At 68.3% G+C, this 57671-nt stretch carries 48 protein-coding genes, 1 pseudogene and 2 riboswitches; of the genes and pseudogenes, 33 read left to right on the forward strand and 16 right to left on the reverse strand.

Annotated elements, in window-relative coordinates; all coding sequences use genetic code 11:
- Positions 1-122 precede the first annotated feature (122 nt).
- The 17 genes and pseudogenes from DQP57_RS13400 (at position 123) to DQP57_RS13480 (ending at position 20028) form a co-directional block, all read left to right on the forward strand.
- The gene (locus tag DQP57_RS13400; protein WP_112633403.1) at positions 123-1025 is read left to right on the forward strand and encodes an ESX secretion-associated protein EspG; all 903 of its coding nucleotides are present in this window, start codon (positions 123-125) and stop codon (positions 1023-1025) included.
- A gap of 260 nt (positions 1026-1285) precedes the next feature.
- Entirely contained in the window at positions 1286-2797 is a 1512-nt protein-coding gene (eccD, locus tag DQP57_RS13405; RefSeq protein ID WP_112633404.1) for a type VII secretion integral membrane protein EccD, read from the forward strand.
- Positions 2775-4528: pseudogene (locus tag DQP57_RS13410) on the forward strand (type VII secretion-associated serine protease mycosin). The gene eccD and the pseudogene DQP57_RS13410 overlap by 23 nt, the downstream one beginning before the upstream one ends.
- Before the next feature lie 16 nt (positions 4529-4544).
- Positions 4545-5744, forward strand: coding sequence for a type VII secretion protein EccE (gene eccE, locus DQP57_RS13415; protein ID WP_112633405.1), 1200 nt, complete (start codon positions 4545-4547; stop codon positions 5742-5744).
- A complete protein-coding gene (gene eccA5, locus DQP57_RS13420) occupies positions 5741-7573 on the forward strand; it encodes a type VII secretion system ESX-5 AAA family ATPase EccA5 (protein ID WP_112633406.1) in 1833 nt (610 codons plus the stop codon). The genes eccE and eccA5 overlap by 4 nt, the downstream gene beginning before the upstream one ends.
- 1093 nt (positions 7574-8666) lie before the next feature.
- Positions 8667-9932: a PPE family protein gene (locus DQP57_RS13425; RefSeq protein WP_112633407.1), complete on the forward strand. Its 1266-nt coding sequence runs from the start codon at positions 8667-8669 to the stop codon at positions 9930-9932.
- A 67-nt stretch (positions 9933-9999) separates the two neighbouring features.
- Positions 10000-11403: a PPE family protein gene (locus tag DQP57_RS13430; protein WP_112633408.1), complete on the forward strand. Its 1404-nt coding sequence runs from the start codon at positions 10000-10002 to the stop codon at positions 11401-11403.
- A gap of 37 nt (positions 11404-11440) precedes the next feature.
- Positions 11441-11764 carry a DUF732 domain-containing protein gene (locus DQP57_RS13435; RefSeq protein ID WP_112633409.1) on the forward strand — a complete coding sequence of 108 codons (324 nt, stop codon included), beginning with the start codon at positions 11441-11443 and terminating at the stop codon, positions 11762-11764.
- A 109-nt stretch (positions 11765-11873) separates the two neighbouring features.
- The gene (locus DQP57_RS13440) at positions 11874-12200 is read left to right on the forward strand and encodes a DUF732 domain-containing protein (protein ID WP_112633410.1); all 327 of its coding nucleotides are present in this window, start codon (positions 11874-11876) and stop codon (positions 12198-12200) included.
- Between the two features lie 177 nt (positions 12201-12377).
- Positions 12378-13616 (forward strand): PPE family protein, encoded by a 1239-nt coding sequence (locus DQP57_RS13445; RefSeq protein WP_112633411.1) that lies wholly within the window; start codon positions 12378-12380, stop codon positions 13614-13616.
- 5 nt (positions 13617-13621) lie between these two features.
- A complete protein-coding gene (locus DQP57_RS13450; protein ID WP_112633412.1) occupies positions 13622-15016 on the forward strand; it encodes a PPE family protein in 1395 nt (464 codons plus the stop codon).
- Positions 15013-15330 carry a DUF732 domain-containing protein gene (locus DQP57_RS13455; protein WP_112633413.1) on the forward strand — a complete coding sequence of 106 codons (318 nt, stop codon included), beginning with the start codon at positions 15013-15015 and terminating at the stop codon, positions 15328-15330. Before DQP57_RS13450 ends, DQP57_RS13455 begins: the two co-directional genes overlap by 4 nt.
- Positions 15331-15451: 121 nt before the next feature.
- Positions 15452-16168: an MgtC/SapB family protein gene (locus DQP57_RS13460; RefSeq protein WP_112633452.1), complete on the forward strand. Its 717-nt coding sequence runs from the start codon at positions 15452-15454 to the stop codon at positions 16166-16168.
- 156 nt (positions 16169-16324) lie between these two features.
- A complete protein-coding gene (locus DQP57_RS13465) occupies positions 16325-16762 on the forward strand; it encodes a hypothetical protein (protein ID WP_112633414.1) in 438 nt (145 codons plus the stop codon).
- A 379-nt stretch (positions 16763-17141) separates the two neighbouring features.
- The gene (locus tag DQP57_RS13470; protein WP_240631755.1) at positions 17142-18224 is read left to right on the forward strand and encodes a cytochrome P450; all 1083 of its coding nucleotides are present in this window, start codon (positions 17142-17144) and stop codon (positions 18222-18224) included.
- 88 nt (positions 18225-18312) lie between these two features.
- The gene (locus DQP57_RS13475; RefSeq protein ID WP_205869114.1) at positions 18313-19257 is read left to right on the forward strand and encodes a sterol desaturase family protein; all 945 of its coding nucleotides are present in this window, start codon (positions 18313-18315) and stop codon (positions 19255-19257) included.
- 93 nt (positions 19258-19350) lie between these two features.
- Positions 19351-20028 (forward strand): hypothetical protein, encoded by a 678-nt coding sequence (locus tag DQP57_RS13480; protein ID WP_112633417.1) that lies wholly within the window; start codon positions 19351-19353, stop codon positions 20026-20028.
- A 5-nt stretch (positions 20029-20033) separates the two neighbouring features.
- Here the strand turns inward: DQP57_RS13480 and DQP57_RS13485 are convergent, their stop codons facing one another.
- Positions 20034-20489, reverse strand: a complete 456-nt coding sequence (locus DQP57_RS13485) for a nitroreductase/quinone reductase family protein (RefSeq protein ID WP_112633418.1) — start codon at positions 20487-20489, stop codon at positions 20034-20036.
- A gap of 123 nt (positions 20490-20612) precedes the next feature.
- Between DQP57_RS13485 and DQP57_RS13490 the strand changes: the two genes are divergently transcribed.
- From DQP57_RS13490 to DQP57_RS13500, 3 genes are all read left to right on the forward strand, one after another.
- Entirely contained in the window at positions 20613-21296 is a 684-nt protein-coding gene (locus DQP57_RS13490) for a TetR/AcrR family transcriptional regulator (RefSeq protein WP_205869115.1), read from the forward strand.
- Positions 21297-21429: 133 nt separating this feature from the next.
- The gene (locus DQP57_RS13495; RefSeq protein WP_112633454.1) at positions 21430-21930 is read left to right on the forward strand and encodes a VOC family protein; all 501 of its coding nucleotides are present in this window, start codon (positions 21430-21432) and stop codon (positions 21928-21930) included.
- Between the two features lie 25 nt (positions 21931-21955).
- Positions 21956-23449, forward strand: a complete 1494-nt coding sequence (locus DQP57_RS13500; RefSeq protein WP_112633419.1) for an FAD-binding protein — start codon at positions 21956-21958, stop codon at positions 23447-23449.
- A gap of 59 nt (positions 23450-23508) precedes the next feature.
- Here the strand turns inward: DQP57_RS13500 and DQP57_RS13505 are convergent, their stop codons facing one another.
- The gene (locus tag DQP57_RS13505) at positions 23509-25428 is read right to left on the reverse strand and encodes an ABC transporter ATP-binding protein/permease (protein ID WP_112633420.1); all 1920 of its coding nucleotides are present in this window, start codon (positions 25426-25428) and stop codon (positions 23509-23511) included.
- 93 nt (positions 25429-25521) lie between these two features.
- Between DQP57_RS13505 and DQP57_RS13510 the strand changes: the two genes are divergently transcribed.
- The 12 genes from DQP57_RS13510 (at position 25522) to gcvP (ending at position 39196) form a co-directional block, all read left to right on the forward strand.
- Positions 25522-27165, forward strand: coding sequence for an acetolactate synthase (locus tag DQP57_RS13510; protein ID WP_112633421.1), 1644 nt, complete (start codon positions 25522-25524; stop codon positions 27163-27165).
- 37 nt (positions 27166-27202) lie between these two features.
- Positions 27203-29533 carry an accessory Sec system translocase SecA2 gene (gene secA2, locus DQP57_RS13515; protein WP_112633422.1) on the forward strand — a complete coding sequence of 777 codons (2331 nt, stop codon included), beginning with the start codon at positions 27203-27205 and terminating at the stop codon, positions 29531-29533.
- A gap of 96 nt (positions 29534-29629) precedes the next feature.
- The gene (locus DQP57_RS13520) at positions 29630-30259 is read left to right on the forward strand and encodes a CDP-alcohol phosphatidyltransferase family protein (RefSeq protein ID WP_112633423.1); all 630 of its coding nucleotides are present in this window, start codon (positions 29630-29632) and stop codon (positions 30257-30259) included.
- A complete protein-coding gene (locus tag DQP57_RS13525; RefSeq protein ID WP_112633424.1) occupies positions 30252-31178 on the forward strand; it encodes a DUF881 domain-containing protein in 927 nt (308 codons plus the stop codon). The genes DQP57_RS13520 and DQP57_RS13525 overlap by 8 nt, the downstream gene beginning before the upstream one ends.
- Before the next feature lie 55 nt (positions 31179-31233).
- Entirely contained in the window at positions 31234-31566 is a 333-nt protein-coding gene (locus tag DQP57_RS13530; RefSeq protein WP_007170008.1) for a small basic family protein, read from the forward strand.
- A gap of 189 nt (positions 31567-31755) precedes the next feature.
- A complete protein-coding gene (locus DQP57_RS13535) occupies positions 31756-32520 on the forward strand; it encodes a DUF881 domain-containing protein (RefSeq protein ID WP_205869116.1) in 765 nt (254 codons plus the stop codon).
- 28 nt (positions 32521-32548) lie between these two features.
- Positions 32549-32947: a glycine cleavage system protein GcvH gene (gene gcvH, locus DQP57_RS13540; RefSeq protein ID WP_112633426.1), complete on the forward strand. Its 399-nt coding sequence runs from the start codon at positions 32549-32551 to the stop codon at positions 32945-32947.
- Between the two features lie 296 nt (positions 32948-33243).
- Positions 33244-33705 (forward strand): glycogen accumulation regulator GarA, encoded by a 462-nt coding sequence (garA, locus tag DQP57_RS13545; protein WP_369806961.1) that lies wholly within the window; start codon positions 33244-33246, stop codon positions 33703-33705.
- Complete coding sequence (gene ftsR / locus DQP57_RS13550) at positions 33705-34457, forward strand: transcriptional regulator FtsR (protein WP_112633427.1); 753 nt, start codon at positions 33705-33707, stop codon at positions 34455-34457. Before garA ends, ftsR begins: the two co-directional genes overlap by 1 nt.
- A 111-nt stretch (positions 34458-34568) precedes the next feature.
- Positions 34569-35063 (forward strand): bifunctional nuclease family protein, encoded by a 495-nt coding sequence (locus DQP57_RS13555; protein ID WP_007771374.1) that lies wholly within the window; start codon positions 34569-34571, stop codon positions 35061-35063.
- A gap of 329 nt (positions 35064-35392) precedes the next feature.
- Positions 35393-36022 (forward strand): MerR family transcriptional regulator, encoded by a 630-nt coding sequence (locus DQP57_RS13560; protein WP_112633428.1) that lies wholly within the window; start codon positions 35393-35395, stop codon positions 36020-36022.
- A 61-nt stretch (positions 36023-36083) separates the two neighbouring features.
- Positions 36084-36181: riboswitch (glycine riboswitch) on the forward strand.
- Positions 36182-36307, forward strand: a riboswitch (glycine riboswitch). It begins immediately after the preceding riboswitch.
- A gap of 51 nt (positions 36308-36358) precedes the next feature.
- On the forward strand, positions 36359-39196 hold the full coding sequence (gene gcvP, locus DQP57_RS13565; RefSeq protein ID WP_112633429.1) for an aminomethyl-transferring glycine dehydrogenase: 2838 nt from the start codon (positions 36359-36361) through the stop codon (positions 39194-39196).
- A 16-nt stretch (positions 39197-39212) separates the two neighbouring features.
- On the opposite strand, the gene DQP57_RS13570 is transcribed toward gcvP, so the two are convergent.
- The 7 genes from DQP57_RS13570 to DQP57_RS13600 form a co-directional block, all read right to left on the reverse strand.
- Positions 39213-39857 (reverse strand): TetR/AcrR family transcriptional regulator, encoded by a 645-nt coding sequence (locus DQP57_RS13570; protein ID WP_112633430.1) that lies wholly within the window; start codon positions 39855-39857, stop codon positions 39213-39215.
- A gap of 76 nt (positions 39858-39933) precedes the next feature.
- Positions 39934-40902, reverse strand: a complete 969-nt coding sequence (locus DQP57_RS13575) for an oxygenase MpaB family protein (protein WP_112633431.1) — start codon at positions 40900-40902, stop codon at positions 39934-39936.
- 33 nt (positions 40903-40935) lie between these two features.
- Positions 40936-41826 (reverse strand): oxygenase MpaB family protein, encoded by an 891-nt coding sequence (locus DQP57_RS13580; protein WP_112633432.1) that lies wholly within the window; start codon positions 41824-41826, stop codon positions 40936-40938.
- Between the two features lie 296 nt (positions 41827-42122).
- The gene (locus DQP57_RS13585) at positions 42123-44183 is read right to left on the reverse strand and encodes a substrate-binding domain-containing protein (RefSeq protein WP_112633433.1); all 2061 of its coding nucleotides are present in this window, start codon (positions 44181-44183) and stop codon (positions 42123-42125) included.
- 98 nt (positions 44184-44281) lie between these two features.
- Positions 44282-46489 (reverse strand): malate synthase G, encoded by a 2208-nt coding sequence (locus DQP57_RS13590; protein WP_112633434.1) that lies wholly within the window; start codon positions 46487-46489, stop codon positions 44282-44284.
- Positions 46490-46780: 291 nt separating this feature from the next.
- Positions 46781-47821, reverse strand: a complete 1041-nt coding sequence (locus tag DQP57_RS13595) for a hemolysin family protein (RefSeq protein WP_112633435.1) — start codon at positions 47819-47821, stop codon at positions 46781-46783.
- The gene (locus DQP57_RS13600) at positions 47818-49188 is read right to left on the reverse strand and encodes a hemolysin family protein (protein ID WP_112633436.1); all 1371 of its coding nucleotides are present in this window, start codon (positions 49186-49188) and stop codon (positions 47818-47820) included. The genes DQP57_RS13595 and DQP57_RS13600 overlap by 4 nt, the downstream gene beginning before the upstream one ends.
- 307 nt (positions 49189-49495) lie before the next feature.
- On the opposite strand from DQP57_RS13600, the gene DQP57_RS13605 reads away from it, so the two are divergent.
- Positions 49496-50113, forward strand: coding sequence for a GNAT family N-acetyltransferase (locus DQP57_RS13605; RefSeq protein WP_112633437.1), 618 nt, complete (start codon positions 49496-49498; stop codon positions 50111-50113).
- Here the strand turns inward: DQP57_RS13605 and mbtN are convergent.
- From mbtN to DQP57_RS13640, 7 genes are all read right to left on the reverse strand, one after another.
- The gene (mbtN, locus tag DQP57_RS13610; protein ID WP_112633438.1) at positions 50080-51264 is read right to left on the reverse strand and encodes a mycobactin biosynthesis acyl-ACP dehydrogenase MbtN; all 1185 of its coding nucleotides are present in this window, start codon (positions 51262-51264) and stop codon (positions 50080-50082) included. The genes DQP57_RS13605 and mbtN overlap by 34 nt on opposite strands.
- Positions 51265-52827: a long-chain-fatty acid--ACP ligase MbtM gene (gene mbtM / locus DQP57_RS13615; protein ID WP_112633439.1), complete on the reverse strand. Its 1563-nt coding sequence runs from the start codon at positions 52825-52827 to the stop codon at positions 51265-51267.
- The gene (locus DQP57_RS13620) at positions 52820-53095 is read right to left on the reverse strand and encodes an acyl carrier protein (protein ID WP_112633440.1); all 276 of its coding nucleotides are present in this window, start codon (positions 53093-53095) and stop codon (positions 52820-52822) included. The genes mbtM and DQP57_RS13620 overlap by 8 nt, the downstream gene beginning before the upstream one ends.
- A 53-nt stretch (positions 53096-53148) precedes the next feature.
- A complete protein-coding gene (locus DQP57_RS13625; protein ID WP_112633441.1) occupies positions 53149-54585 on the reverse strand; it encodes a GuaB1 family IMP dehydrogenase-related protein in 1437 nt (478 codons plus the stop codon).
- 50 nt (positions 54586-54635) lie between these two features.
- Positions 54636-56105 (reverse strand): NADP-dependent phosphogluconate dehydrogenase, encoded by a 1470-nt coding sequence (gndA, locus tag DQP57_RS13630; RefSeq protein ID WP_112633442.1) that lies wholly within the window; start codon positions 56103-56105, stop codon positions 54636-54638.
- Positions 56106-56204: 99 nt separating this feature from the next.
- Positions 56205-57155 carry a M56 family metallopeptidase gene (locus tag DQP57_RS13635; protein WP_112633443.1) on the reverse strand — a complete coding sequence of 317 codons (951 nt, stop codon included), beginning with the start codon at positions 57153-57155 and terminating at the stop codon, positions 56205-56207.
- A gap of 14 nt (positions 57156-57169) precedes the next feature.
- Complete coding sequence (locus tag DQP57_RS13640; RefSeq protein WP_112633444.1) at positions 57170-57589, reverse strand: BlaI/MecI/CopY family transcriptional regulator; 420 nt, start codon at positions 57587-57589, stop codon at positions 57170-57172.
- Between the last annotated feature and the right edge of the window lie 82 nt (positions 57590-57671).

Consider the following 57671-nt stretch of genomic DNA (forward strand, 5'->3'; position numbering starts at 1 on the left):
TGGGTCCAGCTGGGCCTAACCGCAACTTCAGGCGCGGCAGCACACCACCCGTCGGTGTGCTGCCGCGTCCTGCGGTTACCGTGAAGTTTGGCGTGAAGTACTAGGGACCAATTGGGGAAGTGATGGACCAACAGAGCACCCGCACCGACATCACTGTCAACGTCGACGGTTTCTGGATGCTCCAGGCGCTGCTGGACATCCGGCACGTCGCGCCCGAGCTGCGGTGCCGGCCATACGTGTCTACGGACTCGAGCGACTGGCTCAACGAACATCCCGGGATGGCGGTGATGCGCGAGCAGGGCATCGTCGAGAACGACCAGGTGAACGAGCACGTGGCCGCGCGAATGCGGGTGCTCGCGGCGCCCGACCTCGAGGTGGTCGCCCTGTTGTCCCGAGGCAAGCTGGCCTACGGCGTGCTCGATGACGAGAACCAGCCCCCCGGGTCGCGCGACATCCCCGACAACGAGTTTCGGGTGGTGCTGGCCCGCCGCGGACAGCACTGGGTGTCGGCGGTTCGGGTCGGCGGCGAGATCACCGTCGACGACGTCGCCGTCGCCGACAGCGCCTCGATCGCGTCCCTGGTGATCGACGCCCTCGAATCCATCCACCACGCCGAGCCCGCCGCGATCAACGCCGTCAACGTGCCGCTCGAGGAAATGCTGGAAGCGACCAAGTCCTGGCAGGAGTCCGGCTTCAACGTGTTCTCCGGGGGAGACCTGCGCCGAATGGGCATCAGCGCCGCCACCGTGGCCGCGCTCGGCCAGGCGCTGTCCGACCCCGCGGCCGAGGTGGCGGTGTACGCCCGCCAGTACCAGGACGACGCCAAGGGCCCCAGCGCGTCGGTGCTGTCACTCAAAGACGGCTCCGGCGGACGCATCGCGCTCTATCAGCAGGCCCGCACCGCGGGTTCGGGGGAGGCGTGGCTGGCCATCTGCCCGGCGACCCCCCAGCTCGTGCAGGTCGGCGTCAAGACCGTGCTCGACACGCTTCCCTACGGCGAGTGGAAAACCCACAGCAGGGTCTGACGAAACACAGAGTTCACCAATGTCTTTGCACTCAACATGCGGTTGAGCTGCGAACACGGCATACTTCTCTGAAAGACATCAGCAAATCTCCAACCGGTGTCAACGACGACTCTTAATCGCAAGGCGAGGCAGATGGAATTCCAATTAGTCGGGATGCACTTCGCGGGGGGCCGCAGCACCTCGGCGAGGACACCGGCGCACGCCCGCGCGCGACTGGCGGCACGGGCTCACACATTCATCACGATAGGGAGTACAGGGCGATGACTGCGGTAGTTGAAGTACCACAGCCTGACGTAGAGGGAATCTCGCAGCCTCAGGCAGTCGTCGTCGGCGTGATGGCCGGCGCGGGTGTCCAGATCGGCGTCCTGCTGGACGCCAACGCCCCCGTCTCGGTGATGACCGACCCGTTGCTGAAGGTGGTCAACAGCCGGCTGCGCGAACTCGGTGAGTCCCCGTTGGAGGCGTCGGGCCGGGGCCGCTGGGCGCTGTGCCTGGTGGACGGCTCGCCGCTGCGGGCCACCCAATCGCTGAGCGAGCAGGACGTCTACGACGGCGACCGGTTGTGGATCCGCTTCATCCCGGACACCGAGCACCGCTCGCAGGTCATCGAGCACATCTCCACCGCCGTCGCAGCGGACCTCAGCAAGCGCTTCGCCGCCATCGACCCGGTCGTCGCGGTGCAGGTCGGGGCGACGATGGTGGCCGTCGGGGTGACGACCGCCGCCGGCCTGCTCGGCTGGTGGCGCTGGCACCACAACTCGTGGCTGCCGACGGTCTACGCCGGCGTGATCGGCGCGGTGGTGCTCGGCGTTTCGCTGATGCTGTTGATGCGGGCGAGCACGCAGCAGGAACGGCGCGTCGGCGACACCATGCTGTTGAGCAGCCTCGCGCCCCTCTCGATCGCGGCCGCGGCCGCCCCGCCCGGCGGCGTCGGATCGCCGCACGGGGTATTGGGATTCGGCGTCCTCACCATCGCCGCGATCCTGGCGCTGCGCTTCACCGGGCGCCGGCTGGCGATCTACACCGCGATCGTCACCGTCAGCCTGATCACGGCGGTGGCCGCGCTGGCGCGGATGGTCGCGATGACCAGCGCCGTGACGCTGTTCACCTGCGTCGTGCTGGTGTCCGTCATGATCTACCAAAGCGCGCCGGCGATCTCCCGGCGGCTGGCCGGCATCCGGTTGCCCGTCTTCCCGTCGGCCACCAGCCGATGGGTGTTCGAGGCCCGGCCCGACCTGCCCACCACCGTGGTGCGCTCCGACGGCGGTCCTCCGGTCCTGGAGGGGCCCGCCTCGGTCCGCGACGTGCTGACCCAGGCCGAACGCGCCCGGTCCTTCCTGTCGGGTTTGCTGATCGGGCTCGGCGTGCTGATGATCGTCTCCCTGGCCGCGCTGTCGGACCCGCACACCGGACAACGCTGGCTGCCCGTCCTGCTGGCCGGGTTCTGCGCGGGCTTTTTGATGCTGCGCGGCCGCTCCTACGTCGACCGCTGGCAGGCGATCACCCTGGCCGGAACGGCGGTGTTGATCGTCGGTGCGGTGGTGTTGCGCTACGCGCTGGTGCTGCAGTCACCGCTCGCGGTCTCGATCAGCGCGGCGATCCTGGTGCTGCTGCCGGCCGCGGGACTGACGTCGGCGGCCGTGGTGCCGAACACGGTCTACAGCCCGCTATTCCGCAAATTCGTGGAATGGATTGAATACCTCTGCCTGATGCCAATTTTCCCGCTGGCATTGTGGTTGATGAATGTCTATGCAGCTATCCGCTATCGCTAACGGCAAGGTGTGGCGGGGTCGCGCGTCCGCTGCGGCCATCGCCGCCACGCTGCTCGCGTCGGGTGCGTTAGCCGGTTTGCCTCCGGCGTACGCGATCTCGCCCCCGACGATCGATCCGGGGGCTGTGCCGCCGGACGGTCCGCCGGGGCCGGGGGCGCCGATGAAGCAGAACTCGTACTGCACCGAGGTCGGCGTGCTGCCCGGCACCGACTTCCGGCTGCAACCCAAGTACATGGACATGCTGAACCTGCAGGAGGCCTGGCAGTTCGGTCGTGGTGCCGGCGTGAAGGTGGCCGTGATCGACACGGGCGTGACGCCGCACCCGCGGTTTCCCCACCTGATTGCCGGCGGTGATTACATCATGGCCGGCGACGGCCTGTCCGACTGCGACGCGCACGGCACCATCGTGGCGTCGATGATCGGTGCGGCCTCGGCCAACGGGGCCGGGGTGCCGCCGGCGGCGCCGCGCAAGCCGGTCACCATCCCCACCACCGAACCACCGCCGAAAGCGCCGCCGCCGCAGACCGTGACCCTGTCACCGCTGCCCCAGACCGTCACGATGGTCCCGCCGACACCGCAGGAGCAACCGCCTCCAGGTCCCTTCGGGGCGCCGCCGGTGGCGGCGGCACGGTGACCATTCCCGGCTACTCCGGTGGCGGGCACGTGGCCAACGTCGACAATCGGCGCGGCCCGCAACCGCTGGACCCGCCGCCACCACCGCCGCCGCCGCCGCCCGCCAAGGCCGGTCCGGACGCGTTCAGCGGGGTGGCCCCGGACGTCGACATCATCGCGATCCGGCAATCCAGCCAGGCCTTCGGCCTCAAGGACGCCTACACCGGCGACGAGGACCCACAGACCTCGGCGAAGATCGACAACGTCCAGACGATGGCGCGGGCGATCGTGCATGCCGCCAACATGGGGGCACAGGTCATCAACATCTCCGATGTGACCTGCATGAGCGCGCGCAACATCATCGACCAGCGCTCGCTGGGCGCGGCGGTGCGCTACGCGGCGGTCGACAAGAACGCCGTCATCGTGGCGGCGGCCGGTGACACCAGCAAGAAGGACTGCAAGCAGAATCCGCCCCATGATCCGTTGCAGCCCAACGATCCTCGCAACTGGAACGCGGTCACCACGGTCGTGACGCCGTCGTGGTTCAGCGACTACGTCCTGACGGTCGGCGCCGTGGACAACGACGGGCGCCCGCTCAGCCAGGGCAACCAGGGCCAGGCGTCGACGAGCGTCGCCGGACCGTGGGTCGGGATCGCCGCGCCGGGAACGGACGTCATCGGCCTGTCGCCCCGGGACGACGGCCTGATCAACGCGATCGACGGGCCCGACAACACGCTGCTGGTGCCGTCGGGCACCAGCTTCTCGGCGGCGATCGTGTCCGGGGTCGCGGCGCTCGTTCGGGCGAAGTTCCCGCAGCTATCGGCGTATCAGGTCATCAACCGGTTGACACGCACCGCCCGCGCGCCGGCACGCGGCGTGGATAACCAGGTCGGTCACGGCGTCGTCGACCCGGTGGCGGCACTGACCTGGGACGTGCCTGACGGTCCGGTGAAACCACCGCAGCAACTGTCGGCACCGCTGAACATTCCGAAACCCGTCCCGCCCAGGGATATGGTGCCAGTGTGGGTGGCCGCCGGCGGCTTGCTCGGCGCACTACTCATCGGCGGCGGAGTGTTCGGTACGGCGATGCTGATGAAGCGATCGCGGAAACAGCAATAGGGGCGGAGCACCTTTCATGAAGCGTCAGCGCAGGTTTGGGTTGTCATTGTCGTCGCCGCGGCTGACCACCGTGTTCGTGGTCGACGTCGTGATCATGGTGGTGGCCAGCCACTGTCCCGAGTCCTGGCAGGGCACCTATCGCATCGCGTTCTGGGTGGGTGTCGGCCTGGCCGTGCTGGTGACCCTGCTGTCGCTGGTGACCTATCACGGGCTGACGGTGACGTCGGGGCTGGCCACCTGGCTGTGGGACTGGTCCGCCGACCCGGGTTCCGCGCTGGCCGCCGGCTGCACCCCGGCGGTCGATCACCACCGCAAATTCGGGCGGGACACGGTCGGCGTGCGCCAGCACGACGGCCAACTGGTCACGGTGATCGCCATCAACGGCGGCGATGACGAGTCGGCCTCGCGCCTGCGCCACCGGAATTCGCCCCCCACCCTGCTGGTGTCGGCGGTCGCGTCGGGCCTGCGCCAGTTCGACATCCACCTCGACGACATCGACATCGTGTCGGTGAAGGTCCGCCGCGGCGGTAACGCCGCCGAGTTGTCCAAGCTGGACGACTGGGGGCCCGAGGAATGGGAGGTGGCCAACGATCAGCCGACCTCGTACATTCGCCGCACCTGGCTGGTGTTGCGGATGAATCCGCAGCGCAATGTCGCCGCGGTGGCCGCGCGCGATTCGCTGGCCTCCACCCTGGTGGCGGCCACCGAGCGGCTCGCCCAGGATCTCGACGGGCTGACCTGCGCGGCCAAGCCGTTGACGGCGGAAGAGCTCGCCGAAGTCGACCGCGCCGTGCTCGCCGACCTGGAACCGACCTGGAGCCGCCCCGGCTGGCGCCGCCTCAAGCATTTCAACGGTTTCGTCACCAGCCTGTGGCTGTCGCCGTCGGACATCACCACCGACAAGCTGGACGAGCTGTGGGACGACGAGACCTTCGCCACCGTGCTCACCATCCGGCTCACCTCGCGCGGCGGCCGGCCGCAGGTATCGGCGTGGGTTCGCTACCACACCGAGAAGCGGTTGCGCAGAAACGTCTCGTCGGGCCTCAACCGGCTCACCGGACGCCAACTGGCCGCGGTGCGAGCGAGCCTGCCCGCCCCCACGGCGCGCCCCCTGCTGGTCGTGCCGAGTCGTCCGCTGCGCGCCGACGACGATGACCTTGCGTTATCCGTCGACCAGCTGCGAGGGAGCTCGGCGGGCGTTCCTGTAGCGCAATGACGAGGCCGCAATCCACCGCCGAAGGCGCCCGTAACGCGATGGTCGCCGGGCTGTTGGCCTCCGGCGTCTCGGTCAACGGCCTTCAGCCCAGCCACAATCCACAGGTTGCGGCGCAGATGTTCGCCACCGCGACCAACCTGGATCCGGGGATGTGTGACGCCTGGCTGGCGCGAATCCTGGTGGGGGAGCAGAGCATTGATGTGCTGGCCGGTGCGTGGTCGTCGATCCGGACGTTCGGGTGGGAGACTCGCCGCCTCGGGGTCACCGAGTTGCAGTTCCGTCCCGAGGTCTCCGACGGCCTGTTCCTGCGGCTGGCGGTGACCAGTGTGGAGACATTGGCATGCGCGTACGCCGCGGTTCTGGCCGAGGCGAAACGCTACGAGGAAGCCTCGAAACTGATCGACAGCGTCGAGCCCCGCCAGCCCGTCGACGAGGAACTGGTCAGCTACGTGCGCGGCGTGCTGTACTTTCGCACCGCTCGGTGGCCGGACGTGCTCAACGAGTTCGCCGAGGGAAAGAGCTGGCGGCAGCCCGAGCTGAAGGCCGCCGGTGCCGCGATGGCCACCACGGCGCTGGCTTCCCTGGGTGTGTTCGAGGAGGCGTTACGCCGCGGGCAGGATGCCATCGAAGGCGATCGGGTGCCGGGCGCGGCCAACATCGCGTTGTACACCCAGGGCATGTGCCTGCGGCACCTGGGCCGCGAGGACGAGGCCGTCGAGCTGTTGCGGCGGGTGTACTCAAGGGATCCGAAGTTCACGCCGGCGCGCGAGGCGCTGGACAACCCCAACTACCGCCTGGTCCTGACCGATCCGGAAACGATCGAGGCCCGCACCGACCCGTGGGACCAGGACAGCGCGCCCACCCGGGCCGAGACCGAGGCCGCTCGCCACGCCGAGGAGGCGGCGAAGTACCTGGCCGAAGGCGATGCCGAGCTCAACGCCATGCTGGGCATGGAACGCGCCAAGCGCGAGATCAAGCTCATCAAGTCGACGACCAAGGTGAACCTGGCCCGCGCCAAGATGGGCCTTCCGGTGCCGGTCACCTCGCGCCACACGCTGCTGCTCGGCCCGCCCGGCACCGGAAAGACCTCGGTGGCAAGGGCTTTCAGCAAGCAGCTGTGCGGGTTGACCGTGCTGCGCAAACCCGTGGTGGTGGAAACGAGCCGCACCAAGCTGCTGGGCCGGTACATGGCCGACGCGGAGAAGAACACCGAGGAGATGCTTGAGGGCGCCCTGGGAGGCGCGGTCTTCTTCGATGAGATGCACACGCTGCACGAGAAGGGCTACCAGCAGGGTGACCCGTACGGCAACGCGATCATCAACACGCTGCTGTTGTACATGGAGAACCATCGCGACGAGCTGGTGGTCTTCGGCGCCGGTTACGCCAAGGCCATGGACAAGATGCTGGAAGTGAATCAGGGTCTGCGACGGCGGTTTTCGACCGTCATCGAGTTCTTCAGCTACACCCCCGACGAGCTGGTCGCGCTGACGCGGTTGATGGGCCAGGAGAACGAAGACGTCATCACCGACGAGTCGGCCCAGGCGTTGTTGCCGTCGTACACGAAGTTCTATCTCGACGAAAGTTATTCCGAGGACGGCGATCTCATCCGCGGCATCGATACGCTCGGCAACGCCGGTTTCGTGCGCAACGTGGTGGAGAAGGCCCGCGATCACCGCAGTTTCCGGCTGGACGACGAGGATCTGGATGCGGTGCTGGCCAGCGATGTGACCGAATTCAGCGAACGTCAACTGTTGCGGTTCAAGGAACTGACCCAGGAGGACCTCGCCGAGGGTCTCAGCGCGGCGGTCGCCGAGAAGAAGTCGGACTAGCCGGCTCCGAAGCCCTGCCGCGCCGCTGGGGCCATGCCCGGCGGTCATGAGGACGAGCTCGTGCCCACAGTAATGGGCCGCCCGCCCGCCGGGCGAGAGCGCGCGCATCGAAATCACTTCGACCAACGGCACGCCCCCTTTGGCAAATTGCTGAGCCCCAGCAACGGCACAAGCGGGCAGACACCGCCTCACAGCCGCCTAAAAAGCCATGTGAGCTAGCGAGATTGCCGCACAGGAAATTGTCAGTAGCTAATCAGTGCCACAGCAGATTGGCCACGTCTACTCGTATAGGTGAAGTCGAGAAGAACAATGGCCCGCGGGGCGGTCTTGGCACACGACCACGGTCACGGATGGGCAGGCCACCCGGGGGCGTGCGGGGACGTACGCGCCTTCGGCGTCCGACCGGCGGATTGTCGCCACAGGTCGCCCGCGAGCGGTCCGGCTCCGCGGGGCTGCACGCCCGGCCCCACGGGGTGCGTCATGCAACTGCCGCACAGCGTCGTCGGCGTTGGTCTTAATTGAATCCAGGGAACGCAAATGCGCCGGAAATGTCCGGCTTCGCGTTGGGTGGTGATTGATATGGAGGTCGCCGATATTAGTAGCGAGACGCCAAAGAAATAGTTTCTAGCGCTTTATCAGATTGGCGACGACGCCGATCTTCAGCTTGTGGTTTACGCCGCTTGTGGCTTGCACGTTCATTTACTTCGACCGTTGTCTAATGCTGCCCACAAGTGGCTCGGAAAGTGATGCGCGCCACTAATTTCGGTGGTGGGAGGCGGTCTCTCACAGACCGTCGATGGCCCCGATATGTGTTTTTTACAAATGTTTACCTGACGGGAACGCCCGCCGAAATAACCGATCGGCAGCATCGTCAGTGAAATAGCAGCGTGGCTTGACTAGTCGTTCGTACGCCATTTGGGCGCCGATTCACAGCTAGGAGCGGTATGGCTTTGTTGCCTGTAGCACATGGGGTTTGTACATGTGTCCTATAACGATTCCGGCGCATTCCTTGCGGGTTGCGCCCACTGTGCCGATGCCCCGGCCGCGACGCGGTGCGTGCGCCAGCCGCCGCATGAGGGACCGGAGGCATTAGATGTTGGACTTCGGGGCTTATCCGCCGGAATACAACTCGGGGCGGATGTACGTGGGTGCGGGATCGGGGCCCCTGCTGGCCGCCGCGGCGGCATGGGACGAATTGGCCGCCGAGCTGCAAAGCACTGGGGCGTCGTACAACTCGACCATCGAGACTCTGGCAACGGGACCGTGGACGGGCCCATCGTCTATCGCCATGGCGGCCGCGGCCGCGCCCTACGTGGCCTGGATCCATGTCACCGGCGCGCAAGCCGAACAGGCGGGCGCCCAGGCCAAACTGGCCGCCGGCGCCTACGAGGCCGCCTTCGCGGCGACAGTTCCGCCGCCGGTGATCGCCGCCAACCGCGCGCTGCTGGCCACTTTGATCGCGACCAACATCCTCGGCCAGAACACCCCGGCGATTGCCGCCACCGAAGCCCACTACATGGAGATGTGGGCGCAGGACGCCGCCGCGATGTATACCTACGCGGCGACCTCAGCCAGCGCCGCTGCGCTGACCCCGTTCGCCGAGCCGCCGCAGACCACCAACGAGTCGGCCAGCACCACGCAGGCCGCCGCGGTCACCCAGAGCGCCGGGCAGTCCAGCGCGGATACCGTCAGCCACCTCGCACAACTGAGCACCACGATGCAGCCGGCGGCACAGGTCGCGAGCAATGCCAGCACCACGACAACGGCGACGTCCGGTTCGTCACTCACCCTGCCGAGTGCGATAACGAACTGGAACGAGTTCTGGTCGGTCGCCACCGGACCGTTCTCCCCGCAGTCCTGGAGCAGCATCCCGGGCGGTCCGTTCCTGTCATTCGGCCAGGCCTACGCCTGGGGGCAGAACGGGCAAGGCGCCGCCGCCTATCTCGCGGGACCCAAGGCCATCTCCGGGGCGTTGGCCCCGCTGACCAATGGCGCCAGCGCCGTCAAGCCCATGCTCAGCTCCGCGGTCGGGGCGGGGCAGGCGTCGGGGTCGATGGGCAAAGCCGCCCTGGTGGGCGGCATGTCGGTGCCGCAGGGCTGGACTGAGGCCGCCCCGGCGATCCGAACCATCGCCCAGGTGCTGCCCACCAACATGGCCGCGGCACCGGCCGCGATGGCCGGCGAAGAGGGCGCGTTCAGCCAGATGGCCCTGTCCAGCTTGGCCGGACGCGCCGTCGCGGCCGCCGCAACACGGCCCGGCGGCGCCGCCGCCTCCGCGGCCGGTTCGCTGGGCGGCGTTGCCGCCGAAGCCGATCCGGCCGCCGCCACCATCATCGTGATCCCGTACGTCGAGGAGTGATCGCGATGACGAAATCGTATGGCAGCCAGACACTGTCCGGCCGGAAGCGAAGGTAGGGGTACGCGAGATGTTCTACGGAGCCTTTCCACCGGAGTTCAATTCGGGCCGGATGTACAGCGGTCCGGGTGCTGGGTCGCTGGTGGCCGCGGCGACGGCCTGGCAGAACCTGGCCACCGAATTACAGTCCACCGCAACGTCGTACTCGTCGGTGCTCTCGAGCCTCACGGCCGGGCCGTGGGTGGGTCCGTCGTCGATTGCGATGGCAAGCGCGGCCGCCCCGTACGTGGCCTGGATGCAGCAGACCGCCGCCCAGGCCGCGCAATCCGCGATCCAGGCGACCGAGGCCGCCGCGGCCTACGAGACGGCTTTCGCCGCGCACGTGCCGCCGGCGGTGATCGCGGAGAACCGGGCCCTGCTCGCACAGCTGGTGGCGACCAACCTGTTCGGCCAAAACATGTCGGCGATCGCCGCGAATGAGGCGCAATACAGCGAGTTTTGGGCTCAGGACGCCACCGCCATGGACACCTACTTCGCCTCGTCGGCGACGGCATCGAACAACCTGACGGAGTTCAGCCCGGCGCCCAAGACCACCAATGAGGCGGCCGAGCCGATGCAAGCGGCCGCGGTGACGTCGGCGGCGAGCACCCCGGCCGCCAACGTCGCCAACACCGCGGCGAGCGCCGCCACGACCACTCTGCCCTACAGCGGATTGTTCTCAGGCCCGGCGAACCTCGCCTATCTCTACAACCAGTTCGTCACCAATCTTTTGAACGGACTGCCGGGTGGGTCGAGCTTCTACACCGGCCTGTACAACGCCGTGAAGGTGCCGCTAGGCCTGACCACGCAGTTCAACGACATCGGGTTGCTGGTCAACTTCCCAATGTCGCAATGGCTCAAGTTCGCCCCGCCCATCGGATATGGGGCGCTGCCGAAAGACGCGCTGGGCGCCGGCCTGGGGGCGCTGGGTTTCGGTCGCGGCACCTTGTACAGCTCGATCAGCCCGATCGCCGGCATGGGCAACGCCGGCACCCTGGTCGGCAAGCTGTCCATCCCACCGAGCTGGGCCACGGCCACCCCGTCGATCAGGACCGTCGCGGCCGCCCTGTCGGCGGCCGGAACCGAGGCCGTGCCGGCGGCCGCGCTGGGCCAGGGGAGCCTGTTCAGTTCGATGGGGCTGGCCGGGATGCTCGGCAGCGCCGTCGGATCCGGCGGACCCACGGTGGCGCGTGCCGGTGTGCGCAACCGGATGACTCCCATCAAGGACCTCAAAGACAAGCAATCACCCGAACAACTGAAACGCCTTGTCGCACAGATCTCAGAGCAGCCCGACACCGTGCAGCACCACAATGTCGATCAAGAAAACCTCGACGCGCTTCTCGAGCAGCTGGCCAAAAAGCCGGGCATCCACGCGGTGCATCTGAAGAAGGGCGACAAGTCAAAGGTCATACCCGCCGATGCCCAATTGGGTTGAGCGGCAAAGGTAATCCATCGCGACGGAAGGGTGACAGATGAAACGACTACTGGCGCTGCTTGGTGTTTTTTCGATGGTCGGGCTGGCCGCACCGGCGTACGCCGATCCTCCGCCGGTGCCGGACGGGGACGACGGCGGTTTCGTCGCCGCACTGCAGCAGGCCGGCTTCAGCTTCAACAGCCCCGGCTCGGCCGCCGCGGCCGGCAGGGCGGTGTGTTCGTGCCTGAACAACGGCGAGTCGGGCCTCGAGGTGGTCCACGACGTCAAGACCCACAACCCCGGGATGGACATGGAGATGGCATCGAATTTCGCCCTGCTCTCCGCCAAGTACTACTGCCCCCAGCAGCTTTCGAAGGCCTGACGCCCCGGCGGGCGGGGCGGTGATCTGTGAAACGAGTTGCCGCTCAACAAGTCTGTGGCGCGCCGCTCGCCACCGCGGTCATCCCCGACACGTGGGACAATCACCGGTCATGAGACTGCTGCTGGCGCTCGGTGTCGGCGTTTCAGTCGCGATCGCGATGGCCCCGCTCGCCCATGGTGACCCTGCGGCGGCCGGCGTCGACGAGGCCGGATTCCTGGCCTCCCTGCGGAGTGCGGGCATCACCTACTCGACCCCCGACGGGGCGATCAAGTTCGCCAAGGCGGTGTGCGTGTCGATGGCCAACGGCGAGTTCGGCCCACAGATGCTCGACGAGCTGAAGGGCGAAAACCCCGGACTGACCAACGAGCACGCCACGTCTTTCCTGGCGATCGCGGCCAAATACTATTGCCCGCAGCAACTCACCGGAAAACGATAGCCGCGGGCGCGACGACCCGCGAAGCGCCGCACGGTGCGCAGCACCTGCCGTACTCACATGAAACATAGATATGTACCGCATGTGAAACTCATGAATTCGATTTGAGCCGGAGCTTGTTTGCCGGTCGGTCGCCTATCCGCTCCTACCCTGGCGCCAGAGGAGGACGGGAGGCGACGGGTGGACTTTGGGGCGCTGCCACCAGAGGTCAATTCGGGACGGATGTACGTGGGCGCCGGATCGGGGCCCTTGCTGGCCGCCGCCGCGGCATGGGATGCGCTGGGAGCCGAGCTGTATTCCTTTGCGGCGGCCTATAGTTCGACGATCTCAGGCCTCACGGTCGGGTCCTGGTTAGGACCGGCGGCGACGTCGATGAGCGCCGCGGTCGCCCCGTACGTGGCCTGGGCGGCCCAGTCCGCTGCACAGGCGGAGCAGGTCGCGATGCAGGCAAGGCTCGCCGCCGCGGCCTACGAGACCGCGTTCGCTGCGACGGTGCCCCCACCGGTGATCGCCGCCAACCGCAGCCTGTTGATGACGCTGATCGCCACCAACATCCTCGGCCAGAACACCGCGGCCATCGCGGCGGCCGAAGCGGAGTATGCCGAGATGTGGGCCCAGGATGCCGCCGCGATGTATGCCTACGCCGCCTCGTCGGCCGCGGCCACGCAGTTGTCGCCCTTCGCGGAGCCGCCGCCGACCACCGATCCATCCGCGGTGGCGACGCAATCCGCAGCGATGGCACAGAATGCCGCGTCGGACGTCGCAACCCAGCTGCCCGCGCTGACCAACGTGCTGCCCACGATGCTGCAAGGCCTGGCGACGACCCCGTTGGCGGCGGCGACGCCAACGGCATCGATCATCGAAGCCATTTACCCCATCACCGCCGCGCTGCGGCCATTTTTCGCCGCCGTCACCGGCGCCTACAGCCCCATCGGGGCGATCATCGTGCCGGGCGGCTGGTGGCTGCTGTCCCTGCAGGCGCTGGGGCTGGCCCAGAACGCGCCGGGCGTGGCCGAACTGCTCGGGGGCGGGAAGGCCATCGCCGGCGGGCTCTCGCCGCTGGCGCCGCTGCGGGGCGGTTACGTCTCCGCGGTGACACCGGAGGTCGGCGGCGTGGCGGGGTCGATGGGCCGCGCGACCCTGGTGGGATCGCTGTCCGTCCCGCAAGGCTGGGCCGCAGCCGCACCCGTGATGAAGACGGTCGCCTCGGTACTGCCGAGCGCGAGCGCGGGGGCTGTCCCGGCGATCCCCGCGATGTCGCACGAAGTCATGTTCGGCGAGATGGCCGCGGCCAGTCTGGCCGGACGCGCCCTGGCGGGAGCCGGGGTACGCACCGTCAGCAATGGCACTACCGGCCTCGCCGCGGCATCCGACGGCGTCGCCACCACCGCCACAATCATTGTGGTACCGGCGGATTGAGCGCGATGTATTTCGCTCTCCAGCCACCCGAGATCACCTCCGGCCAGATGTACCTGGGTCCGGGGGCGGGGCCGATGCTGACGGCCGCGGCCGCGTGGGACGCGTTGGCGAGCGAATTGCAGTCGGCCGCATCGTCTTACGGCTCGATCGTCGAGGGCCTGGCCAACGAGGCGTGGGCCGGCCCGTCGGCGGTCGCCATGGCCGCCGCGGCGGTGCCCTACATGGCCTGGATCTCGATGACCTCGGCGCAGGCCAAGACGGCGGCCGTCCAAGCCGCCGCGGCCGCGGCGGCCTATGAGAGCGCCTTCGCGGCGGTCGTGCCACCGACCGAGATCGCGTCCAACCGCGCACGATTGGCAATGTTGTTATCCACCAACGTGTTCGGGCAGAACACCACTGCGATCGCCGCCACCGAGGCCGAATACGGCGAAATGTGGGCACAGGACGCCGCAGCGATGTTCGGTTACGCCACCGCCTCTGCCGCCGCCACCCGACTTGCCCCCTTCGCCGAGCCGCCCGAAACCACCAATGCGACCGGAATCGCCGCCCAGTCGGCGGCGGTGGGCCAGGCCAGCGCACTGGCAAGCGCCACCGACGCGGCGGCGCAGGCCGCGCCGTCCGGCGTCATCAGCCAGCTGCTCGAGGCGCTCGGCAACGCTTCCCGCGGCTACATGGAATTCTGGGACCAGGTGCTCAACACGCTCACGGGTTCCCCGTTGGCCGGGACGACGTGGCAGAACACCTTCGGGATTCTCGCCGACATCGGGCGGTTCAGCACCGTCGCCAACGACAGCATGAGCCCGATCAACCTCGCCATGACCGAGTTCAAGATGTTTTACAAACCCCCGGTCGAGGGCCTGGACATTCCGAAGTCCGCGCTCGGCGCCGGGCTCGGTGTGCGTTCGGCGGGCGCCGGCCTGACCAGCGCGGCATCGGCGGGCATGGGCGAGGCGAACGTGGTGGGCAAACTCTCGGTGCCGCCGACCTGGGCGTCGGCGACCCCGGCGATCAGGTTGGCCAGCAGCCTCCCGACCGCCGGTCTGGCCGCGGCGCCCGCCGCCGGGATCCCGGGCGGCCTACTCGGCGGCATGGCGCTGGGAAGCCTGACCGGAGGCGCCCTGGGCGCCGTCGCCCCGCAGGTCGTCAGCGTCAGGGATGTCCGCGCGCGCGCCGGTGGCGCGACGAGGAGCACCGAGCCGGTCAAACTCGACGACGTCATCGCCAAGCTGCAAAAGCAGCCGGAAGCCGTGCAGCACTGGAATGTCGACAAGGCCGGACTCGACGCTCTGCTCGACCAATTGTCGAAAAAGCCCGGCATCCATGCGGTGCACGTGTCCAGCGCGGACAAGGCCACCGTGACCCGGCCCGGCGCCCCGCCCGGAAGGGCGGGGACGGCATGAGAGGCCTTCTTGCGCTGCTCGGCGCCGCCGGCGCGATCAGTTTCGCGGCGCTCGCCCATGCCGACCCCGAGGGCGATGACGCCGCGTTCCTGGCCAGCCTCGGCAATTCCGGCATCACCTACAGCAGCCCCGGTCAAGTCATCGCGTCCGCCAAAGCGGTGTGTGGGTTGATGGGCAGGGGCGAGACGGGTTTGCAGGTCGTCAGCGACATCAAGGAGCAGAATCCCGGGATGACGTTGGACGCCGCGGCCACATTCGCGGCTCTCGCATCGAACGCCTACTGCCCGCACCACCTGACGCCCAAAACCGGTTAGCCTGGGACTCGCCGCGCGCGGGACACTCCCAATGTCAGCGGTTGGGTCGGGCTCCACTTGCCGTTAACCCGGATTTGGTTCAGTTCCCTTCGCCGTCTTGCAACCGGGAAGGAGCGTGTCGTTGGAGACGCTGAGCGCTCTCGATTTCGCACTCCGGCTGGGTGTCGGCGTCGGCTGCGGCGCCCTCATCGGCCTGGAGCGGCAATGGCGGGCGCGTCGGGCCGGATTGCGTACCAACGCGCTGGTCGCCGGGGGCGCGACCCTGTTCGTCCTGTACGCGGCCGCCACCTCCGACAGCAGCCCCACGCGGGTCGCGTCCTATGTGGTGTCGGGGATCGGGTTCCTGGGCGGTGGCGTGATCCTGCGGGAGGGTGTCAACGTCCGGGGCCTGAACACGGCGGCCACCCTGTGGTGCTCGGCGGCGATCGGCGTGCTGGCCGCTTCCGGACATCTGGTGTTCGCGCTGATCGGCACGGCCACCGTCATCGGCATCCATGTGTTCGGACGCCCACTCGGCCGGCTGATCGACCGCGACAACAGCGCCGAGGAAGACGAGAGCCTGTTGCCCTATCTGGTGCAGGTCATCTGCCGTCCCAAGCACGAGAAGTACGCCCGAGCGCAGATCGTCCAGCACGCCGGCAGCAACGACATCACGCTGCGCGGGATCCACACCGGCAACCCGGACGGCGACGAGGTCGCGCTGACGGCCCACCTGCTGATGAACGGCGATGCCCCGGCCCGGCTGGAGCGGCTGGTGGCCGAACTGTCGCTGCTGCCCGGCGTCCGCGCGGTGCAGTGGTATGCCGGGGACGAAGCGCAGTCCGACGATCGTCGCTGAGGGCTCACGTAGCGCGGGCGGCCGCGGCCCTCTGTGAGTAACCTGCACCGGGCTTTGAAGATGTTCACAGCTCGCTGGCGGCAGAACATCAGACTCGGATCGTAAAGTCCTGCCACTGTGGGCCTTTGGAAGGGTCGTCAGGGCCGACGATGGCGCTTGACGGTCGCCCTCGTCGTCGCGTTGAGCGCATTCGTCGCGTTGATCGTCGGGTCCTCATTGCGTCCCCAATTGGCCGCTGCCGCCATGCCGGAGCCCGCGGCGTGGACTCACAGGGCCCACAGTGTCGACGCGCACGCCGCCCGGACGCGGCCTGATGTTGCCTTCCAGCTCGCCGACGACGGGGAGCGCGGCTTCGTTCAGGGCTCCCTCCCGGCCGATAAAAAGCCATTTCGCAACTCGTGGATGACCCGGGATCGGCCCGTCAGTTGGCCCCACGTGTCGGTGCCGTGGGGCTGGCTGCTGTTGCCCCTGTCCTTCACGGCCGTGTCGATGACGACAGCACAACCCCCTCCGGGGCAAACGTGCCGGGCTGCAATGGATTCCGCTGCCGGCGGCACGGACAGGTCGATCCAGTTCTGCATGCTTCGCTGCTGAGAGGCCCGCGGTCGGTAGTCGAGCCCTAAGGGCCGATCCCGAATCCATTCCCCGTCCATGCGCTCGCAACGCCGAGGCATTCGACGGGTCCTCGCTGATCGTCCCGAATCGTACGGCGCCCGACGCTTCTCGTCGTCAGGCTTGATGACGGGCGCTCCGCGGGCAGCCACTTTTCTCAACGCCATTGTCTCGGAAGGACATTCGTGGTTACACGCAAAATTCAACCCGCCCGCACGGCCGTCAAACAGGCGCGGTAACAATGAATTTCAGATTGGAGACGGCAGAAGCCGCTCCCGCGCACAACCCCCGCAGCCAAAGCGCCGGCCACAATGATCCGCCCACCTTCCACCTGCCCCGGCTGCAAGCTTCCGCGCTGCCGATGGGCACCGATCGCGGCCTCGGGTGGAAGATATTGCGGGATAGCGGCCCGGTCGTCTTCATGAACGGCGCCTATTACCTGACCCGCCGCGAAGACGTGCTGGCGGCACTGAGCCAGCCCAACCTCTTCTCAGCACAGCTGGCCCTTCAGCCGCCCGACAGCGCCGTGCCGGTGTTACCTTCGGCGTTCGATCCGCCCGAGCACACCCGCTACCGCAAAATTTTGCAGCCGTATTTCAGCCCCCACGCATTGACCCGGTTCCAGCCCGTTATGGAGCGCCACGCCGGCGAAATGATCACGGCCCTGGTGGACCGGGGCGCGTGCGAGGCGATGGCGGACTTCGGGCGCCTCTACCCGTTTCAGGTCTTCATGGACCTGTTCGGGCTGCCGCTCGAAGACCGGGACCGCGTGATCGGCTGGAAGGATGCCGGCGTAGAGGGGAAACCAGGCGGGTGCGAGCTGCTGGCCTACTTCACAGACGTTGTTCAGCGACGGCGGAAGAACCCGGGATCGGACCTGCTGTCCGAAGTGATGACCGGTCCCGGCGACCTCACTGACCTCGAGTTGCTCGGCATGAGCCACCTGTTGGTGCTGTCCGGGCTGGACACCGTGGCCGCGGCGATCGGTTTCTCCCTATTCGAACTGGCTCGTCGCCCCCGACTCCGGCGTGATCTCCGCCGTGATGCAGGCAAGATCAGACCCTTTATCGAGGAGATCGTTCGACTCGAGCCGGCGGCGCCACTGGCGGCGCGGGTCACCACCGACTTCGTCAACGTGGGCGGCATGACGCTGCCGCCGGGAACGCCGGTGCGCTTGTGCACTGCCGCGATCAACCGCGACGGCAGCGACGCGATCTCGACCGACGACCTGGTGATGGATGGAAGGGTGCATCGGCACTGGGGGTTCGGGGGCGGACCTCATCGCTGCATCGGTTCCCATTTGGCGCGGATGCAACTGACCATCGTGATTCACGAGTGGCTCGAGCGGATTCCGGACTTTGAACTGCCGCCGGGCTACCAGCCCGAGATCCGCTTCCCCGCGGCGTCGTTTGCGCTCAGGTCGTTGCCCCTGCGCTGGAGGTGAAACACCGGGTTCGCCCCGCTGATCCGCGGCCGCGTCAGCGGCGACCGACGCGCACTGGTGGCGCCGCGCTCGTCGTAGTCTTACCTGTGTGAGTGCCCTCTCAGGCGTCCTGGCCGCGCTGCCTCCGCAGATGCGGGATCCGGTGCTGTTCGCCATCCCGTTCTTCCTGCTGTTGCTGACCCTCGAATGGACCGCGGCCCGAAAGCTCGAGCATCTGACGGCCGAGACGGGCGATACAGCGCGGCCGGCGTCGGGGGCGCACCTCACCCGCGATTCGGTGGCCAGCATCTCGATGGGGCTGGTGTCGGTGGCCACCACCGCCGGCTGGAAGACGCTCGCACTGTTCGGCTACGCCGCGATCTATGCCTACGTGGCGCCCTGGCATCTGTCGGCGACCCGCTGGTACACCTGGGTCATCGCGATCCTCGGTGTCGACCTGCTCTACTACGCCTATCACCGCATCGCGCACCGCGTGCGGTTGATCTGGGCGACCCACCAGGCCCATCACTCCAGCGAGTACTACAACTTCGCCACCGCGCTGCGCCAGAAATGGAACAACAGCGGTGAAATCCTGATGTGGATTCCCTTGCCGCTGTTGGGGATTCCGCCGTGGATGGTGTTCTTCAGTTTCTCCCTGAACCTGATCTACCAGTTCTGGATCCACACCGAGCGCATCGACAAGCTGCCGCGACCGTTCGAGTTCCTGTTCAACACACCGTCGCATCACCGGGTGCACCACGGAATGGACAAGGTGTATCTCGACAAGAACTACGGCGGCATCTTCATCGTCTGGGACCGGCTCTTCGGAACCTTCCAGGCCGAGCTGTTCCGGCCGCACTACGGTCTCACCAAGCCCGTGGACTCGTTCAACATCTGGACGCTGCAGACCCGCGAATACGTCGCGATCGCCCGCGACTGGCGATCGGCGAAGCGCCTGCGCGACCGGCTGGGGTACGTGTTCGGCCCGCCGGGCTGGCTGCCGCGGGCGGCCCGTGAAGCCGAGGCCACCACCGGCCTCGTGACCTCGCTGTAACATTTGCGCGGGCCGGCGCGAAAAGCTGAGCGTGGAGGAGGGTTACGCCGTAGCCCCGCCTCCCGTCAGTATCGGCCCGATGGATCGGAGTTCATGGTGCATCGACTGGCAACGCGCGCTTTCGCCGCGTCGACTACTGTCGCGGCGCTCGCCTCCTTGCTGCCGGCCGCGCAGGCCAAAGCCGACGTCGTGGTGTATCCGGGCATGGAGATACGCCAGGACAACCGGGTTTGCACGCTGGGCTACGTCGACCCCGCCCTCAAGATCGCGTTCACCGCGGGGCACTGCCGGAGCGGGGCCGGCGTGGTGACGGACCGGGGCGGCGCCGTCATCGGCCGGATGGCGGCCTTCCGGGACAACACCCCCAGCGGGACGACGGTGTCCACGAGCCAGACGATCAGCGATTACGAGGCGATCGTGCTGGACAACAGCGTGACGGCGAACAACATCCTGCCGGGCGGCCGGCCGCTGGTTTCGGACCCCGGGCTGGCGCTCGCACCCGGGCAGCCCGTCTGCCATTTCGGCGTGATCACCGGCGAAACCTGCGGGACGGTCGAGAGCGTGAACAACGGCTGGTTCACCATGTCGCACGGCGTGCAAAGCCACAACGGCGATTCGGGTGGACCGGTGTATCTGGCGCCCAACGGCGGTCCGGGGCAGCTCGTCGGGATTTTCAACAGCGTCTGGGGCGACCTGCCCGCCGCCGTGTCGTGGGGGGCCACCTCGCAGGAGGTCCGCGAGGACCTCGGAGTGCGCGACAACGCGCACTAGGTTGTTCAGCCGGCCGCGCCGATCGGGGTCAGCGCGAACACCGGAATCGTCGGTGCGGCGGCGCGGAACTGCTCGTCGCTGCTGTCCGGCGTCAAACCGGCGACGTAGTCCTTGACCTGCCAGTGCCACCGGGCCAGGTAGCGCCTCAGCACCTCGGGCTTGGCCGCGTCCTCGACCTCGCTGGCCCGGAGGCTTCTCCGGTGCCAGCGGGGACCCACCTCGACGACGGCCGCCGCGCGGACGTTGCGGGCCCACTGGGTGTTGCCGCGCGGCGAGACGAGGTAGTCGACGCCGTCGACGGTCAGCAGGTTGATCACCACGGCGCGCGGCTTTCCGGTGGTGCGGCCGCGGACCCGCAACGCCCGGGTGCCGGCGATGCTGATCCCCGCGTCGGCCAGCCAGCGGATGACCCGGTTGGCGGCGCGGGCGGCCCGGTTCGGTTCTTCGTATCGCGGGGACATGTGGTGACCTCTCAGCGAATCGTGGTCCCAATTCCGAGAGCGGTGCTCTCTGTTGAGAGAATGCTGCCACGACCCGCGCCGGAAAGCAAGAGCGGTGTTCTCGGTTTGTGCCAGACTGGCTACGTGGGCAAACGCCAGGAATCGCGCGAGCACATCGAGGCACGCATCATCGAACTCGGTCGCCGCCAGTTGGTCGACCGCGGCGCCGCCGGATTGTCAGTCCGGGCGATAGCCCGCGACCTGGGCATGGTGTCCTCGGCGGTGTACCGCTACGTGTCCAGCCGCGACGAACTGCTAACCCTGCTGCTGGTCGACGCCTATTCCGATCTGGCCGACGCCGTGGATCGCGCCCGCCAGTCCGTCGGAGACCTGTGGAGCGACGATGTGGTCGCCATCGCGCGGGCGACCCGCGATTGGGCCGTCGCGCACCCCGCCCGCTGGGCCCTGCTGTACGGCAGTCCCGTGCCCGGGTATCACGCGCCGCCCGAGCGCACGGTTGCGGTGGGTACCCGGGTGGTGGCGGCGCTGTTCGATGCGGTCGCGGCCGGAATCGCCACGGGCGACATCCGGCTGACGAATGACCTTGCCCCGCAACCGATGTCATCCGACTTCGAACGCATCCGTCATGAATTCGGGTTCCCCGGTGACGACCAGGTGCTGGCCAAGTGCTTTTTGCTGTGGGCGGGGGTGCTCGGTGCCATCAGCCTCGAGGTGTTCGGGCAATACGGCGCCGACACCCTGACCGACCCGCAGGCGGTCTTCGATGCCCAGCTGCGCATGCTGGTGGACGTACTGGGCCAGCACTGAAAGGCGCGCGGCGCCCCGGACCGCCGGAATTAGAACGTGTTCACCCGCTGGCCAGGTGGCCGGACGGGCGAGCCGTGGCAAAGTCTTTTGGGCCCTTTCTGGCGGACCGGCGATTGGACTATTGTGCGAGACGATGACGCTTCCTCTCGAATCCCCGACGCAGATCGCCTGGGTGACCGCCGACCTTGATGCCACCGAAACGGCCCTCACCGGCCTGTTAGGGGTGCGTAAGTGGATACGCATACCCGAGGTGCACTTTGCTCCCGACGCCTGCAGCTATCGCGGCGAACCCGCCGACTTCTTTGCCAGCATCTCGCTGAGCTACCTCGGCGACATGCAATTGGAGTTGATCCAGCCGGTCCGCGGCCAGAACATCTATAGTGACTTCCTGTCCGATTGTGGGCCGGGTTTGCACCACATCTGCATGGAGGTCGAAAGCCCCGAGCAACTCGAAGTGGCGGTGAGCGAGGCCGGCGAGCGGGGCGCCGCGGTGGTGCAGCGAGGCGTGATGCCCGGCGGCATCCGCTTCGTCTACCTGTCCGCGCCGCAGGCGGGCGTGCCGTACGTGGAGTTGGCGTATGTTGCGCCCGAGATGCGGGCCTTTTACGACTACATCAAACAGGAGCAGCGGTGAGCCGCGGCAGCGAGGAGTGGCGCCAATGAGCACGGAGATCCCGGCAACAGTCAGTGCCGACGACGTGACCGCGTGGTCGGATGACGTCGACGTCTTGGTGATCGGGTTCGGCATTGCCGGCGGCTGCGCCGCGGTCAGTGCGGCGGCCGCCGGCGCGCGGGTGCTGGTGCTCGAACGCGCGGCCGCGGCGGGCGGCACCACTTCGCTTGCCGGGGGCCACTTTTACCTCGGCGGCGGGACCGCGGTGCAGCAGGCAACCGGTCAAGACGATTCCGTCGAGGAGATGTACAAGTATCTGGTCGAGGTGTCGCGCGAACCCGAACTCGACAAGATCCGCGCGTACTGCGAGGGCAGCGTCGAGCATTTCAATTGGCTGGAAGACTTGGGCTTTCAGTTCGAGCGCAGTTATTACCCGGGCAAGGTCGTGGTGCCGCCGGGCACCGAGGGGTTGAGCTACACGGGGAATGAGAAGGTCTGGCCCTTCTGCGAGCGGGCCAAGCCGGCGCCGCGCGGGCACTCGGTGCCGGTGCCCGGCGAATTAGGCGGCGCGAGCATGGTTGTCGACCTGCTGCTCAAGCGCGCCGACGCCCTAGGCGTGCAGATCCGCTACGAGACCGGGGTGACCAACCTGGTCACCGATGGCGACGGCGCGGTCGTCGGCGTGGCCTGGAAACACTTCACCGAAACCGGCGCCATCAAGGCCAAGTCCGTCATCATCGCGGCGGGCGGATTCGCGATGAATCCGGAGATGGTCGCCGAGCACACGCCCGCGCTGGGCCAGGAGCGACGCACCAAACACCACGGCGTCGTGGCGCCCTACATCCTGGGCAACCCGAACGACGACGGACTCGGCATCCGGATGGGCGTCTCGGCGGGTGGGGCCACCAAGAACATGGACGAGCTGTTCATCACCGCGGCCGCCTATCCGCCCGAGGTGTTGTTGACCGGTGTGATCGTCAACAAGGAGGGCCGGCGGTTCGTCACCGAGGATTCCTACCACTCGCGGACGTCGGCCTTCGTGCTGGAGCAGCCGGACCAGACGGCATACCTGATCGTCGACGAGGCGCACACCGAGATGCCCGCCATGCCGCTGATCCGCTTCCTGGACGGGTACGAGACGATCGCGGAAATGGAAGCCGCGCTTGGCATTCCGGAGGGCAACCTCGCGGCCACGCTGGACCGCTACAACAAGAACGCCGCCGCGGGCGAGGATCCCGATTTTCACAAGCAGCCGGAATTCCTTGCGCCACAGGACCATGGCCCGTGGGCGGTGTTCGATCTGTCGCTCGGACGGGCGATGTACTCGGGGTTCACCATCGGCGGCCTCGCGGTGACGGTCGACGGCCAGGTGCAGCGCGAAGACGGCTCCGTGGTGCCCGGGCTGTACGCCGCCGGCGCGTGCGCGTCCAACCTCGCCCAGGACGGCAAGGGTTATGCGAGCGGAACGCAGCTGGGTGAAGGGTCGTTCTTCGGGCGCCGCGCCGGAGCGCACGCGGCGCAACGGGCCGGGGGAGCGTAGGCGCGCTGGTACCCAGCGCCGGAGCGCACGCGGCGCAACGGGCCGGGGGAGCGTAGCCGCTAGAGCCGCGCGGGTTCCTTCTCGACCGGGCCCAGTTGCCACGGGCCGCCGCCGAGCAGATGCAGCTGCTGCTCGTGGTGCTGTTCGACGGTGGGCCGGTGGCTCACGCTGACCATGACGCACTCGGGCAGCTCGGTCCGGACCAACTGGTACAACGCGAATTCCAGCCCTTCGTCCAGCGCGGAGGTGGCCTCGTCGAGGAAGACCGCCTTCGGCCTGGTCAGCAGGATGCGCGCGAAGGCGACCCGCTGCTGCTCGCCGGGCGACAGCACCTTGGCCCAGTCATGGTCCTCGTCGAGCCGGTTGATCAGCGGCGCCAAGGCCACCTTGGTGAGCACCTCGCGCAGCTGCTCGTCGGGGACGGTATCCGGCGAGTTCGGATAACAGACCACGGTGCGCAGGCTGCCCAGCGGCACATACGGCAGCTGCGAGAGGAACATCGTCGCGTTGTCGCCGTCCGGGCGGCACAGGGTTCCCGAGGCGTACGGCCACAGTTCGGCCAGGCTGCGCAGCAGCGTGGTCTTGCCGGCCCCGGAGCGGCCGGTGATCACCAGCGATTCGCCGTGGTCGAGCTGGATGTCCAGCGAGTCGACCAGCTGGTCGCCCTCCGGTGTGCGCACCTCGATGCCGCGCAGCTCGACCGCCGCCTCCTCGCTGGCCTTGACCAGAATCGCCGGCAGCGCGCGGCCCTTGTCGTTGGCGTCGACCAGCCCGTGCAATCGGATGATGGCGGCCCGGAAGGACGCGAACGCGTCATAGTTGTTGCGGAAGAACGACAGCGAGTCGTGAATGTTGCCGAACGCCGTCGCCGTCTGGCCCACATCGCCGAAATCGATCTTGCCGGCGAACAACCGTGGCGCCTGAATCACCCAGGGCAGCGGGACAATTGCCTGCGACACCGACCAGTTCCACCCGTTGAAGATGATGGTCCGCCGGACGAAATTGCGGTAGTTGCCGATAATCGGCGTGAACCGCCCCCACAGCTGTGCCCGCTCGACCCGCTCGCCGCGGTAGAAGCCGACCGCCTCGGCGGCGTCCCGCAATCTCACCAGGGCGTATCGGAAGGCGGCGTTGAGCCTCTCGTTGTTGAAGCTGAGCCAGATCAGCGGGCGCCCAAGCCACACCGCGACGACGGTCGCGATCAGCACGTAGACCAGCACCGTCCAGAACATCGCTCGCGGCAACACCACACCGAACAGATCGAGGTCCCCGGACAGGTTCCACAGGATCGCGGCGAAGGAGATCACCGAGGCCACCGCGTTGACCGCCCCGAACAGCAACGTGCTGCCCGTCCCGTTGGACGGGATGTTGGGGGTTCCGCCGGCGTTGGCGGTGAAGATGTCGATGTCCTGCTGGATGCGCTGGTCGGGGTTGTCAATGGTGTTGTCGATGAACAGATCCCGGTAGTAGGCCCGGCCCTCCAGCCAGTCGTCGGTGAGGTGGGAGGTCAACCACATGCGCCAGGCGATGATGAACCGCTGCGTCAGATAGACGTCGGCCGCGAACCGGATGACGTAGAGGGTTGCCAGCACGCTGAAGATCGTGAGCGACATCCAAAAGCCATGTACACCAGACTGTTTGACGTTGTCGTCGCCCGCAGCCATGCCCTGCACCGCCTTCTGCACGGCGGTGTACAAGTCGTTGCCCTGGTAGCTGAGCAGCACCACCAACCGGACCGACAGCAGCACCGACAGCAACAACACACCCAGCATCAGCCACACGCGCACGCTGCGTGCGCCGACGAAGTAACCGCGGGTGATCCGCCAGAACTGCCGGCCCCAGGGTGTGAGATAGCGGAAGGCGATCAGGACGCCGAACAGACAGACCGCGCTGACCACCCAGGCTATGGCGATCCACCGCAACGAATCCATGGGTGCCGCCGACCAGTTGATCGATGGCTTGAAGGGCTTTGGACCCATCGTCGACGTCTCCTTACGGTCGAGGTTGTCGAACGCTCCTCAACTTCAAATCCTTCGGCGAAGGTACCTGACGAATCTGGTTAGGCTGCGGTCATGACTACCGACGCCATCCCCGGACAAACATTGCACGCCGGCCGGCTTGTCGCGCGGCGTCTGCGGGCCAGCGGCGTCGATACCGTCTTCACGCTATCCGGCGGACACCTGTTTTCCATCTACGACGGGTGCCGCGAGGAGGGGGTCCGGCTGATCGACACCCGCCACGAGCAGACGGCGACCTTCGCCGCCGAAGGCTGGTCGAAGGTGACTCGGTCACCGGGCGTGGCCGCGCTGACCGCGGGGCCGGGCATCACCAACGGGATGAGCGCGATGGCCGCGGCGCAACAGAACCAGTCGCCGCTGGTGGTGCTGGGCGGCCGGGCCCCGGCGCAGCGCTGGGGGATGGGCTCGCTGCAGGAGATCGACCACGTGCCGTTCGTGGCGCCGCTGGCCCGCTTCGCGGCCACCGCACAGTCGGCGGACGACGCAGGCCGGCTCGTCGACGACGCGCTGCGCGCCGCGGTCGGGGCGCCGTCGGGTGTCGGCTTCGTCGACTTCCCGATGGACCACGTGTTCTCGATGTCCGACGATGACGGCCGGCCCGGCGCCCTCGTCGACCTGCCACCCGGGCCCGCGCCCGACGGCGACGCCCTGAGCCGGGCCGCGGCCCTGCTCTCCGCGGCGCAGCGGCCGGTGATCATGGCCGGCACCAACCTGTGGTGGGGGCACGGCGAAGCCGCCCTGCTGCGCCTCGCCGAGGAACTGCACATCCCGGTCCTGATGAACGGCATGGCCCGTGGCGCGCTACCCGCCGACCATGCGCTGGCGTTCTCCAGGGTCCGCGGAAAAGCGTTGGGGGAGGCCGACGTTGCGCTGATCGTCGGCGTGCCGATGGATTTCCGGCTCGGCTTCGGCGCGGTTTTCGGGCCACAAACCGAGCTCATCGTGGTCGACCGGGTGGAACCCGAGCGCCGCCATCCCCGACCGGTGGCGGCCGAGCTCTACGGCGACCTGTTGACGATCCTCGCGGCGCTGGCGCCCGCGACCGGAACCGACCATCGCGACTGGATCGGCGAACTGCGCACCGCCGAAACCGCGGCGCGCGCCAAGGAGAAGGCCGAACTCGCCGACGACCGCATCCCCCTGCATCCCATGCGGGTCTACGCGGAGCTCGCGCCGATGCTGGACCGCGACGCGATCGTCGTCATCGACGCCGGCGACTTCGGTTCGTACGCCGGGCGGGTGATCGACAGCTATCAGCCCGGCTGCTGGCTGGACAGCGGACCGTTCGGCTGCCTGGGTTCGGGCCCCGGCTACGCGCTGGCCGCCAAGCTGGCCCACCCGGACCGCCAGGTGGTGCTCCTGCAGGGCGACGGCGCCTTCGGCTTCAGCGGCATGGAATGGGACACCCTGGTTCGGCACAACGTGCCGGTGGTGTCCGTGATCGGCAACAACGGCATCTGGGCGCTGGAGAAGCACCCCATGGAGGCGCTGTACGGCTACTCGGTGGTGGCCGAACTGCGTCCCGGAACGCGGTATGACGAGGTGGCGCGCGCCCTGGGCGGGCATGGCGAACTGGTCGCCGCGCCCGGCGAGCTGCGGCCCGCGCTGGAGCGGGCCTTCGGCAGCGGGCTGCCTGCCGTCGTCAATGTGTTGACCGACCCCGAGGTCGCGTATCCACGCCGGTCCAACCTCGCGTGATGAATCCGCGCGGTGAGCCACCGCGTACCGTTGACCTGTGCCTAAGACGACCCGCGCTCAACCCGGCAGGCTGAGCAGCCGCTTCTGGAAGCTGCTCGGCGCCAGCACCGAAAAGGACCGCAGCCGCTCGCTCACCCAGGTCAAGGACTCGTCGGAGTACGACGACGAGGCGGCCGGGCTGAGCGACGAGCAGCTGCGCAAAGCGGCCGGGCTGCTCAACCTGGACGACCTCGCGGACTCCGAGGACATCCCGCAATTCCTCGCCATCGCCCGGGAGGCGGGCGAGCGGGCGAGCGGGTTGCGGCCGTTCGACGTGCAGCTGTTGGGCGCGCTGCGCATGCTGGCCGGTGACGTGATCGAGATGGCCACCGGCGAGGGCAAGACGCTCGCGGGCGCGATCGCGGCGGCCGGATACGCGCTGGCCGGGCGGCACGTGCACGTGGTGACGATCAACGACTACCTGGCCCGTCGTGACGCGGAATGGATGGGCCCGGTCATCGAGGCCATGGGCCTGACGGTCGGCTGGATCACCGCCGAGTCGACCAGCGAGGAACGGCGCACCGCCTACGGCTGCGACGTCACCTACGCCTCGGTCAACGAGATCGGCTTCGACGTGCTGCGCGATCAGCTGGTGACCGACGTCGCCGACCTGGTGTCGCCCAACCCCGACGTGGCCCTGATCGACGAAGCAGACTCGGTGCTGGTCGACGAGGCGCTGGTGCCGCTGGTGCTGGCGGGAACGACCCACCGGGAGACGCCGCGGCTCGAGATCATCAAGCTGGCCGGCCAGCTGGAGGCCGGCACCGACTACGACACCGACGCCGACAGCCGCAACGTTCACCTCACCGACGTCGGCGCCCGCAAGGTGGAAAAGGCGCTCGGCGGGATCGACCTGTACTCCGAGGAACACGTCGTCACCACCCTGACCGAGATCAACGTCGCGCTGCACGCCCACGTCCTGTTGCAGCGCGATGTGCACTACATCGTCCGCGACGACGCGGTGCACCTGATCAACGCGGCGCGCGGGCGCATCGCCCAGCTGCAGCGCTGGCCCGACGGCCTGCAGGCCGCGGTCGAGGCCAAGGAGGGCATCGAGACCACCGAAACGGGCGAGGTGCTCGACACCATCACCGTGCAGGCGCTGATCAATCGCTACGCGACGGTGTGCGGCATGACCGGCACCGCGCTGGCCGCCGGTGAGCAGCTGCGCCAGTTCTACAAGCTCGGGGTGTCACCAATTCCGCCGAACGAGCCCAACATTCGCGAAGACGAGTCCGACCGGGTGTACATCACCGCCGCGGCCAAGAACGACGCGATCGTCGCCCACATCGCCGAGGTGAACGAGACCGGGCAGCCGGTGCTGGTGGGCACCCGCGACGTGGCCGAGTCCGAGGACCTGCACGAGCGGCTGCTGCGCCGTGGCGTGCCCGCGGTCGTGCTGAACGCGAAAAACGACGCCGAGGAAGCCCAGGTGATCGCCGAGGCCGGCAAGTTCGGCGTCGTCACCGTCTCGACGCAGATGGCCGGGCGCGGCACCGACATCCGCCTCGGTGGCTCCGACGAGGCCGATCACGACCGGGTCGCCGAACTCGGCGGGCTGCACGTCGTCGGAACCGGGCGGCACCACACCCAGCGACTGGACAACCAGCTGCGCGGGCGCGCCGGGCGCCAGGGCGACCCGGGGTCGTCGGTGTTCTTCTCGAGCTGGGAAGACGACGTCGTGGCGGCCAACCTCGACCACAACAAGCTGCCGATGGAAACCGACGAGGACGGCCGGATCGTCAGCCCCAAGGCGGCGGGCCTGCTCGACCACGCCCAGCGGGTGGCCGAGGGCCGCATGCTGGACGTACACGCGAACACCTGGCGCTACAACCAGTTGATCGCCCAGCAACGCGCCATCATCGTCGACCGACGAAACACGTTGCTGCGCAACCCAACCGCACGCGAGGAACTGGCCGAGCTGGCGCCCAAGCGCTACAAGGAGCTGGCCGACACGGAGGGAATCTCCGAAGAGCGCCTGGAGACGATCTGCCGCCAGATCATGCTCTATCACCTCGACCGCGGCTGGGCCGATCATCTGGCGTATCTGGCCGACATCCGCGAAAGCATCCATCTGCGCGCGCTGGGCCGGCAGAACCCGCTGGACGAGTTTCACCGCTTGGCGGTCGACGCCTTCGCGTCGCTGGCCGCCGACGCCATCGAGGCGGCCCAGCAGACGTTCGAAACCGCCAACGTCCTCGACGAGGAACCGGGACTGGACCTGTCCAAGCTGGCGCGGCCGACGTCGACGTGGACCTACATGGTCAACGACAACCCGCTGTCGGACGACACCCTATCCACCCTGAGCCTGCCCGGGGTGTTCCGCTGAGCTGAGTCGCGCCGGTGGCGCGGCCAGCGGGGCGTTCGCGCTCGAGTGTGCGCCCAGCCGGGCATTCGTCGTCCAGTCGCGTTAAGGTCACGGCTCATGGAGCCGGTGCTTCCGCCCAATCGGGTGCTGACGGTGCCCAACGCGCTCAGCGCTGTTCGCCTGGCGCTGATCCCGGTGTTCGTCTACGCCCTGCTGGTCGCCCACGCGTACGGGTGGGCCGTCGGGATCCTGATGTTCAGCGGCGCCTCGGACTGGGCCGACGGCAAGATCGCCCGGCTGCTGGATCAGTCCTCACGGCTCGGGGTCTTGCTCGACCCCGCGGTCGACCGCCTCTACATGGTGGCCGTGCCCCTCGTGCTCGCGTTCAGCGGGATCGTGCCCTGGTGGTTCGTCATCGTCCTGCTCGCCCGCGACGGCCTGCTGGCGGCGACGCTGCCGCTGCTGTGGAGTCGCGGCCTGACGGCGCTGCCGGTGACCTACATCGGCAAGGCCGCGACGTTCGCCCTGATGTCCGGATTTCCGCTGGTGCTGCTGGGCACCTGGGACGCGCTGTGGAGCCGCGTGATCGGGGCCTGCGGATGGGCGTTCCTGATCTGGGGCATGTATGCCTACCTGTGGGCGTTCGCGCAGTATGCGGCGCAGATGGTCCTCGTGCTGCGGCGCATGCCCAAGGTCGATCGCGCTTCGCGTCCGTCGGCCGCGGCGAAGGTGGCCGACCATGGCTGATACCGACCGCCTGCTCGGCGGCTATGACCCCAACGCCGGTCACAGCGCGCATGGCGCGTCGCGGCCGACACTGATCCCGGTGCCGTCGCTGCTGCGCGCCCTGCTGTCCGAGCACCTCGATCCCGGCTACGCCGCGGCGGCGGCCAAGCGCGGCGCCGCCGACGCACCACCCGCCGGACGCGGACGGGTGGTCGGCTGGCTCTGGCAGGCGCTGGCGGCGCTGCTGATCGCGACGGTGTTCGCCGCGGCCGTCGCGCAGGCCCGCTCGGTGGCCCCGGGGGTGCGCACGGCCCAGCAGCTGCTGCTGGGCAACGTGCGGTCGGCGGAGGCTGCTGCGGGCAAGTTGAACCAGCGCCGCGGCGAGCTGGCGACGCGAGTCGACGACGTGCAGCGCCACGCCCTGGCCGACGACGCCGAGGGGCAGCGGCTGCTGAAACGCCTTGACGCGCTGAGCCTGGCCGCGGCCAGCACGGCGATCATCGGGCCCGGCCTGAAGGTGACCGTGACCGATCCCGGCGCCAGCCCGAACCTTTCCGACGTCTCCAAGCAGCGGGTCAGCGGCAGCAGGCAGATCATCCTGGACCGCGATCTGCAGTTGCTGGTCAACTCGTTGTGGGCGAGCGGCGCCGAGGCGATCTCCGTCGGCGGTGTGCGGATCGGTCCGAACGTGACCATTCGGCAGGCCGGCGGCGCCATCCTGGTCGACAACACCCCCACCAGCAGCCCGTACACGGTCCTGGCCATCGGGCCGCCGCGGGCGATGCGCGATGTCTTCGACAACAGCCCCGGCATGCAGCGACTGAGGCTGTTGCAGATTTCCTACGGTGTCGTGGTTACGGTGGATGCCGCCGACGGTCTGTCGCTGCCTGCCGGATCGATCCGGGATGTCAAGTTCGCCAAGCAGATTGGGCCACAGTGAGAAAAGTCCTGAACAGACGCATTCCCCTGTGCGAGACGCGGACGGGAAACCACGCATGATCGGTATCGCAGCGCTGGCGATCGGCATCGTGCTCGGCCTCGTTTTTCACCCCGCGGTGCCAGAAGTCGTCCAGCCCTATCTGCCGATCGCGGTGGTCGCGGCGCTGGACGCCGTGTTCGGTGGGTTGCGCGCATACCTGGAACGGATCTTCGATCCGAAGGTCTTCGTGATTTCGTTCGTGTTCAACGTCTTCGTGGCCGCCCTGATCGTCTACGTCGGTGACCAATTGGGCGTGGGCACGCAGTTGTCCACGGCCATCATCGTCGTGCTGGGTATCCGCATCTTCGGCAATGCGGCCGCGCTGCGCCGCAGGCTGTTCGGGGCGTGACGCGCGGGCGACGATGCGGAGCGAAGCGGTGAGGACAAGCGGCGAGTCGAGGTCAACGTGAGCCAGGATCCCGAAGACCGAGCCGGCGGCCAGTCAGCCGCCGGCCACAGTGGTGACGAGTCAACCGGGCCTGCGGGCCCCGGGCCCGCCGCGACCCCGGACCAAGGAACCCCGCGCGGCCGCCACGAGCTGGCCGCGAAAAGCCCCCGCCCCGAAATCGGGGCGGTGCACCGCACGGGGCTGTCGGCGATGGTGCGCGGCGGTCGGTCCCGGATGGCGTTCGGAACGCTGGCCGCGATGCTGTGCCTGCTGCTGGGCCTGGCGATCGTCACCCAGGTCCGTCAGACCGAGACGGGCGACTCGCTGGAGACGGCGCGGCCCGCGGACCTGTTGGTGCTGCTGGATTCGTTGCGGCAGCGCGAGGGCACGCTCAACACCGAGGTGAACGAGCTACAGAACACGCTGAATTCGCTGCAGGCGTCGGGAAACAACGACCAGGCCGCCATCCAGTCCGCGCAGTCCAGGCTGGCGGCCCTGTCCATTCTGGTCGGGGCCGTCGGTGCCACCGGGCCCGGCGTCACCGTCACGATCGAGGACCCCGGGCCCGGCGTGTCGCCCGAGGCGATGCTCGACGTGGTCAACGAGCTGCGTGCCGCCGGTGCCGAGGCGATCGAGGTCAACGACGCACACCAATCGGTGCGCGTGGGTGTCGACACCTGGGTGGTGGGCACGCCCGGGTCGTTGACCATCGACTCCAAAACGCTGTCGCCGCCGTATTCGATTCTGGCGATTGGCGATCCACCCACCCTGGCCGCGGCGATGAACATTCCCGGCGGCGCGCAGGACACCGTCAAGCGCGTCGGTGGGCGCATGTCGGTCCAGCAGGCCGATCGAGTGGACGTGACCACCTTGCGGCAACCAAAACCGCACCAATACGCTCAGCCCGTCAAGTGAGCATCACCCGAACAGAACAGGATCACTCGTGAGCGATATCCCGCCCGATCTGCGCTACACCGCCGAACATGAATGGGTTCGTCGAAGTGGGGATGACACCGTGCGGGTGGGCATCACCGATTTTGCGCAATCGGCGTTGGGCGACGTGGTTTTCGTTCAGCTGCCCGACGTCGGCACCGAATTGACCGCGGGCGAATCCTTCGGCGAGGTCGAATCCACCAAATCGGTGTCGGACCTGTATGCCCCGGTCTCGGGCAAAGTCTCGGCGGTCAACACCGATCTGGACGGCAGCCCGCAACTGGTGAATTCCGACCCGTACGGCGCCGGTTGGTTGCTGGATGTACAGGTATCCGAGGTCGGGGAATTGGACTCGACAATTTCTTCGCTGCTCGACGCCGAGGCCTACCGCGGAACGCTGACCGAATGACGATTGCTACTGTCCCTGCAGCCCCGCACCCGCCGGCGAGCGGCGGGGCCAGGGTACGGGGGAATCGGAGTTTCGGTTCGTCAGGTGGTAGGCGCATTGCAGGCCGGTGCGCGGTACCGTCGACACATCGACCTTTGAATTCCTTCGAGGATCGCTGAAAGACACGTGACAGACACTTTGACAGTACGAAACGGCAGTAATCGGCATACCGGGGAAAGAAACCCGGTGCACAAGCCGGCCGAGCGGCCCGGACAGACAACGCCACAGCAGCCAGTGAGGAGCAGCGCGTGACGGACATGGACAACGACCAGAACTCGGACGAAGTCACGGTAGAGACGACTTCGGTCTTCCGTGCGGACTTCCTCAACGAGTTGGACGCTCCCGCGCAAGCGGGAACCGAGAGCGCGGTATCCGGAGTCGAAGGGCTGCCGGCGGGCTCGGCGTTGCTGGTCGTCAAGCGGGGACCGAACGCCGGTTCGCGATTTCTGCTGGATCAGGCCACCACGTCCGCCGGGCGCCACCCCGACAGCGACATTTTTCTCGACGACGTGACCGTCAGCCGCCGGCACGCCGAATTCAGGTTGGAAAACAACGAATTCAGCGTGGTCGACGTTGGTAGTCTCAACGGCACTTACGTCAACCGTGAGCCCGTGGACTCGGCGGTGCTTGCCAACGGTGACGAGGTGCAGATCGGCAAGTTCCGCTTGGTGTTTCTGACCGGACCCAAGCAGGGTGAGGATGGAGGATCTTCAGGCTAGTGAGCGCACCCGATAGCTCGGCGCTGGCCGGGATGTCGATCGGGGCGGTCTTGGAATTGCTGAGGCCGGACTTCCCCGATGTCACCATCTCCAAAATCCGCTTCCTGGAGGCCGAGGGGTTGGTGACGCCGCAGCGGGCTGCGTCGGGGTATCGAAGGTTCACCGCATATGACTGCGCGCGATTGCGGTTCATCCTCACCGCGCAGCGCGATCACTATCTGCCGCTGAAGGTCATCAGGGCGCAACTGGACGCCCAGCCCGACGGCGAGCTGCCGCCCGTGAAGACGTCCTATTCGGTCCCGCGGTTGGTGTCGGTGGCGGGAACGGGAGATGCCGCCGGGGAACAGGCGCGCTCGGACAGTTCGGCGGTAGCCCCGACCCACGTCCGGTTGAGCCGCGAGGAGCTGCTGCAGCGCGCGGGCGTGGATGACGAGCTGCTGACCGCGCTTCTCAAAGCGGGAGTCATCACCACCGGGCCCGCCGGATTTTTCGACGAGCACGCCGTGGTCATCCTGCAATGCGCCCGGGCCCTGTCGGACTACGGTGTCGAGCCGCGGCACTTGCGGGCTTTCCGTTCGGCCGCCGACCGGCAGTCCGACCTGATTGCCCAAATCGCCGGGCCGGTAGTCAAAGCCGGCAAGGCCGGCGCCCGCGATCGCGCCGACGATTTAGCGCGCGAGGTCGCGGCGCTCGCCATCACGTTGCACACGTCGTTGATCAAATCCGCCGTTCGCGACGTTCTGGATCGCTGAGGACTAGACTTCGGTCGACAGCTTGGTTTTCGGCAGTAGGCGGCTTTTTGACCTCGCCGTCCTGGCGAGTAACCAATTCAACCGGCGCCACAATGCGGAGGGCAGACACAAATGGGTGAAGTTCGTGTTGTCGGCATTCGCGTAGAGCAGCCGCAGAACCAGCCGGTGTTGTTACTGCGCGAAACCAATGGCGACCGTTACCTTCCGATCTGGATCGGTCAGTCGGAGGCCGCCGCCATCGCGCTCGAGCAGCAAGGCGTCGAGCCCCCTCGCCCGTTGACACACGATTTGATCAGGGATGTCATTGCCGCCCTTGGGCATTCGCTGAAAGAGGTGCGGATCGTCGATCTGCAAGAGGGCACTTTCTACGCCGATCTGGTGTTCGACCGCAACATCACCGTGTCGGCCCGTCCCTCGGACTCGGTGGCGATCGCGCTGCGGGTCGGCGTGCCCATTTACGTCGAGGAAGGCGTGCTCGCCCAGGCAGGCCTGCTGATTCCGGACGAGAGCGACGAAGAGGGCGGCACCGCGGTCCGGGAGGACGAGGTGGAGAAGTTCAAGGAATTTCTCGACAGCGTGTCCCCGGACGACTTCAAGGCCACCTAACCCGCCGACGATGCAGCGCGCGTGGCGCGGTGTCGAGGAGGGGGGCAATCGTGTCTGGCCCGCTACCAGCGCTTTGGGATCGACGAGCCGACTGGTTTAGCCTGGATGGCGACATCACGGATGCATCTCAAAGCGCACCGTGATCTCGACACGCTGGCGGATAGCTCGCCGACTTGGCCCCGCGGCGGCCATACTTTGATCGCGACTACAGGCGCGGCGGCTATCGGAGAGCGTAAGCTCTACTAGCACTCGGGCTTGAGCAAACGTGGCTGCGATGCAGCCTTCAGACGCAGCCAACGACGAGAGCGCGATCGCGGAGAGGAACCACCGTGAGCGAGCAGCCACGCCAAGAGCAGCTCAACCTAGCGGACAGCGGTAACCCGGCGCCCAGTGACCGCAGCGTCACCGTAGCCAGCCCGCCCGTACAGCCCGGCCTGTTCCCGGACGACTCCGTGCCCGACGAGCTGGTCGGATACCGCGGTCCCAGCGCCTGCCAGATCGCCGGCATCACGTACCGGCAGCTGGACTACTGGGCACGCACCTCGCTGGTGGTCCCGTCGATCCGCAGCGCGGCGGGCTCGGGCAGCCAGCGCCTCTACTCGTTCAAGGACATCCTGGTCCTCAAGATCGTCAAGCGCTTGCTGGACACCGGGATCTCGCTGCACAACATCCGCGTCGCCGTCGACCATCTGCGTCAGCGTGGCGTCCAGGATCTGGCCAACATCACCCTGTTCTCCGACGGCACCACCGTCTACGAGTGCACCTCGGCCGAAGAGGTCGTCGACCTGCTGCAGGGCGGGCAGGGCGTGTTCGGCATCGCCGTGTCCGGCGCCATGCGCGAGCTGACCGGCGTCATCGCGGACTTCCCCGGCGAGCGGGCCGACGGCGGCGAATCGATCGCCGAGCCCGAGGACGAGCTGGCGTCCCGGCGCAAGCACCGCGACCGCAAGATCGGCTGACGGCGCACCGAACCACACACGATGTCGCGCTTCGCGCGGCCGAGTAAGCTGGGCTGCGCATCGCTTTCGTGCGGGAGAGTTTCGTGGCTGCCAGTCACGGACGCCGAAGGAGCAACACCTCTCCGTCAACCTCTCAGGCACCCGGACCGCGCGACATCATGATGCCTCTGGAAAGCGGTGTGGACCCGTGGGTCCGCACCCGCCGATGGGGAAAGGCGCTCGGGCAGCATCGGGCGCCGAATCTCTCAGGCGCCCGGCGAAACGGGTGAAGACAGAGGGAGAGGGCCGTTAGTCCTCTGCCTTGATACGTCTTCGCCCGTCTACTCAGGAGTTCCAGTGTCCGATCAATTCACTTTCGCAGCTCGGCACATCGGCCCGGACAGCCAGGCCGTCGCGGCCATGCTCGCCGTCATCGGTGTCGACTCGCTCGACGAGCTGGCCGCCAAGGCCGTTCCGGCGGGCATCATGGACCGGGTCGGTGACGGCGGCGTCGCCCCGGGTCTGGACCGGCTGCCGCCGGCGGCCAGCGAGACCGAGGCGCTGGCCGAGCTGCGGTCGCTGGCCGAGGCCAACACCGTGGCGGTGTCCATGATCGGGCAGGGCTACTACGACACCCTCACACCGCCGGTGTTGCTGCGCAACATCCTGGAGAACCCGGCCTGGTACACCGCCTACACGCCGTACCAGCCCGAGATCAGCCAGGGCCGGCTCGAGGCGTTGCTGAACTTCCAGACCATGGTCGCCGACCTCACCGGCCTCGAGGTCGCCAACGCCTCGATGCTCGACGAGGGCACCGCCGCGGCGGAGGCCATGACCCTGATGCACCGAGCCGCTCGTGGCAAGGCCAACCGGCTGGCCGTGGACGTCGACGTCTTCGCCCAGACCGCGGCCGTCGTGGCCACCCGCGCGAAGCCGCTGGGCATCGAGGTCGTCACCGTCGACCTGCGTGACGGCCTGCCCGACGGCGACTTCTTCGGCGTCATCGCCCAGTTGCCGGGGGCCAGCGGCCGGGTCACCGACTGGGCGCAGCTGGTGGAGCAGGCCCACGAGCGCGGCGCTTTGGTCGCGGTCGGCGCGGATCTGCTCGCCTGCACGCTGATCACGCCGCCGGGTGAGATCGACGCCGACGTCGCGTTCGGCAGCACCCAAAGATTCGGCGTGCCAATGGGATTCGGGGGTCCGCACGCCGGCTACCTGGCGGTGCACGCCAGCCACGCGCGTCAGCTGCCGGGCCGGCTGGTCGGGGTATCGCTGGACGCCGACGGTTCGCCCGCCTACCGCCTGGCGCTGCAGACGCGCGAACAGCACATCCGCCGCGACAAGGCGACCAGCAACATCTGCACCGCGCAGGTGTTGCTGGCGGTGATGGCCGCGATGTACGCCAGCTACCACGGCGCCGAGGGGCTGACCGCGATCGCGCGCCGCGTCCACGGTCACGCCGAGGCGATCGCCGCCGCGCTCGCCTCGGCGGCCGACACAGCGCTGGTGCACGACAAGTACTTCGACACCGTGCTGGCCCGGGTGCCCGGGCGCGCCGCCGAGGTGATCGCCGCGGCCAAGGCCAAGGGCATCAACCTGTGGCGGGTCGACGACGACCACGTGTCGGTGGCGTGCGACGAGGCCACCACCGACGACCACGTCGCCGCGGTGCTCGAGGCCTTCGGAGTTCAGGCCGCCGAGCCCGTGTGTGCCGGCATCATCACCCGCACGTCGGAATTCCTCACCCATCCCGCCTTCACCCAGTACCGCACCGAGACGGCGATGATGCGCTACCTGCGCGCGCTCGCCGACAAAGATATCGCGTTGGACCGCAGCATGATTCCGCTCGGGTCGTGCACCATGAAGCTGAACGCCGCGGCGGAGATGGAACCCATCACCTGGCCGGAATTCGCGCGCCAGCATCCCTTCGCGCCGGCGTCCGACACCTCGGGGCTGCGGCGTCTCATCGCCGACCTTGAAAGCTGGCTCGTGCAGATCACCGGCTACGACGCCGTCTCGCTGCAGCCCAACGCCGGGTCGCAGGGCGAGTACGCCGGCCTGCTGGCCATCCACGACTACCACGCCAGCCGCGGCGAACCGCACCGCGACATCTGCCTCATCCCGTCCAGCGCGCACGGCACCAACGCGGCGTCGGCGGCCCTGGCCGGCATGCGGGTGGTCGTGGTGGCCTGCCACACCAACGGCGACGTGGATCTGGACGACCTGCGCGCCAAGGTCGCCGAACACCGCGACCGGCTGTCCACGCTGATGATCACCTATCCGTCCACGCACGGCGTGTACGAACACGACATCGCCGAGATCTGCGCGGCCACCCACGACGCCGGCGGCCAGGTCTACGTCGACGGCGCCAACCTCAATGCGCTGGTCGGGCTGGCCCGGCCGGGCAAGTTCGGCGGCGACGTCAGCCACCTGAACCTGCACAAGACGTTCTGCATCCCGCACGGCGGCGGCGGACCAGGGGTCGGGCCGGTGGCCGTGCGCGCGCACCTGGCGCCGTTCTTGCCCGGGCACCCGCACGCCCCCGACCTCCCGCAGGGCCAGCCGGTGTCCGCGGCGCCCTACGGGTCGGCCTCCATCCTGCCGATCAGCTGGGCCTACATCAGGATGATGGGGGCCGAGGGCTTGCGCGCGGCGTCGCTGACGGCGATCACGTCGGCCAACTACATCGCCCGCCGCCTCGACGAGTACTTCCCGGTGCTCTACACCGGCGAGAACGGCATGGTCGCCCACGAATGCATCCTGGACCTCCGCGGCATCACCAAGTCCACCGGAGTCACCGTCGACGACGTGGCAAAACGGTTGGCGGACTACGGTTTTCACGCTCCGACCATGAGCTTCCCGGTGGCCGGCACGCTGATGGTGGAGCCCACGGAGAGCGAGAGCCTGACCGAGGTCGACGCGTTCTGCGACGCCATGATCGCCATCCGCGGCGAGATCGACCGGGTGGGCGCGGGGGAGTGGCCCGTCGACGACAACCCGCTGCGCGGTGCACCGCACACGGCCGAGTGCCTGGTCGTCGGCGATTGGGATCACCCGTACACCCGGGAGCAGGCCGCCTACCCGCTGGGCACCCAGTTCCGGCCCAAGGTGTGGCCGCCGGTGCGTCGCATCGACGGCGCGTACGGCGACCGCAATCTGGTCTGCTCGTGCCCCCCGGTGGAGGCGTACGCCTGACGGTCCCGGCCCGCCCTCAGCCGGGCGTCGCCGCCGGGGCCCGCAACACCAGCGGCACTAGGTAGCGGCGGGCGAAATCGCGGGCCTGGTGCATGTTGTAGATCGGGATGGCCGAATTCGGCGTCTTGACCAGCGAGATGATCAGCCGCCCGATCATTTCGCCGACGATCTCGGTGTCCAGATCGGCCGCCAGCTCGCCGCGCTCCTGCCAGCGGCGCAGCCAGGTGGCGATGTAGCCGCCGGTCATGGCGATCAGGTTCTCGTCGGTCAGGTAGGCGGTCAGTTCCCCCGCAGCGGGTGATTCGCGGATGCTTCGGGTCAGCAGCTTGGGCGCGGAGGCCTCGTGGACGAAGGCGGCGAAGACTTCGGCGATCCCTTCTTCCGGTGTCGTCGCCCGGCCGGCGACCTCGGAGACCAGCGTGCTCAGCCGCAGCGATTCGTCCATGATGGTGAGCCGCACCAGGTTTCGCTTGTGCCGGAACCGGCGGTACACCGTGGCGACACCGACACCGGCCGTGTCGGCGATGTCCTGCATGGTGGTGTTGGAAAATCCGCGCTCGGTAAAGCAGGTGCGGGCCGCGGTGACGATCGTGCGGGCCGTCGGATCGAGGGTGGCCAGACCGTCGGGCACCACACCGAGCAGCATTGCGGGGTCTACCATCTGGCCTCCAGCCGATCGGGGTGTGACGACGATTGTGCGCTAAGCGCCGAGCGCTTCGGCGATCTATTGTGCCGAATCAGGCACGATCGGGCGCGGCGAAGGAATCCAGCAGCACCGAGCGATAGCGGTCGCGCAGCCGCTCGTACCGGTAGCGGTTGTAGGCCAACGGTTCCAGGGTGAGTCGGCGCGGCAACCATCGCCAGCCCAGCTGCAGCGCGGCAACGTAGACGGCGCACTCCAGTTGCTCACGCGCGCCCCACCGCACTCCGAGCAGCCCGCGCATCGTCGGATGGGCGGCCGCGGCGGAACAGACGACCACCGGCCGCGACGCCAGCGTCATCAGCGCCGGCCATGCCAGCCGCACCAGTGGCCGAATCCGCCCGGATACCAACAACTTCGGGATGGGTGGCGCCACGAAGCTGCGGTTGGCGAATTGCAGGAATTCGTTGTCGGCCAAGTCTTTTGCGGCGACGGAGTCGTAGTATGCGAGCATGTCGCGCAGCGTCGCCGGCAGTTTCGCCTGCTTGCTGGGCAGCTCCAGGAATTGCAGCTCACCCCGCAGCGTCTGGTAGACGACCTCCTTTTCGGCGGCGGTGAGCCGGCGACCGCATACCCGCAGATAGGCCTGATACAGCAGGTTGAGGCCGCTCACCGCCACCCACATCCACACTTCGGGATCCAGTGCGCTGTAGCGGGTGTCGCTGAACGAGTCCTTGCCGACGCCCCGCACCTCCCGGTGCAATCGTTTCAGGTCGGCCCGCGACGCCCGCACGTCCGAGCTGTCGCCGAAGGTCGCCAGGGCGGTGAACGCGAAACTGCGGATGCCGCGGTCGGTGAAGTTATCGGCGAACCGTCCGCTGCGGTCCACCGCCGCGGCGATCTCGCGGTGCGCCACCTGGTCGAGGGCCAGGCGGCCGAACGCCGCCGCCAACGGTGATCCCGCGAACCACCGGACGTCGTCGGCCAGCTCCCGGTGTGCCGCATCCGGTTTCGGCGCCGCGCCGGATCCATTGCCGGGTTGCAGGAAACTCGCCGTCGTCGTCATGCCGCTCCTCCTTCTGATGGGTGAGGGTTCGGGTCACACCACGGTGGCCCCGATGCGGTGCCGCACCCGCATGTCCCACACCACCGCCTGCACACCGAGACGCGCCAAGAACCGCGGCGTGAACATGTCCAGCACTCCAAAGATGTGCTGCCAGCGGTCGAATCGGCGTTGCTGCGCGTCCGACCATGCGAACCCGAGCTTGTCGCGCAGCTGCGGGGGCAGGTAGCCCAGCGTCATGAACAGATTCCATCCGCCGAACAGGGCCGAGATGGGCGCGGGCAGGAAATCGAGGCGCGCGATGCCGATCAGATAGCTGCGCATCCGGTCGTCGAAGTCGAGTCGATCGAGTTGATCGCGCCAATAGCGGCCCGCGGCCGCCAGGTCGGCGGGCCACATGTCCCGCGGCACCTGCAGCATGGTCGCGAATACCGACGCGGCCTGGTGCACCGCCTCGGGGTCGCGCCGCGATCGGCCACCCCGCAGCTTGCGAGTGTCCTCGAAGACCGCGGCCATGCAGGAGGCCACCCAGAGTTGCAAGGCGGGGTCGAAGGCGTTGTAGCGCACCGGGCTTTGCGGCCCGGAGCGCACCCGAGCGTGCGCCGCGTTGACCGCCTCCCGGTAGACCTTGCGATCGTTGGCGTTTCCGGCGATGGCCACCGCGATGTAGGTGAAGGTGGTGCGGGCCCGTTTGAAGGGATGCTTGTACAGGTTGCCGCTGTCGACCTTGCTTTCCATCACGCCGTAGGCCACGCCCGAATTCGCCAGCTGCATCACGACGTTCGCCGCCCCGTACGCCGGGGACAGCCAGGGCGATATCTCCTCTGCCAGAAACGACGTGTCGACGGAATCGGTGTCCGCCCGCCGGGCACCTGGATCCGGCGGGAGCGGTGTGTCCTGCGGGCCGGTGGGCAGGGGATGGGCCATGCTGCGCCTTTCTGTGACCGACAGTTCAGGCGGATTCGGATCCCTCGGCCCCGCCCCTGATAGAAATCAAGGAAGATTCTATCGTCGAGTCTGGCACAGACCGGAGTCATTTGACAGGGCCGGCAACGGATTCCTTCGGGATGAGCGTGGCTACATGACCTTTGACCGCGACTGACCGGGCTGTTCCCTGCGCGCCCGCCCGGCGGACGACAGGCCCGGCCCCACCAGGCGGTAGGTCGCGGCGACCGGCTCTATCACCGAGCCCATCGGCCCGCGGACGGGTGACGACGAGCGGGTCAGCTCAGAAAGTTGTTGACCGCCGACGCGAGGTCCGGGGACGCCGACGTCGCGAGGTTCTGATAGCTGCCGCCGCTGAGCTGGGCGACCGCTTCCCAGGTCGTCCGGTCCGGATCGGCGCCGAAATCGATGACGTTCACCGCGATGGGCTTGGCCGGATCGGCGCTCTTGCGGATGAAGTCCTGCAGCCCCGGACCGTCCAGCGTCTGGTCGGTGTGCGGCCCTGCGGTGATCAACAGGATCGAATTGGTCTGGCCCGCATGATAATTGGTCTGCATGTCCTGGTAGAGCATCCGCAGCGTGGTGAATGACACCGCACCACCGCCCGACGAGTACTGCTTGTCCAGCGCGGCGGCCAGCGCGGCCGAACGCGGCTGACCGTTGACGGGGTCGGACAGCGGCCCGCTGGCCACCTCCGAACGGCCCTCGTGGCCGTCGAACGTCCACAGCCCCACCACCGCGGTCGCGGGTAGCGCCTTGATCTTGTCCTGCAGCGCTCCGACGACGTTGGCCAGCCGGGTTTTTCCGCCTTCCTGGCCGGGCATCGACTGGTCGAGCATGATGGTCGTGGCCTGCCCGCTCGACGGGCTGGCCATCGCCTCGGCGAGGGTGGCGCGCACCGGGTCGTCACCGACCGACAGCGTGGCCGGCAGCGCCGGGAAATCGGTGACGGGGCTGCTGGGCGGCTTGACCCCATTGACGCGGAAGCCGGCCTTGGCCAGCTTGGCCAGTTGGTCGGACTTGTGCATGAAGCGCGAGAACTCGCTGGCCGCCGAGGCCTGTTCGCGCGTCAGCCACGAACCGCTGAGCAGCACCGTGGGGTAGTCGGCGACCGCCGCCGACCCGGGCGGCAGCCAGAACGCCAAGGCGTCCTTGGCGTCCGGCAACGACTGTCCGTGCTGGAAGAGCTGCTGCTCGGTGGTGACCACCGCGTGCACCGGCGCGGTCGCGGCGTCACCCGGCTTCAACAGCGCGTTCATCGCCTCGGTCAGCGAGTTGTCGGCCAGCTTGGGTTGCGCGCTCAACAGGCTGCGCACCGCGCCTGTGCCCTGCGTTACCGGGGCGCCGGGCGGTACCGACGCTGCCGCCACCGCCTCTCCGGCCAGAAACGATGCGTCCGCGTTGCCGTTCATCGGCAGCGCCAAGCGCAGCGAACCCCACCCCGGTAAATTCAACCCCGCCAACGCATTCGGATTGGTTTGCAGCCCGGGCAGCGCCGCCCAGTTCTGGTTGGCCAGGGCCGACGCGAGTTGGGGCCGGATGGCCAGCAGCACCGGCGAGGTGGCCAGGGAATGGCTTTCGGTGACGGTTTTTTGCGCCGTGGCCCCGGCGAGTCGCGCGGCGGAAATCGAACTGCCCGGAATCCACAACGCAGGCTGGCCGCCCAGTTCCGCGGGCCACTTGCCGATGAAACCGTTGAGCACGGCGTCGGAGTTGGCCGGCTTGACGTTCACCACGATGCAACGGTCACCGACGGGCCCCGCGGATTTGTTGTAGCTCTCCGCGAGTTGCTGAATGGAGTCGGCGATCGACGGATCGGCGACGACGGGCACCGTTTCCTGGCCCCCGACGCAGCCGCCGGCCGCCTTGTGCGAACGCTTGGACAACGCGTCACCGAAGAAGCTCCACAGGATCACCGATCCCACCACGACCACGACCGCGACCAGCGCCACGATCACGCCGATGCTGACGCCGCGGCGGCCGGCCTCGCTGCGGTGACCGCCCCGCCAATCGCCGAGCCCGCGATGCCCGCCCCGAAAGAGCGACGGCGATGCGGCCGGCGGCTCCGGAGTCGACGGGGCCGCCTGCCGTGACGGGAATTCCGGGTAGTCGTCGGCGCTGTCTACGAGGGCATCCTCGGCCGGGTAGTAACCCTCGTGGGCATAGTCACCTTCGTCGGAATAGTCGCCCTCGTCGGAATAGAGGTCGGCTTCCTCGTCGCGGCCGGTAGCCCGGCGGCGATCACCTGCCTCTTCGCCTCGAGACGGCTCGTCGACGACGTCGTCGCGAGATGGCTCGTCGAGGGAGTCGTCAGGGTCGGGCGCACTGTGCCTACCCATAGCAGTGCCCTCGGCCTTTCCGTCGATCCATCGTTAACTCGGCGCCGATCTTAGTCACCGGCGGCCCTATGCCATGCTCGAACCCGAATTGAGCGGGCTCAGTTCGACTGTGGGCCGCGTGCCTTGGCTTCCCGCCGACGGCGATGCAGGATCGGCTCGGTGTAACCGTTGGGCTGCTGCGTTCCGGTCAGGATCAGATCCTGGGCGGCGAGGAACGCCAGGCTGTCGTCGAAGTTGGGCGCCATCGGCAGGTATGCCGCGTCCTTGGCGTTCTGTTCGTCGACCAGCGGGGCCATCCGCTCCAGGCTGGCCCGGACGTCCTCCTCGGTGATCACCCCGTGGCGCAGCCAGTTGGCCAGCAACTGACTCGAAATCCGCAGCGTGGCACGGTCTTCCATGAGCGCCACGTCGTGAATGTCGGGAACCTTCGAGCAGCCGACGCCCTGGGCGACCCAGCGCACCACGTAGCCCAGGATGGACTGGCAGTTGTTGTCGACCTCTTCGCGGATCTCCTCGGGAGCCCAGGCCAGTTCCTTGGCCAGCGGGATGGTCAGCAACTCCTCGATCTTGGTGCGCTTCTTGCCGGCGAGCTCCTCCTGCACGGCGCCCACGTCGACGTAGTGGTAGTGCATCGCATGCAGGGTGGCCGCGGTCGGCGAGGGCACCCACGCGGTGGTCGCGCCCGCCTTGGGCTGGCCGATCTTCTGTTCGACCATGTCGGCCATCAGCTCGGTCATCGCCCACATGCCCTTACCGATCTGGGCCTTGCCCTTGAAGCCGGCCGCCAGCCCGATGTCGACGTTGGCGTCCTCGTAGGCCTTGATCCACGCGGTGCTCTTCATCGCGCCCTTGCGGATCATCGGGCCGGCCTCCATCGAGGTGTGGATCTCGTCGCCGGTGCGGTCCAGGAAGCCGGTGTTGATGAACACGACCCGGTCGGCGGCGGCCTTGATGCAGGCCTTGAGGTTGACGGTGGTGCGCCGTTCCTCGTCCATGATGCCGACCTTCAGGGTGCCCTGGGGCAGACCGAGGACGTCTTCGACGCGGCTGAACAGCTCGCAGGTGTAGGCGACCTCGTCGGGGCCGTGCATCTTGGGCTTGACGATGTAGATGGATCCGGTGCGGCTGTTGGCCAGCGGGCCGTTCGCCTCACCGGTCTTGAGCCCGTGGATCGCGGTCAGGCCGGTGAACAGCGCATCCATGATGCCCTCGAACACCTCTGTTTCTTCGCCGTTGGCCTCGGTTCTGACGATCGCGTCGTTGGTCATCAGGTGCCCCACGTTGCGCACGAACAGCAGGCTGCGGCCGGGCAGCGTCAGCTCGCCATCGCCGTCGGGTGTGGAGTAGGTGCGGTCCTCGTTGAGCACCCGGGTGAAGCTCTTGCCGTCCTTGCTGACCTCTTCGGACAGATCGCCCTTGTTCAGGCCGAGCCAGTTGCGGTAGCCGAGCACCTTGTCGTCGGCGTCGACGGCGGCCACCGAGTCCTCGAAGTCCATGATCGTCGTGATGGCCGATTCCAGGACCACGTCCTTGATGCCCGCCGAGTCGGTCTTGCCGATCGGCGATTCCGGATCGATCAGGATCTCGATGTGCAGTCCGTGGTTGACCAGCAGGACCGACCAGCTGGGCGAGCCCAGTTCGCCGGTGTAGCCGGCGAACTTCTCCGGGCTGGCCAGGCCGACGGAGCCGTCGGCGGTCGCGACCTTGAGCTGGGCGTCCTCGACGGACAGGCCCGTCGCGTCGGCCCACGACCCGGACTCCAGCGGCACCGCTTCGTCGAGGAACTTGCGCGCGTAGGCGATGACCTTGTCGCCGCGGACCTTGTTGTAGCTCGACCCCTTTTCGGCGCCGTCGTCTTCCGGGATGACATCGGTGCCGTACAGGGCGTCATACAGCGAGCCCCAGCGGGCGTTGGCCGCGTTCAGCGCGAACCGCGCGTTGAGCACCGGAACCACCAGCTGCGGGCCGGCAGTCGTGGTGATCTCGTCGTCGACGCCGGAGGTCGTGATGGTGAAGTCGGCGGGTTCGGGCAGCAAGTAACCGATCTCGGTGAGGAACTTGCGGTACGCCTCGATGTCGAGCGGTTCGATGACGCGCTGCCGGTGCCACTTGTCGATCTGGGCCTGCAGCTCGTCACGCCGGCGCAGCAGATCCTGGTTCTTGGGGGTGAGGTCGGTGACCACCTTGTCGACGCCCGCCCAGAAGCTGTCCGGGTCGATGTCGGTGCCGGGCAACGCCTCGTTGTTCACGAAGTCGTAGAGCACCCGGGCGACCCGCAGGTTCCCCGCCGACACGCGATCAGTCATGATTCTCCTCCGTCATGGGCCGCACTGGACCGTCCGTGGGCCGGACGGGCCCAGATTGGCAATGTCATCAGCCTACCGAGCGCAGCGTGGCGAGCGTTATTCGCCCGACCCGCCAGGTGCAGGTCAGGCCGCGCTGACAGCCCCAAGAACGACGCTGCGGCGAGCACCGGGATCTGTGTCCAGCAACGCATGTTCCGCGCGCCAGCGGTCGTTCGCTCTCCAGCACTTTCTTAACTGGTAGCCGTGAAGATCATACGGGCTGCGGGCGAGCGTTCCGGCCGGCCAGTGTCGCTACGCCTCGCGCATGGTCCCGACGAGGTCTTCAACCAGGTCTTCCATCGCCACCATCGCGACCACGGCGCCGGTTTCGTCGGTCACCAACGCCAGATGGCTGTTGCTGCGGCGCATCCGGGACAGGGCATCGGCCAGCGGCAGTGACCGGGACAGCCGCGGCAGCGGCCGCACCATCGCCAGATCGATGACGGTGAGCGGATCGTCGTCGAGCGTCAGCACGTCCTTGATGTGCAGATATCCGACGAACACGCCGCTGACGCTGGCCACCGGGAACCGGGAGTAGCCGGTCTGGGCCAGGGCCTGCTCGACCGCCCCGACGGTCGGCCCCGAACCCGCCGCGGCCACCGGTACCGCATGCACCGCGGCCAGGGGAACCGCCACGTCACCGACGACGCGGTGGCGGATTTGCAGCGCCCGGGTCAGCCGGGTGCGTTCCTCGCGGTCCAGCAAGCCTTCGGATTCGGATTCCGCGATCATCTCGCTGAGCTCGACGGGCGAGACTGTGATCTCCAGCTCGTCCTTGGGTTCGACGCCGAACGCGCGCACCACCACGTTGGCGCACTTGTTGTAGAACACGATGAAGGGCCGGGCGGCGCGCACGTAGGCCAGATACGGCGGGACCAGCAGCATCGCGGTGCGCTCGGGGCCGGCCAGCGCGATGTTCTTCGGCACCATTTCGCCCAGCAGCACGTGCAGGGTCACCACGATCGCCAGCGCGATCGCGAACGACAGCGTGTGCAGCAGCGCCGGGTGAATGCCGGTGAGCCCCAGCGCGGTTCGCAGCACGTTGGACACCGCCGACTCGCCGATCCGCCCGAGCAGCAGGGACGCGGCCGTGACGCCCAACTGGGCACCGGCCAGCATCGACGGCAGTTGCTCCCCGGCGCGGATCACCGTGACCGCGGCCGCTTTGCCCTGCTCGGCCAGCGCCTCGAGGCGGTCGCGGCGCGCGGAGATCAGCGAGAACTCCGCGCCGACGAAGAACGCGTTGATGCCGATCAGCAGGCAGGCCAGCAGCAGGCCCATGGTGTCGCTCATCGGCGCCCCCCGGCGGCGGGGACCTCGCCGTGATTGCTCAGTTCGATCAGCTCGAGCAGGTCGATCCGGCGGCCGTCCATCCGGATGACCGTCGCCTGCCAGCGGGTCACCGCGTCCAGCAGGCCGTCGGCGTCGAGCGTGGGCAGCTTGACCGTGTCACCGGCCACCGGGATGTGACCGATCTCGCGCAGCACCAGCCCGCCGATGGTCTCGTAGGGGCCTTCGGGCGCCCGGAATCCGGTGGCGGCGGCCACCTCGTCGATGCGCAGCAGGCCCGACACCCGCCAGCCGCTGCCGGCGGGCACCACGTCCGGGGTGGCGTCGTCGTGCTCGTCGCGGACGTCGCCGACGATCTCTTCGATCAGGTCCTCCACGGTCACCATGCCTGCGGTGCCGCCGTATTCGTCGACGACCAGCGCGGTCTGCAGGCTGTTGGCCCGGATCTCGGCCATCACCGCGTCGCCGTCCAGGGTGGACGGCACCTTGGGAACGGGTTGGGCCACCGTGATCAGCCGGGTGCGGGCCCGTTCGGCGCGCGGGATGGCGAACACCTGCTTGACGTGCACGATGCCGACCGTCTCGTCCAGGTCGCCGTCGACGATGGGGAAGCGGGAGAATCCGGACTCGGCGGCCGCGGTCACCAGGTCGGCGACCGTGTCATCGGTCTGCAGCGCCACGATCTTGGACCGGGGCGTCATCAGCTCCTCGGCGCTCAGGGTGCCGAACTGCAGCGATCGGCGCACCAGGGCGGCCGTGGCGGCGTCCAGCGCGCCGCTGCGCGCCGACGAACGCACCAGCGACAACAGCTCCTGCGGTGAACGGGCCGACCGCAGCTCCTCGGCGGGTTCGACGCCCAGCCGGCGCACGACCCAGTTGGCCGCGCCGTTGGTCAGCCGGATCGCCGGGGTCAGCAGCAGCGAGAACAGCAGCTGGGCGCTCACGACCGCGCGGGCCGTGGACAGCGGCCGGGCCACCGCCAGGTATTTGGGGACGAGCTCGCCGAACACCATCGATACCGAGGTGACGATCACCAGCACCAGGAAGGCCATGATCGCGTCGCCGACGTTGTCGGGTATGCCGATGGCATCCAGCCACGGGTGCGGCAGGTCGTCCACCATGGGATCGGTCAGGTAACCGGCCGCCAGCGTGGTCACCGAGATGCCCAGCTGCGCGCCGGACAGCTGAAACGACAACCGGTGGTGGGCGCGGCGGATCCAGCGATCGCGCCGTCCGCCGCCGCGCGCGTTGGCCTCGACCGCGCTGCGGTCCAAGGTGGTCAGCGAGAACTCCGCGGCAACGAAGACGGCGTTGCCGAAGATGAGCACCGCGATCGCCACAACGCTGATCACGGCGACGGTGACGTTCATGGCCTACGCCGCCCCGGCGGGAAAGCGTTGACGAGCGGGGAACGCGCCGGGGGAGGCTCCGCGTCGGGCGATTCGTCTGACGGCCCGTGCGCCCGCAAGCCGATGGCCTGCACGGGTGCCTGCGGCACGTCGATCCTTTCGCTGCCAGATGGCGGGGCGGTCGCGGTTGCTTCCGTCTTTGCTGTCTTATGCTAGCCCGGGCCGCGGCCGCACGGCGCCGCCCAGTCCGGGCCACTCCGGTCAGCTCGGCTCATCGCACGGCCAGAGTATGGGTTGCCTAACCTTACCCGGTAGGCTCTGCCGCACTATGTCCGACGCTCAGACGCCGTCCATTCATGTTCTTCCGCGCGAACGCTTCGATATCCCCGATGAGGTCGCTCGCATTCCCCGACCACCGGTCCCCACGCTGGATCCGCCCTTCGAGATGCGCGTGGCGCGGCTCGACGACGTGGAGATGGTGACCGAGTGGATGAATCGCCCGCATCTGGCGCAGGCGTGGGAATACGACTGGCCCGCGCCGCGGTGGCGGCAGCACCTGAGCGCCCAGCTGGACGGGACGTATTCACTGCCATTGCTGGGCAGCATCCGCGGCAGGGATTGCGCCTACCTCGAATTATATTGGGGTGCAAAGGATTTGATCTCCCGCTATTATGACGCCGAGCCGTACGACCTGGGACTGCACGCCGCCATCGCGGACCTGAAACTGGTGAACCGAGGCCTGGGCCCGATGCTGTTGCCCCGGATCGTGGCCAGCGTCTTCTCGGCGGAGCCGCGGTGCCGGCGGGTCATGTTCGACCCCGATCACCGCAACACCACCGCGCGCAGGCTGTGCGAGTACGTGGGGTGTGAGTTCCTCGGTGAGCACGACACGACGAACCGGCGCATGGCGCTCTACGCGCTGAATGCCCCCACCATCGTCTCGTAGCCGCGGTAATCGGGCGCCATCCCGGCGGCCACCAACTCCCACAGCACCTCGTCGGTGCCGCCCCCGACCCGGGCCAGCTTCACGTCACGCCACCACGCCCCCACGGGCGTCTCGTCGACGAGATAGCCCGAGCCGCCGAAGATGTGCATGCACTCCGACATCACCTCCTCGCCGAGGCGGGCCGCGGTCACCTTGATTCCCGCGGCGGCGCGCAGGTCCAGGCGGCCCTGCGCCGCGATGCCGATCAGGCCGTGCCGCAGCAGATCGACCCGCGCCTGCAAATCGGCCATCCGCAGCCGCAGCGCCTGATGTTCGAACAGCGTGTGACCGAATTGGCGTCGAGTCATCATGCGGGCCAAGGTGATTCCGATCGCCCGCTGGCACGAGGCGGCGATCTGCCCGGCGATCGACATCCGTTCGTGCGCCAGGCCCCAGCTGATGGCGGCCAGCCCGGTGCCGGCCCGCGCGATCAGGGCGTCGGCGGGCACCCAGGTGTCGATGTGCACGGCGGCGGTGTCCAGCGGCCCGGCGCCGACCTTGCGGTAGGGGCGCTGCACGCTGACCTGCGCGGTGGGCACCGCGATCAGCGAGACGTTGCCGTGTTTGCTGGTGGAGTCGTGGTCGACGCTGCGCGCCACCACCATGATGTGGTCTGCGATGGGGGACAGCGACACGAACTTCTTGATGCCGCGAATGGCGAAACCGCCATTCCGAGAAGATATTTCGGTGCGAACGATCTGCAGATCCGAGCCGCCCGATTCCTCGGAGGCCCCGATGCACAGCACGACCTGGCCACGAATTGCCCGCTCGCAGAGGTCCTTGAGGTAGTCCGACCTGCCGAATCGGCGCAGCACGCAGATGGCCGAGTCGTGCAGGCTGACGCCGACCCCGATGCCGGCCGACGACAACCCGCCCAGCGCGAGCGCCAATTCCACCAGCCGCGCCACGTCGGGCAGCGGGCCGGAGCCCCACTTCTGGCTGAACACACCGCAGTCGCCTAGGTGCTCGATCAGCTCACGCGGAAAGCGTTGCTGCGCTTCGGCTTCGGCCGTCCAGGCCAGCACGCGGTCATTGAAGGCGCCGGCGAGCAGGCGCCGGTAGTCGTCGAGGGTGGGGTCGGATGCCCCGGTTGTCGCGGATGTCGTCGTCACTTAGTCCACCGCCTCCAGGGTGCGCCGGACTTCCCGCCGGCGCAGTTTGCCCGACGACGTTCGGGGCAGCGACCCCGGTGCCATGAAGATCACGTCGGAGGGAACGACGCCGCACAGGGATGCGACGCGCTGAATGATCTCGGCACGGGCGCCAGCCTGATCTGCCCCGCGGAATTCGGCCGCGACGATCAAGCCGGGGCGCGCGGACCGTTCACCGGTGGCCAGCGCCACGACGGCGCCCTCCCGGACGCCGCGGACTCCCGCGGCGACCGTCTCGATCTCGGTCGGGAAGATGTTGCGGCCGGCGAGGGTGATGAGCTCCTTGGCCCTGCCGCACACCACCAGCCCGCCCTCGTCGAAGAAGCCGAGATCGCCGGTGGGGAACCAGGTCTCGCGGTCCACGGGCGGGTGGTCGCGGTAGCCGTCCATCATCGACGCGCCGCGGATCTCGATCTCACCGATCTGACCCCGGGCGTCGTCGTGCGGCGCGATGCGGATCTCGGTGCCCGGAATCGGCTCGCCCAGTACGGCATGGCGACGCGACCCCGTCTCGTCGGCGACGCTGGCCACGCGCAGCCCGGTGCCCGGCGCCGGCACGGTGACGGCACAGGTCGATTCGGCCAGCCCATAGGACGGCGTGGCCGCGCCGGGGTCGAATCCGAACGGGGCCATCGCCTCGGCGAACCGCTGGTATCCCTCGCAGTCGACCGGTTCGCCGCCGTTGATGGCCACCCGCACGGCATCGAGGTCCACGCCGGAGACCCGGCGGGCATACCTGCCCAGCAGGTTGTAGGCGAAGTTGGGCGCGGCGGTGATCGTCGTCCTGCTCTCCGACAGCCAACTCAGCCAGCGAAACGGCGAGGCGGTGAAGGCCGCGGTGGGCGCCAGCCATAGCGACATCCCGCCCAGCGCGGAGGCGAGCAGGAAGGACAGGCCCATGTCGTGGTACAGCGGCAGCCACGAGCAGCCGACGTCGGCCGAGGTCACACCGAGGCGCTGATTGAGCCCGCGCAGGTTGGCCAGCACCGCGCCCGGCGAGAGCATGGCCGTCTTGGGCGAGCCGGTGGATCCCGCGGTCCCCTGCAAGATCGCCGGATTCGCGCCGGTGCCGACCGCGGAGCAGGAGCGGCCCGTATGCGCTGCCGCGGCAAGGCTTTCGATGACCATGTCGTCGGGGCCGGGCGGATCGAGCGCCTGCAAACCGTCCAGATGCGAGCCGTGGCTCAACACGGTGCGCACGCCGATGCCGCGGAAGCGGGTCAGCGTCGACGCCGCCCATTGCCGGCCCTCGGCGCCGCGGACCGGGCCGGGCAGGATCGACACGCCGGCGCCGGCGAGCCACGCGCCCGCGATGGCGGCGACGAACTCCAGCGTCGGCTCGCCGACGAGCCCCAGCGCGGCCGGGCGCCCCCGATCGAGCAGCCACGCGGCGATGCTCTCGGCCAGCCCGTGCACTTCCGGCCAGGGGTGGTGGCCCCACGTCGACGTCTCGCGGTCGAAGACAACCAGTTCGCTGGTGCCCGTGCGCATCGCGTCCGTCAGCGCCGCGGCCAGTTCACTCATCGCGAGGTTTCGCGGCGATCGCGGCCTGCAGGTCTGCGACCGTGTCGCAGCTCAGCAGTTCCTCTTCCGACAGCGAGACGCCCAGCCGCTCTTCGATCGCCACCATGCCCACGGCGAAGGCCACCGAATCCAGTCCGACGTCGTCGACCAGCCGTGCGTCGGGCGTCACGCGGGACGGGTCGACGTTGAGTTCGTCGCGCAAGATGCTGAGCAGTTCCGCGCTGACTTGAGAAGGGGAGGCCGAAGAGGTGGGGGAAGAGGAGGTCATGGCGCAGTAGGTTAGCAGCCTGAGTTAGGCAAGGCTAGCCTTACTGCGTTGTGTCACCACCCCTGCGGCAGCGGATGCCCCTCGGCGAACCCCGCCGTCGACTGCACCCCGATCACCACCCGGTCATACAGCTGCGCCAGGTTTGCGGCTCCGACATAGGTGCACGTGCTGCGCACCCCGGAGGTGATGTGATCGAGGAGGTCCTCGACGCCGCCGCGGGCCGGATCCAGCCCCATCCTCGACGTCGAGATGCCCTCCTCGAACAGCGCTTTGCGGGCCCGGTCGAACGCGGTGTCCGCCCCGCTACGCGCGGCCACCGCCCGTTTGGAGGCCATGCCGTAGCTCTCCTTGTACGGCTGGTCGTCGCGGTCGCGCATCAGGTCGCCGGGCGACTCGTAGGTGCCGGCGAACCACGACCCGATCATCACGTTGGAGGCCCCGGCGGCCAGCGCCAACGCCACGTCCCGCGGGTGCCGGACGCCGCCGTCGGCCCACACGTGCCCCCCCAATTCCCTTGCGGCCGAGGCGCATTCGACAACGGCGGAGAATTGGGGACGTCCGACACCGGTCATCATCCGGGTGGTGCACATCGCCCCCGGTCCGACACCGACCTTGACGATGTTGGCTCCGGCGTCCAGCAGGTCGCGGGTGCCCTCCGCCGAGACGACGTTGCCGGCCACCAGCGGTACCCCCAGCTGCAGCGCCGCGACGGTCCGGATCGCCTCGATGGTCTTGACCTGGTGCCCGTGCGCCGTGTCGATGACCAGCACGTCGATGCCGGCCTCGACCAGCGACCGCGCCTTGGCCCCGACGTCGCCGTTGATGCCGACGGCCGCGCCCACCCGCAGCCGCCCGTGCGCGTCGACGGCCGGGGTGTACAGGCCCGCGCGGATGGCGCCGGTGCGGGTCAGCACGCCGGCCAGCGCGCCGTCGGCGTTGGTCACGACCGCGACACCGAGGGGCGACTGCTCGAGCAGATCGAAGACCTTGCGCGGGTCCGTCCCCACGGGGGCACTGACGAAATCGGTCATCGCGACGTCGCGCACCCGGGTGAAACGATCCACGCCCAGGCACGACGACTCGCTCACCAGGCCGAGTGGGCGGCCCTCGAAGGCCACCACCGCGACACCGTGCGCGCGCTTGTGGATCAGCGCGGTCGCGTCGGACACCGAGTCGTCGGGCCCGAGCACCACCGGGGTGTCGAGCACCAGGTCGCGGCTCTTGACGAACTCCACCGTCTGCTGCACCGCGGTGATCGGGAGATCCTGGGGCAAGGTGACGAGGCCGCCGCGCCGCGCCACCGTCTCGGCCATCCGGCGCCCCGCCACCGCGGTCATGTTGGCGACGACGACGGGAATCGTGGTGCCGGAGCCGTCGTCGGTGGACAGGTCGACGTCGAAGCGGGACGCGACGTCCGAACGGTTGGGCATCACGAAGACGTCGTTGTAGGTCAGGTCGTATGCGGGTCTGTGCCCGTCGAGAAACCTCATCGCAGTGGCCCCACCAAACTCACGCCCCCTTCACGCCTTCGGTGCGCCCGCTACGCGGGCACTTCGGTGCGATCCCCGCTCCACAGTGTGTGGAAACGCTTGGCCGGGTCGTCGTCGATGCGGCCGTAGGTGTGCGCGCCGAAGAAGTCCCGCAGGCCCTGGGTGAGTGCGGCGGGCAGCCGCTCGGTGCGCAGCGCGTCGTAGTAGGACAGTGCCGAGGCGAAGCCGGGGATCGGGATGCCGAGTTCGGTGGCCTTCACCACGACCCGGCGCCAGCCGTCGATCGATTCCTCGATGGCGCTGCGGAAATAGGGCGCGACGATCAAAGACGGCAGGTCGGCGTCGTCGTCGAACGCCTCCTTGATCCGGTTGAGGAACTTGGCCCGGATGATGCAGCCGCCGCGCCAGATCGTCGCCATGTCGCCGGGGGTGATGCCCCAGTCGTACTCGGCGCTGCCCGCCTGGATCTGGTTGAAGCCCTGCGCGTAGGCGATGATTTTCGACGCGTACAGCGCCTTGCTCACGTCGTCGATGAATTGCGCCGCGGCGGTTGGCTTTTCACCCAGCCGACCGGAAGCCAGGCCGGTGGTGGCCTTGCGCTGGGCGACCGAGCCGGACAGGGCCCGGGCGAAAACGGCCTCGGCGATGCCGGTCACCGGCACCCCGAGGTCCAGCGCGGACTTCACCGTCCAGCGGCCGGTGCCCTTCTGCTCGGCCTCGTCGAGGATGAGGTCGACCAGCGGCTTGCCCGTCTTGGCGTCGGTCTGGCGCAGCACCTCGGCGGTGATCTCGATGAGAAAACTGTCCAGGTCGCCCTTGTTCCACTCGGCGAACACGTCGGCGATCTCGGGCGCGGTCTTGCCGAGTCCGTCCCGCAGCAGCTGGTAGGCCTCGCCGATCAGCTGCATGTCGGAGTATTCGATGCCGTTGTGCACCATCTTGACGAAGTGCCCGGCGCCGTCGGGGCCGATGTGGGTGCAGCACGGGACGCCGTCGACGTGCGCGGAGATCTCCTCGAGCAGCGGGCCCAGCGACTCGTACGACTCGGCCGGACCTCCCGGCATGATCGACGGACCGTTCAGCGCGCCCTCCTCACCGCCGGAGATGCCGGCGCCGACGAAGTGCAGCCCGCGCTCGCGGATGGCCTTCTCCCGGCGGATGGTGTCGGTGTAGAGGGCGTTGCCGCCGTCGATGATGATGTCGCCTTCTTCCATGGCCTCGGCGAGCTCGTTGATGACGGCGTCGGTGGGGTCACCGGCCTTGACCATGATCAGCACCCGGCGCGGTTTTTCCAGCGCGTCCAGGAACTCGGCGATGGTCTCCGATCGCACGAACGTGCCCTCGTCGCCGTGCTCCTTGAGCAGCGCATCCGTCTTGGCGACCGAGCGGTTGTGCAGCGCCACCGTGTAGCCGTGCCGGGCGAAGTTGCGGGCGATGTTCGAACCCATCACGGCCAGGCCCGTGACGCCGATCTGCGCGGTGCCGGTCTTGGATCCGGAGTGGGCATCCGACGGACTCATGTTGTCGCCTCTCAATGTGGAGAACTTTCCGAAAAGCTTTCGGTGACACTGTGGCACAGCGAACAGTGACGCGCCCGGGGTGCTCGGTTCTTGGCGGCGTCAGAGGTTGAACAGGCGTTCCAGCTCGGTGAGCCACGGGACGGCCAGCGCGACCGTGGGCACCACGAATACGGCGGCCGCGGCCAGGTACGCCGCCGCCGACAGCAGGGGACTGTTGCCGCGTCCACCCAGGCGGCGCACTCGCAGCACCGTGCTGGGGCCGCTGGCGGCGAGCGCGCCCGACGGGGCCCGCCCGGACGCGCAGGCGACCAGCGCCCGGGCCAGGGGAGCGCGACCGGCGGCGCGCACCGCGGCGTCGTCGGCGAGCAGCTCGACCAGCAACTGGACCGCGCCGAGCGCGTTGGCGCTGCGGACCAGTCGCGGGAAGGCCGCGTGCACGGCGGTGAAGGCTTCCAAGACCAGGTCGTGGCGCGCCCGAAGGTGGGCGCGCTCGTGGGTGAGGATGGCCTCCACCTCGGCGTCGGCGAGCGTGCTCAGCGTTCCCTCGCTGACCACCACGCGGCTGCGCACGCCGGGCAGGCAGTAGGCGAGCGGCTGGGGGACGTCCAACACGCGAAGGTCGCGGGTGCGGGCGCAGGGCTGGGACAGCGCCGCGCCGTGCCCGACTCCGACCAGGTCGACCACCATGCGATGGTGGGCCCGTCGTTTCCGGTTGGCGATGGCCACCCGGACCACGGCGACCATCAGCCGGGCGCCGACCAGCACGGTCAGCGCGAAGACGCTGACATATGCCGTCCACAGCGGCCAGCCGAGGCGGTCGGCGGCGCCGACGATGCTGGTCGTGGGACGCCCGTCGCGGCCGGGCATCAACAGTCGGGTGGCGATCGCGATACCGGCGCTGAACGCCGACAGCACCGCGGCCAGCGCCACGGCCTGCCAGAGCACCATGGCGGCGCGGGGAGCGCGCAGCGGCCAGCGCGCGCGTGCCAACATCGCCGGCACCGGACCGGTCAGTAGCACCGCGAGAATGGTGAAAGCCAGCGCGGACACACTGTAAGTGTCCCTCAGGCCTCCGGTGCAGCGCCAGCAGATGGCGAGTTATTGCGTTGATTGGCTTCCAGTTCGGCGAGCGCGCGCCGCAGCGCCTCGGCCTCGTCGGCGCCGACACGTTCCACGAAGTGCACCAGCGCGGCCTGCCTGCCCCCGGAATCTTCGGCCTGGGCCAGCGCGTCGACCATGAGTCCGGCGACCAGCTCGTCGCGACCGTGCACCGGCGCGTATCGGTGCGCCCGGTCGTCCCGGATCTGGGAGACCAGGTTCTTCTTGGCCAGCCGTTGCAGCACCGTCATGATCGTGGTGTAGGCGAGATCGCGGTGTGCCGACAACGCCTCATGGACCTGGCGAACGGTCTGCGGCTCGGGCGTGGACCACAGGTGGTCCATGACGGCCCGTTCCAGATCCCCCAGCCGAGTCAGTTTGGCCATAGTTCGTTCATCTCCTGAGCGTCGAAACCAGCGTACTCCGGCTTACTACCGACGGTCGTACGGAAAGCTGACAAATCACTGT

Origin of the sequence: Mycobacterium colombiense (genome assembly GCF_003284935.1) — a bacterium.
Lineage (GTDB): Bacteria > Actinomycetota > Actinomycetes > Mycobacteriales > Mycobacteriaceae > Mycobacterium > Mycobacterium arosiense_A.

Coding starts and splice junctions, on each gene's coding strand:
- DQP57_RS13400 (WP_112633403.1), top strand. CDS start 123: ATGGACCAACAGAGCACCCGCACCGACATCACTGTCAACGTCGACGGT.
- eccD (WP_112633404.1), top strand. CDS start 1,286: ATGACTGCGGTAGTTGAAGTACCACAGCCTGACGTAGAGGGAATCTCG.
- eccE (WP_112633405.1), top strand. CDS start 4,545: ATGAAGCGTCAGCGCAGGTTTGGGTTGTCATTGTCGTCGCCGCGGCTG.
- eccA5 (WP_112633406.1), top strand. CDS start 5,741: ATGACGAGGCCGCAATCCACCGCCGAAGGCGCCCGTAACGCGATGGTC.
- DQP57_RS13425 (WP_112633407.1), top strand. CDS start 8,667: ATGTTGGACTTCGGGGCTTATCCGCCGGAATACAACTCGGGGCGGATG.
- DQP57_RS13430 (WP_112633408.1), top strand. CDS start 10,000: ATGTTCTACGGAGCCTTTCCACCGGAGTTCAATTCGGGCCGGATGTAC.
- DQP57_RS13435 (WP_112633409.1), top strand. CDS start 11,441: ATGAAACGACTACTGGCGCTGCTTGGTGTTTTTTCGATGGTCGGGCTG.
- DQP57_RS13440 (WP_112633410.1), top strand. CDS start 11,874: ATGAGACTGCTGCTGGCGCTCGGTGTCGGCGTTTCAGTCGCGATCGCG.
- DQP57_RS13450 (WP_112633412.1), top strand. CDS start 13,622: ATGTATTTCGCTCTCCAGCCACCCGAGATCACCTCCGGCCAGATGTAC.
- DQP57_RS13455 (WP_112633413.1), top strand. CDS start 15,013: ATGAGAGGCCTTCTTGCGCTGCTCGGCGCCGCCGGCGCGATCAGTTTC.
- DQP57_RS13470 (WP_240631755.1), top strand. CDS start 17,142: ATGGGCACCGATCGCGGCCTCGGGTGGAAGATATTGCGGGATAGCGGC.
- DQP57_RS13480 (WP_112633417.1), top strand. CDS start 19,351: ATGGTGCATCGACTGGCAACGCGCGCTTTCGCCGCGTCGACTACTGTC.
- DQP57_RS13485 (WP_112633418.1), bottom strand. CDS start 20,489: ATGTCCCCGCGATACGAAGAACCGAACCGGGCCGCCCGCGCCGCCAAC.
- DQP57_RS13495 (WP_112633454.1), top strand. CDS start 21,430: ATGACGCTTCCTCTCGAATCCCCGACGCAGATCGCCTGGGTGACCGCC.
- DQP57_RS13500 (WP_112633419.1), top strand. CDS start 21,956: ATGAGCACGGAGATCCCGGCAACAGTCAGTGCCGACGACGTGACCGCG.
- DQP57_RS13505 (WP_112633420.1), bottom strand. CDS start 25,428: ATGGGTCCAAAGCCCTTCAAGCCATCGATCAACTGGTCGGCGGCACCC.
- DQP57_RS13510 (WP_112633421.1), top strand. CDS start 25,522: ATGACTACCGACGCCATCCCCGGACAAACATTGCACGCCGGCCGGCTT.
- DQP57_RS13520 (WP_112633423.1), top strand. CDS start 29,630: ATGGAGCCGGTGCTTCCGCCCAATCGGGTGCTGACGGTGCCCAACGCG.
- DQP57_RS13525 (WP_112633424.1), top strand. CDS start 30,252: ATGGCTGATACCGACCGCCTGCTCGGCGGCTATGACCCCAACGCCGGT.
- DQP57_RS13530 (WP_007170008.1), top strand. CDS start 31,234: ATGATCGGTATCGCAGCGCTGGCGATCGGCATCGTGCTCGGCCTCGTT.
- garA (WP_369806961.1), top strand. CDS start 33,244: ATGGACAACGACCAGAACTCGGACGAAGTCACGGTAGAGACGACTTCG.
- DQP57_RS13555 (WP_007771374.1), top strand. CDS start 34,569: ATGGGTGAAGTTCGTGTTGTCGGCATTCGCGTAGAGCAGCCGCAGAAC.
- DQP57_RS13570 (WP_112633430.1), bottom strand. CDS start 39,857: ATGGTAGACCCCGCAATGCTGCTCGGTGTGGTGCCCGACGGTCTGGCC.
- DQP57_RS13575 (WP_112633431.1), bottom strand. CDS start 40,902: ATGACGACGACGGCGAGTTTCCTGCAACCCGGCAATGGATCCGGCGCG.
- DQP57_RS13580 (WP_112633432.1), bottom strand. CDS start 41,826: ATGGCCCATCCCCTGCCCACCGGCCCGCAGGACACACCGCTCCCGCCG.
- DQP57_RS13585 (WP_112633433.1), bottom strand. CDS start 44,183: ATGGGTAGGCACAGTGCGCCCGACCCTGACGACTCCCTCGACGAGCCA.
- DQP57_RS13590 (WP_112633434.1), bottom strand. CDS start 46,489: ATGACTGATCGCGTGTCGGCGGGGAACCTGCGGGTCGCCCGGGTGCTC.
- DQP57_RS13595 (WP_112633435.1), bottom strand. CDS start 47,821: ATGAGCGACACCATGGGCCTGCTGCTGGCCTGCCTGCTGATCGGCATC.
- DQP57_RS13600 (WP_112633436.1), bottom strand. CDS start 49,188: ATGAACGTCACCGTCGCCGTGATCAGCGTTGTGGCGATCGCGGTGCTC.
- DQP57_RS13605 (WP_112633437.1), top strand. CDS start 49,496: ATGTCCGACGCTCAGACGCCGTCCATTCATGTTCTTCCGCGCGAACGC.
- mbtM (WP_112633439.1), bottom strand. CDS start 52,827: ATGAGTGAACTGGCCGCGGCGCTGACGGACGCGATGCGCACGGGCACC.
- DQP57_RS13620 (WP_112633440.1), bottom strand. CDS start 53,095: ATGACCTCCTCTTCCCCCACCTCTTCGGCCTCCCCTTCTCAAGTCAGC.
- DQP57_RS13625 (WP_112633441.1), bottom strand. CDS start 54,585: ATGAGGTTTCTCGACGGGCACAGACCCGCATACGACCTGACCTACAAC.
- gndA (WP_112633442.1), bottom strand. CDS start 56,105: ATGAGTCCGTCGGATGCCCACTCCGGATCCAAGACCGGCACCGCGCAG.
- DQP57_RS13640 (WP_112633444.1), bottom strand. CDS start 57,589: ATGGCCAAACTGACTCGGCTGGGGGATCTGGAACGGGCCGTCATGGAC.